Source organism: Vibrio casei (assembly GCF_002218025.2).
Classification (GTDB): domain Bacteria; phylum Pseudomonadota; class Gammaproteobacteria; order Enterobacterales; family Vibrionaceae; genus Vibrio; species Vibrio casei.
Genome location: NZ_AP018680.1, coordinates 634386 through 692056, shown reverse-complemented (window position 1 = coordinate 692056; position 57671 = coordinate 634386). Strand labels below are relative to the sequence as shown.

The 57671-nt window shown below is 40.0% G+C and carries 51 protein-coding genes, 2 other RNA genes and 1 pseudogene (2 of these 54 cut by a window edge); 21 read left to right on the top strand and 33 right to left on the bottom strand.

Annotation, left to right across the window (positions count from 1 at the left end; genetic code table 11):
* From VCASEI_RS03370 to VCASEI_RS03360, 3 genes are all read left to right on the top strand, one after another.
* Nucleotides 1–1098, top strand: the 3' portion of a protein-coding gene (locus VCASEI_RS03370) for a proline--tRNA ligase (RefSeq protein WP_086961558.1). Its footprint begins 618 nt before the window's first position; the window shows 1098 of its 1716 coding nt (coding positions 619–1716); its start codon lies beyond the left edge, outside the window; the stop codon is at nt 1096–1098.
* A 103-nt stretch (nt 1099–1201) separates the two neighbouring features.
* On the top strand, nt 1202–1405 hold the full coding sequence (locus tag VCASEI_RS03365) for a YaeP family protein (RefSeq protein ID WP_086961560.1): 204 nt from the start codon (nt 1202–1204) through the stop codon (nt 1403–1405).
* Between the two features lie 22 nt (nt 1406–1427).
* Nucleotides 1428–1616: a DUF4250 domain-containing protein gene (locus VCASEI_RS03360; RefSeq protein WP_086961562.1), complete on the top strand. Its 189-nt coding sequence runs from the start codon at nt 1428–1430 to the stop codon at nt 1614–1616.
* A gap of 156 nt (nt 1617–1772) precedes the next feature.
* Here the strand turns inward: VCASEI_RS03360 and VCASEI_RS03355 are convergent, their stop codons facing one another.
* Nucleotides 1773–2768 carry a DUF2860 family protein gene (locus tag VCASEI_RS03355; RefSeq protein WP_086961564.1) on the bottom strand — a complete coding sequence of 332 codons (996 nt, stop codon included), beginning with the start codon at nt 2766–2768 and terminating at the stop codon, nt 1773–1775.
* Nucleotides 2769–3099: 331 nt separating this feature from the next.
* On the opposite strand from VCASEI_RS03355, the gene VCASEI_RS03350 reads away from it, so the two are divergent.
* Nucleotides 3100–5643 carry an Ig-like domain-containing protein gene (locus VCASEI_RS03350; RefSeq protein WP_086961566.1) on the top strand — a complete coding sequence of 848 codons (2544 nt, stop codon included), beginning with the start codon at nt 3100–3102 and terminating at the stop codon, nt 5641–5643.
* Nucleotides 5644–5704: 61 nt separating this feature from the next.
* Here the strand turns inward: VCASEI_RS03350 and VCASEI_RS03345 are convergent, their stop codons facing one another.
* From VCASEI_RS03345 to VCASEI_RS03330, 4 genes are all read right to left on the bottom strand, one after another.
* Entirely contained in the window at nt 5705–6964 is a 1260-nt protein-coding gene (locus tag VCASEI_RS03345; RefSeq protein WP_086961568.1) for a hypothetical protein, read from the bottom strand.
* A 90-nt stretch (nt 6965–7054) separates the two neighbouring features.
* Nucleotides 7055–8188, bottom strand: a complete 1134-nt coding sequence (locus tag VCASEI_RS03340) for a helix-turn-helix transcriptional regulator (RefSeq protein ID WP_086961570.1) — start codon at nt 8186–8188, stop codon at nt 7055–7057.
* Between the two features lie 81 nt (nt 8189–8269).
* Nucleotides 8270–9022 carry a DUF2884 family protein gene (locus VCASEI_RS03335; protein ID WP_086961572.1) on the bottom strand — a complete coding sequence of 251 codons (753 nt, stop codon included), beginning with the start codon at nt 9020–9022 and terminating at the stop codon, nt 8270–8272.
* Between the two features lie 195 nt (nt 9023–9217).
* Nucleotides 9218–9706 (bottom strand): GreA/GreB family elongation factor, encoded by a 489-nt coding sequence (locus VCASEI_RS03330; protein WP_226983338.1) that lies wholly within the window; start codon nt 9704–9706, stop codon nt 9218–9220.
* A gap of 150 nt (nt 9707–9856) precedes the next feature.
* Here VCASEI_RS03330 and VCASEI_RS03325 point away from each other — a divergent pair, with 150 nt between their 5' ends.
* The gene (locus VCASEI_RS03325) at nt 9857–11818 is read left to right on the top strand and encodes a RecQ family ATP-dependent DNA helicase (RefSeq protein WP_086961574.1); all 1962 of its coding nucleotides are present in this window, start codon (nt 9857–9859) and stop codon (nt 11816–11818) included.
* Between the two features lie 134 nt (nt 11819–11952).
* Here VCASEI_RS03325 and VCASEI_RS03320 read toward each other — a convergent pair whose 3' ends face one another.
* The 3 genes from VCASEI_RS03320 to purL form a co-directional block, all read right to left on the bottom strand.
* Nucleotides 11953–12180, bottom strand: coding sequence for a DUF3622 domain-containing protein (locus tag VCASEI_RS03320; RefSeq protein ID WP_086961575.1), 228 nt, complete (start codon nt 12178–12180; stop codon nt 11953–11955).
* A 122-nt stretch (nt 12181–12302) separates the two neighbouring features.
* Nucleotides 12303–12902, bottom strand: coding sequence for a YceI family protein (locus tag VCASEI_RS03315; protein ID WP_162621012.1), 600 nt, complete (start codon nt 12900–12902; stop codon nt 12303–12305).
* 211 nt (nt 12903–13113) lie between these two features.
* The gene (purL, locus tag VCASEI_RS03310) at nt 13114–17025 is read right to left on the bottom strand and encodes a phosphoribosylformylglycinamidine synthase (RefSeq protein ID WP_086961715.1); all 3912 of its coding nucleotides are present in this window, start codon (nt 17023–17025) and stop codon (nt 13114–13116) included.
* Nucleotides 17026–17368: 343 nt separating this feature from the next.
* Here purL and mltF point away from each other — a divergent pair, with 343 nt between their 5' ends.
* Nucleotides 17369–18868 carry a membrane-bound lytic murein transglycosylase MltF gene (gene mltF / locus VCASEI_RS03305; RefSeq protein WP_086961578.1) on the top strand — a complete coding sequence of 500 codons (1500 nt, stop codon included), beginning with the start codon at nt 17369–17371 and terminating at the stop codon, nt 18866–18868.
* A gap of 518 nt (nt 18869–19386) precedes the next feature.
* Here mltF and tadA read toward each other — a convergent pair.
* The 5 genes from tadA to VCASEI_RS03280 form a co-directional block, all read right to left on the bottom strand.
* Complete coding sequence (tadA, locus tag VCASEI_RS03300; RefSeq protein WP_374701000.1) at nt 19387–19902, bottom strand: tRNA adenosine(34) deaminase TadA; 516 nt, start codon at nt 19900–19902, stop codon at nt 19387–19389.
* Nucleotides 19903–19977: 75 nt separating this feature from the next.
* Nucleotides 19978–20433, bottom strand: a complete 456-nt coding sequence (locus VCASEI_RS03295) for a type IV pilus modification PilV family protein (RefSeq protein WP_086961580.1) — start codon at nt 20431–20433, stop codon at nt 19978–19980.
* Nucleotides 20423–21724, bottom strand: a complete 1302-nt coding sequence (locus tag VCASEI_RS03290) for a hypothetical protein (RefSeq protein ID WP_086961582.1) — start codon at nt 21722–21724, stop codon at nt 20423–20425. The genes VCASEI_RS03295 and VCASEI_RS03290 overlap by 11 nt, the downstream gene beginning before the upstream one ends.
* Nucleotides 21724–22317, bottom strand: coding sequence for a PilW family protein (locus VCASEI_RS03285; RefSeq protein ID WP_086961584.1), 594 nt, complete (start codon nt 22315–22317; stop codon nt 21724–21726). The genes VCASEI_RS03290 and VCASEI_RS03285 overlap by 1 nt, the downstream gene beginning before the upstream one ends.
* Nucleotides 22295–22801 (bottom strand): GspH/FimT family pseudopilin, encoded by a 507-nt coding sequence (locus tag VCASEI_RS03280; protein ID WP_086961586.1) that lies wholly within the window; start codon nt 22799–22801, stop codon nt 22295–22297. Before VCASEI_RS03280 ends, VCASEI_RS03285 begins: the two co-directional genes overlap by 23 nt.
* A 102-nt stretch (nt 22802–22903) precedes the next feature.
* Between VCASEI_RS03280 and VCASEI_RS03275 the strand changes: the two genes are divergently transcribed.
* Nucleotides 22904–23362: a type IV pilin protein gene (locus tag VCASEI_RS03275; RefSeq protein ID WP_086961588.1), complete on the top strand. Its 459-nt coding sequence runs from the start codon at nt 22904–22906 to the stop codon at nt 23360–23362.
* Nucleotides 23363–23683: 321 nt separating this feature from the next.
* Here the strand turns inward: VCASEI_RS03275 and dnaJ are convergent, their stop codons facing one another.
* From dnaJ to grpE, 3 genes are all read right to left on the bottom strand, one after another.
* The gene (gene dnaJ, locus VCASEI_RS03270) at nt 23684–24823 is read right to left on the bottom strand and encodes a molecular chaperone DnaJ (RefSeq protein ID WP_086961590.1); all 1140 of its coding nucleotides are present in this window, start codon (nt 24821–24823) and stop codon (nt 23684–23686) included.
* A gap of 266 nt (nt 24824–25089) precedes the next feature.
* Nucleotides 25090–26994: a molecular chaperone DnaK gene (dnaK, locus tag VCASEI_RS03265; RefSeq protein WP_086961592.1), complete on the bottom strand. Its 1905-nt coding sequence runs from the start codon at nt 26992–26994 to the stop codon at nt 25090–25092.
* 247 nt (nt 26995–27241) lie between these two features.
* Nucleotides 27242–27862: a nucleotide exchange factor GrpE gene (grpE, locus tag VCASEI_RS03260; protein ID WP_086961719.1), complete on the bottom strand. Its 621-nt coding sequence runs from the start codon at nt 27860–27862 to the stop codon at nt 27242–27244.
* 235 nt (nt 27863–28097) lie between these two features.
* Here grpE and nadK point away from each other — a divergent pair, with 235 nt between their 5' ends.
* The 3 genes from nadK (at nt 28098) to bamE (ending at nt 31442) form a co-directional block, all read left to right on the top strand.
* Nucleotides 28098–28982 (top strand): NAD(+) kinase, encoded by an 885-nt coding sequence (gene nadK, locus VCASEI_RS03255; protein ID WP_089110551.1) that lies wholly within the window; start codon nt 28098–28100, stop codon nt 28980–28982.
* A 186-nt stretch (nt 28983–29168) separates the two neighbouring features.
* Nucleotides 29169–30833, top strand: a complete 1665-nt coding sequence (gene recN / locus VCASEI_RS03250; protein WP_086961595.1) for a DNA repair protein RecN — start codon at nt 29169–29171, stop codon at nt 30831–30833.
* A gap of 243 nt (nt 30834–31076) precedes the next feature.
* Nucleotides 31077–31442, top strand: a complete 366-nt coding sequence (gene bamE / locus VCASEI_RS03245; RefSeq protein ID WP_086961721.1) for an outer membrane protein assembly factor BamE — start codon at nt 31077–31079, stop codon at nt 31440–31442.
* A 94-nt stretch (nt 31443–31536) separates the two neighbouring features.
* On the opposite strand, the gene VCASEI_RS03240 is transcribed toward bamE, so the two are convergent.
* Entirely contained in the window at nt 31537–31845 is a 309-nt protein-coding gene (locus VCASEI_RS03240; RefSeq protein WP_086961597.1) for an RnfH family protein, read from the bottom strand.
* Between the two features lie 72 nt (nt 31846–31917).
* A complete protein-coding gene (locus tag VCASEI_RS03235) occupies nt 31918–32355 on the bottom strand; it encodes an SRPBCC family protein (RefSeq protein ID WP_086961599.1) in 438 nt (145 codons plus the stop codon).
* Between the two features lie 112 nt (nt 32356–32467).
* Here VCASEI_RS03235 and smpB point away from each other — a divergent pair, with 112 nt between their 5' ends.
* Complete coding sequence (gene smpB, locus VCASEI_RS03230) at nt 32468–32953, top strand: SsrA-binding protein SmpB (RefSeq protein ID WP_089110552.1); 486 nt, start codon at nt 32468–32470, stop codon at nt 32951–32953.
* A gap of 163 nt (nt 32954–33116) precedes the next feature.
* Nucleotides 33117–33483: a transfer-messenger RNA gene (gene ssrA, locus VCASEI_RS03225) on the top strand.
* Nucleotides 33484–33535: 52 nt separating this feature from the next.
* On the opposite strand, the gene VCASEI_RS03220 is transcribed toward ssrA, so the two are convergent.
* The 3 genes from VCASEI_RS03220 to VCASEI_RS03210 form a co-directional block, all read right to left on the bottom strand.
* Nucleotides 33536–35404, bottom strand: a complete 1869-nt coding sequence (locus VCASEI_RS03220; protein WP_089110553.1) for an Lnb N-terminal periplasmic domain-containing protein — start codon at nt 35402–35404, stop codon at nt 33536–33538.
* Nucleotides 35405–35526: 122 nt separating this feature from the next.
* A complete protein-coding gene (locus VCASEI_RS03215) occupies nt 35527–36012 on the bottom strand; it encodes a DUF3015 domain-containing protein (RefSeq protein ID WP_086961605.1) in 486 nt (161 codons plus the stop codon).
* A 357-nt stretch (nt 36013–36369) separates the two neighbouring features.
* Nucleotides 36370–37224, bottom strand: coding sequence for a PA4780 family RIO1-like protein kinase (locus VCASEI_RS03210; protein ID WP_086961607.1), 855 nt, complete (start codon nt 37222–37224; stop codon nt 36370–36372).
* 237 nt (nt 37225–37461) lie between these two features.
* Between VCASEI_RS03210 and ahpC the strand changes: the two genes are divergently transcribed.
* On the top strand, nt 37462–38019 hold the full coding sequence (gene ahpC, locus VCASEI_RS03205) for an alkyl hydroperoxide reductase subunit C (RefSeq protein WP_086961609.1): 558 nt from the start codon (nt 37462–37464) through the stop codon (nt 38017–38019).
* A 149-nt stretch (nt 38020–38168) separates the two neighbouring features.
* Nucleotides 38169–39734, top strand: coding sequence for an alkyl hydroperoxide reductase subunit F (gene ahpF / locus VCASEI_RS03200; RefSeq protein WP_086961611.1), 1566 nt, complete (start codon nt 38169–38171; stop codon nt 39732–39734).
* Between the two features lie 107 nt (nt 39735–39841).
* Here ahpF and VCASEI_RS03195 read toward each other — a convergent pair whose 3' ends face one another.
* From VCASEI_RS03195 to cyoA, 7 genes are all read right to left on the bottom strand, one after another.
* On the bottom strand, nt 39842–41614 hold the full coding sequence (locus tag VCASEI_RS03195) for a SulP family inorganic anion transporter (protein WP_086961613.1): 1773 nt from the start codon (nt 41612–41614) through the stop codon (nt 39842–39844).
* Between the two features lie 410 nt (nt 41615–42024).
* Nucleotides 42025–42696, bottom strand: a complete 672-nt coding sequence (locus VCASEI_RS03190; protein WP_086961615.1) for a 2OG-Fe(II) oxygenase — start codon at nt 42694–42696, stop codon at nt 42025–42027.
* Nucleotides 42697–43233: 537 nt separating this feature from the next.
* Nucleotides 43234–44106 (bottom strand): heme o synthase, encoded by an 873-nt coding sequence (gene cyoE, locus VCASEI_RS03185; RefSeq protein ID WP_086961617.1) that lies wholly within the window; start codon nt 44104–44106, stop codon nt 43234–43236.
* Nucleotides 44107–44113: 7 nt separating this feature from the next.
* Nucleotides 44114–44443 (bottom strand): cytochrome o ubiquinol oxidase subunit IV, encoded by a 330-nt coding sequence (gene cyoD, locus VCASEI_RS03180; protein ID WP_086961619.1) that lies wholly within the window; start codon nt 44441–44443, stop codon nt 44114–44116.
* Nucleotides 44443–45159 (bottom strand): cytochrome o ubiquinol oxidase subunit III, encoded by a 717-nt coding sequence (cyoC, locus tag VCASEI_RS03175; RefSeq protein WP_287031857.1) that lies wholly within the window; start codon nt 45157–45159, stop codon nt 44443–44445. The genes cyoD and cyoC overlap by 1 nt, the downstream gene beginning before the upstream one ends.
* Nucleotides 45044–47092 carry a cytochrome o ubiquinol oxidase subunit I gene (cyoB, locus tag VCASEI_RS03170; protein WP_086961620.1) on the bottom strand — a complete coding sequence of 683 codons (2049 nt, stop codon included), beginning with the start codon at nt 47090–47092 and terminating at the stop codon, nt 45044–45046. The genes cyoC and cyoB overlap by 116 nt, the downstream gene beginning before the upstream one ends.
* Before the next feature lie 19 nt (nt 47093–47111).
* Nucleotides 47112–48029, bottom strand: a complete 918-nt coding sequence (gene cyoA / locus VCASEI_RS03165) for a ubiquinol oxidase subunit II (RefSeq protein WP_086961623.1) — start codon at nt 48027–48029, stop codon at nt 47112–47114.
* Between the two features lie 623 nt (nt 48030–48652).
* On the opposite strand from cyoA, the pseudogene VCASEI_RS03160 reads away from it, so the two are divergent.
* A pseudogene (locus tag VCASEI_RS03160) lies at nt 48653–50122 on the top strand (BCCT family transporter); the annotation flags it as partial.
* A gap of 34 nt (nt 50123–50156) precedes the next feature.
* On the opposite strand, the gene VCASEI_RS19405 reads toward VCASEI_RS03160, so the two are convergent.
* Nucleotides 50157–50297, bottom strand: a complete 141-nt coding sequence (locus tag VCASEI_RS19405; RefSeq protein ID WP_162621011.1) for a hypothetical protein — start codon at nt 50295–50297, stop codon at nt 50157–50159.
* A 244-nt stretch (nt 50298–50541) separates the two neighbouring features.
* Nucleotides 50542–50802 carry an FAD assembly factor SdhE gene (locus VCASEI_RS03155; RefSeq protein ID WP_086961625.1) on the bottom strand — a complete coding sequence of 87 codons (261 nt, stop codon included), beginning with the start codon at nt 50800–50802 and terminating at the stop codon, nt 50542–50544.
* A 173-nt stretch (nt 50803–50975) separates the two neighbouring features.
* Between VCASEI_RS03155 and ygfZ the strand changes: the two genes are divergently transcribed.
* A complete protein-coding gene (gene ygfZ, locus VCASEI_RS03150; RefSeq protein ID WP_086961627.1) occupies nt 50976–51959 on the top strand; it encodes a tRNA-modifying protein YgfZ in 984 nt (327 codons plus the stop codon).
* 705 nt (nt 51960–52664) lie between these two features.
* Nucleotides 52665–52871, top strand: coding sequence for a DUF1107 domain-containing protein (locus VCASEI_RS03145; RefSeq protein WP_086961629.1), 207 nt, complete (start codon nt 52665–52667; stop codon nt 52869–52871).
* A 154-nt stretch (nt 52872–53025) separates the two neighbouring features.
* Here VCASEI_RS03145 and VCASEI_RS03140 read toward each other — a convergent pair whose 3' ends face one another.
* From VCASEI_RS03140 to VCASEI_RS03130, 3 genes are read right to left on the bottom strand one after another with little or no spacing between them, the layout of a single operon-like run.
* On the bottom strand, nt 53026–54228 hold the full coding sequence (locus VCASEI_RS03140) for an FAD-dependent 2-octaprenylphenol hydroxylase (RefSeq protein ID WP_086961632.1): 1203 nt from the start codon (nt 54226–54228) through the stop codon (nt 53026–53028).
* A gap of 1 nt (nt 54229) precedes the next feature.
* Nucleotides 54230–55420, bottom strand: a complete 1191-nt coding sequence (ubiH, locus tag VCASEI_RS03135; protein WP_086961634.1) for a 2-octaprenyl-6-methoxyphenyl hydroxylase — start codon at nt 55418–55420, stop codon at nt 54230–54232.
* 18 nt (nt 55421–55438) lie between these two features.
* Nucleotides 55439–56017 (bottom strand): UPF0149 family protein, encoded by a 579-nt coding sequence (locus VCASEI_RS03130; RefSeq protein WP_086961636.1) that lies wholly within the window; start codon nt 56015–56017, stop codon nt 55439–55441.
* Nucleotides 56018–56291: 274 nt separating this feature from the next.
* Between VCASEI_RS03130 and zapA the strand changes: the two genes are divergently transcribed.
* From zapA to rpiA, 4 genes are all read left to right on the top strand, one after another.
* Nucleotides 56292–56567, top strand: coding sequence for a cell division protein ZapA (zapA, locus tag VCASEI_RS03125; RefSeq protein ID WP_086961638.1), 276 nt, complete (start codon nt 56292–56294; stop codon nt 56565–56567).
* Between the two features lie 60 nt (nt 56568–56627).
* A non-coding RNA gene (gene ssrS, locus VCASEI_RS03120) (6S RNA) lies at nt 56628–56813 on the top strand.
* A 7-nt stretch (nt 56814–56820) separates the two neighbouring features.
* Nucleotides 56821–57444: a 5-formyltetrahydrofolate cyclo-ligase gene (locus tag VCASEI_RS03115; protein ID WP_086961640.1), complete on the top strand. Its 624-nt coding sequence runs from the start codon at nt 56821–56823 to the stop codon at nt 57442–57444.
* A gap of 51 nt (nt 57445–57495) precedes the next feature.
* Nucleotides 57496–57671 carry the beginning of a ribose-5-phosphate isomerase RpiA gene (rpiA, locus tag VCASEI_RS03110; protein WP_089110554.1) on the top strand. It continues 481 nt past the right edge of the window, so 176 of the gene's 657 nt are visible here — the first part of the coding sequence; the start codon lies at nt 57496–57498; its stop codon lies off the right edge, out of view.

Genomic DNA, 57671 nt, shown 5'->3' with positions numbered 1-57671 from the left:
TCTCAAGAATTCCACGTATTAGCCGAAAGCGGCGAAGATTTGATCGTATTCTCAACCGAATCAGACTACGCGGCGAACATCGAAAAAGCGGAAGCTTTAGCACCAAAAGAAACAGCCGATGCTCCAACCCAAGAAATGACGTTAGTGGATACGCCGGATGCGAAAACCATTGCAGAGTTGGTTGAGCAACATGGTCTATCCATCGAGAAAACCGTCAAAACACTATTTGTTAAAGCTTCAGATGAAGTCGATGAGCCTATCGTGGCATTAATTATCCGTGGCGATCACGAGCTGAACGAAATCAAAGCCGAAAACTTACCACAAGTTGCAGCGCCTCTTGAAATGGCAAGTGAAGAAGAAATTCGTCAGTTAATCGGTGCAGGTCCTGGCTCACTAGGCCCTGTTGGCCTTGAATTGCCATTCATCGTTGATCGCAGCGTCGCAGTCATGAGTGATTTTGGCGCAGGTGCTAACATCGATGGCAAGCACTACTTCGGTATTAACTGGAGCCGCGATGTTGAGTTAGGTCAAGTTGAAGATTTACGTAACGTAGTCGAAGGTGACCCTAGCCCATGTGGTAAAGGTACACTGATGCTAAAACGCGGAATAGAAGTTGGTCATATCTTCCAACTCGGTAAAAACTACTCAGAAAAAATGAATTGTGGAGTGCTTGGCCCTGACGGCAAAAATGTCATTTTAGAAATGGGTTGTTACGGTATCGGTGTAACACGTGTTGTCGCGGCAGCTATTGAGCAAAACCACGATGACTCAGGCATTATTTGGCCAGACGCGCTTGCACCATTCCAAGTGGCCATCGTTCCAATGAATATGCAAAAGTCGCCACGCGTACAAGAAGCCGCAGAGAAGCTTTATTCTGAACTGACCTCAATGGGCATTGAAGTATTATTCGATGACCGTAAAGAGCGCCCAGGTGTAATGTTTAAAGACATTGAGCTTATCGGTATTCCTCATACTATTGTGATCGGCGATCGCAGTATCGATGAAGGTAACTACGAATACAAAAACCGTCGTGACGGTGAAAAAGTATCGATAGCAATTAGCGGTGTGATTGAGCACTTGACCGCTCAAATGAAATAAAAAATCAAAAAAGCGAGCTTAGGTTCGCTTTTTTATTACTGAATAATATCCAAGATAATTGAAGTGACAGTTTTATATTAGAAATGGAAAAGTGAAAAGCATAATGAAAGTCTACGACTGTTGTGATTTAGTCCGTGAGCTGTACGCTCAAATTGGCAGTGGTGACCAAGGCTATATTCCACAAGCCATCACTTGCGCAGTAAAAACCTTTAATGATATTGCCGCTGATGAAAAACTACCAAAAGAAACCCGCGAGCGAGCTGCCTTTGCCGCAGCCAATCTTTTAATCTCAGACTTTGAAGATTAAATAGTCATAAGGATAAAGTACGATGGATTTAGTAAACTTTGAAAAAATGGATCCGATCATGCTAATGAGCATTGTCAACATGAAGTTGCGCGATGAATACGGTGATTTAGATAACTTAGTCAAAGCCTTTGATATAGATAAACAAATCTTACTTGAAAAGCTTGCCAATGCTGGGTTTGATTACTTACCTGAAGTGAAGCAATTTCGATAATCTTCACATAAGTAAACCGTCTAATCGCAAGAATAAACGCGTTATGTCAATTACCCTAATATAAGTTGCACAGTTCAATTCAATTCAACTCAACTATGCAACTTTGTTTTTAATTAGCCCCCATCCCCCACGAATCAAGCTAATGGTAATCACATCTTAAAACGAATAACTCACACCGGTCGATAGCAGCACACTTTCATCAATATAAAAATCTAAATTTGAAGCGTTATAACTATAACCGGCCCCTAGTGCCAATCCCATACCTTTCACCCCAAAAGCATTTTTATAAACATAGGTTGAAAATAACCCAATAAAATTATCTTCACGGGAAGACAGGAAAAGTGGGTGTATGCCATCAAAATTAGAATATTTATATTTTACGCTAAGAGTAAAAGTCGAACGTTTAAACTGTTTTAAAAAAGCCAATTGAGCAGTATAAGTGTCAGAAGACATCGCATCACCATCCAAGTTTTGACGCAAATATGATGCAGAACTGCGTAAAAATAAGCTTTCTGAAAGTGGGTCGAGATGGGATAGTTCGGTATAGTAAATATCACCATTTCTATTTAATTGCTCTTGTATTTCTGGTGAATATTGGCTGCCACTGGTTTCCGTATCTAACTCTTTTTGACCAATAGACACCTCAAGACCAAAGTGTGTGTCTAAAATATCGTTATATTGAAAACGAAATCCATGAATTTTTTGGTCTGTTTCTTGTCTTTTTTCTCCGACAAGAAATGGATCTTCCCATGTCGTTGCAGGCACAACACCTGGTATGTACGATACCCCTAAGATACCAATATCATCAATGTATTGTTTGTATCCCACTTCTACATGAGGGCGTCCTAAAGCAATATCGGCATTATTGGTTCCGAGTAGAATTCGTTGGTTTCCGTTAGAAAAAGTATAACTGAGATTACTTGCTGCAATGGGAAAGAAAAAGGTATCTGTCTTTTTTTTACCTTTTTCATTAATAGAATAAATGGTGTCATTACCCGAGTTTTCTTGAGAGTTTGACTCAACGGCCCCTACAAGAAATGTCGCATTGCCAGAAAAACCAGGCTGCCACTTTCCTTTTAGCACTTCTTCAGATTGAGCCATACTCGACAGTAAACCCATGCTTCCTAGCAATCCGATTTTTATTATTCTCATTGTTTATCCATTCATCCTTGTCAATGTTAATAATGTAACGCTTAACTCTAGCACTGACTATAAGAAATACCATCAAGACGACCGTCTATAGAAACATTGTAGACATTCGCTTCTTTCCTTAATCTTTTCTTTATTAAATAAAGTGACAATCATCCAAAAAAAATGCAAACAATCAGATGTGAAATAACTGCAAGGTGATATGACTCGTAACTAAAACTCCTCTAACAAAAACAAAACAAATAAAGACAACTCTATCAACTATTTACTTAATAAAAATTTGTAGATTAATAAACAGCTATTTTTGCATGTAATACTCTAGAGGGAGATAAATATGAAACGGACCTTACTCTACAGTGCCGTCACAACAGCCTTGTTGTTAAGCCAACAGGTTTTAGCACAAGATTGTAGCACTTTACCTATCTGGCAACCTGAACAATCCTATAATGGTGGTTCACAGGTACAACAAAATGACTCTGCTTATCAAGCACAGTGGTGGACACAAGGAAACTCACCTGTCGATTATTCTGGGCCATGGCAAGAATGGAAAAACCTTGGTCAATGTGATGCAACCAATGGTAATCAAGCACCAACACTCACCATTGTTTCCCCTTTAAATCAGGCTCAAATAACCGAAGGTTCAACCATTACATTAAAGGCAGATGCCAGTGATCCTGATGGTAGCGTTGATTATGTGGAATTTTTTGCCAATAACACATCTCTAGGGAAAGTCATCACATCACCTTACCAATTGGATTGGATAGCAACCATTGGGACAGATACTATCACCATGGTCGCCAGTGATGATCAGGGTAAAACCACCACTAACTCGGTTTTGATAAGCACACAAACTACGAGTACCAACATTGCGCCAAGTGTTAGTTTAACAAGCCCAAGTCCACAAGATACCATTCAACCAAATGATAATATCACCCTAATCGCAAGCGCTTCTGATAGCGATGGCTATGTTGCTCAAGTCGACTTTTATGTGGACAACCAATTAATTGCAACCGACACCAGTGAGCCTTTTGAGCATCAATGGGTAGCCACTTCTGGTGAGCATACACTCAAAGCAACAGCCACCGATGACAAAGATGCAACCGCATCAAGTAATAACGTCACCATTCAAGTGGATACACCTGCAACAGGCGGGTGCGCAGAGTTAGTAACCTATTCAGCCGGAACGGCATACAATTCAGGCCAACTGGTTCAAAAGGATAACCAAAAATACCGTTGTGATGTCGCAGGTTGGTGCTCTTCCGATGCAGCTTGGTCATATGCACCTGGGACTGGTCAATATTGGCAAGATGCTTGGACTGGATTAGGGTTATGCACAACACCACCGAGCGTGACATTAACGAATCCACAAGATGGAAGTGTGGTATTAGCGGGAAGCGACATTAATGTTTCTGCCGATGCTTTAGATTCCGATGGAACAATTATTAATGTAGAGTTTTTTGTTAATAATGCTAGCTTAGGTGTTGATACACAAGAACCTTATAGTGTCTTATGGACCGCCTCTACCATTGGTTCAAACCTGATTAAAGCCATTGCAACTGACAATGAAAACAATCAAGTCGAATCACTAGCTCAAGTCACCGTTAGCGATCAACCTGTCGTGACTCAATTAACATCACCCAGTTCTGGTGGGTCTTTTGGGTTAGGTAAAAATATTAAACTTGTGGCTGAAGCAATGAGTGTGACAGGAACCATCACCAGTGTGGATTTCCTTGTCAATGGTGTCGTCATAGCAAGTGATACAACTGCTCCTTACACAGCCAATTGGACACCATCAGCCATTGGTGCGTATACAGTATCAAGTTCGGCTACCGATACCCAAGGCAATAAGTCGAACTCTGATTCTGCTTCTGTCAATGTCATAGAAAAGAGTTCGAAAACACATAAACTGATCGGTTACTGGCATAACTTTGTCAATCCAGCCGGCTGCCCAATGCCATTATCAGAAATGTCTGATGACTGGGATATCATTGATATCGCTTTTGCCGATAACGATCCAAACAGCACAGGTACCGTGCACTTTAATTTATTCCAATCAGACATACATAGCAGTTGCCCAGCTATCGATCCTGTGAAGTTCAAACAAGATATGCGTGATTTACAAGCCAAAGGTAAAGTCTTTGTATTATCTTTAGGCGGCGCGGAAGGTACGATAACCCTAAATACCGATCTCGATGAGCAACACTTCATCTCAAGCTTAACTGAGCTAATTAATCAATGGGGATTCGATGGCTTAGATATTGATTTAGAAAGCGGTTCTGGATTAGTCCATGGCTCACAAATTCAAGCTCGTTTGGGCAGAGCCTTGCTACAAATAGAGCAAAACATTGGCGGAGATCTATACCTTACGATGGCACCAGAACACCCTTATGTGCAAGGTGGTATGGTCGCTTATTCGGGAATCTGGGGCGCTTATATACCAATTATTGATCAAGTTCGCAGTACTTTAGATCTCTTACATGTTCAGTTGTATAACAATGCGGGGCTACCTAATCCATATACACCTGGAGCTGCGCCAGAAGGTTCTGTGGATATGATGGTTGCTTCCGCCAAGATGTTGGTCGAAGGTTTTGATCTCGCCGATGGCTCTCACTTTGCGCCACTTCGTGACGATCAAGTTGCCTTTGGTTTACCATCAGGCCCACAATCAGCAAATTCAGGTCAAGCTCCAATACAAAATATAACCAATGCGTTAGATTGTGTGACCTATGGAACCTATTGTGAAACAGTGATACCAAGTAAGCTTTATACAAACTTTGGTGGCGTAATGACGTGGTCAATTAACTGGGATAAATACGATGGATTCAATTTTTCCAAGCCGATTGGCGAAAAATTAACAGAAATGAATAATATTCAATAAACCTTTAAGATAAAAAGTGCCAACTAATCATGTTAGTTGGCACTTTTCGTTTCAATCTTATTTACAGTTTTCGAGTAAATTCAACACTAACCGTCCCTTCTTCTGAATCGTTACTCTCTAAAATGATCGTGAGTGTTTGACCATCCTCACTGATTGTCGACGATGTAATGGTAGATAGGTTTCCTTCATCCGACATTAACGATCCACCTGATGTATCAATAAGTGGAGCACTTAACGCTAGCAATCCTGAATCAAAAGTGTACGTTCCAGCTTCAATACCAATATCACCGTCTTCACCTTCTGCCGCTTCACTATCAACTATTTGAGCTAAATAGTAATAACCATCAGGCATAAAATTAAAGCTTACACCTCCATCTTCAGCAAACCAACTCCCCATCAATGGTTCAGTCAATGATGCTTTCACTAATTTAAGAGTTTCTGTTTCTTCTTCGTCTATAACCGTGATCATTAATGTTTCGCCATTTACCGATACATCAGTAAAAGTAGTACCAGGATCACTTAAGCCTATTCCACCATTGGTATCAACTTCAATCGTTGAGGTTAAGTTTCCATTCGAAATATTAAATTCACCGTATTCTATACCGTTATCTTCAAAGTATTCTGGATCAACATCATAACTAACACTCAGATACGAACCATTAGCGTAGAATATGATTACCTCCCCAAATCCATCACTATGTTCAGAAAGATCATACATACCAGCATAGTCAGCGTATGCGGTTGAGCTTTCTTTAATGTCATCTAACGTTTTTTGAAAGTGAGTTTTTGCAGCTTCGACGCTAACGAGATCTTGTATTGGGGTATCTTGCCCAGCATTAGAAATCACGCCAACAACCGCATCGGATACAGCAAATTCCTCTACAGGTAAGTCAAAATTGACCACAGTGGCAGAGGCTTTAGCCATTTCAGTAATGGTAATTCCATTGCTAGGATCACCATCTTTATCCAAACTGATCAGCAAACGAATCATATTGATAACTTTATTGCTATTAATATCTTCCGTATTCGCGATTTCAAGGGGCGTAATCGTTCCGCCCGCTTTCACTGAAGGAAAAACCAAATCGCCAATGGAAAAGGTGACATTTTCTCCTTCAGTATAGTTAAACTCACCCTTTTCATTTGTGATTCCTTGCTGGCTAGCCGTCGTATAATCAACACCACCAACAGCAGCATCTACAAATACCCCCGTCGATAGCTCGCTACTACTCGCGGTTTTAGCAGCATCATCGTCATCACTACCACAAGCGGTAAGCAATAAACCGCACGCGATCAATGCCCCATACTTCCCAAATATTTTCATACCATACCTTCCTTTGTTTTGTCATGGAAATGTCAACCTCAAAGAAAGGATAGTTGATAAAAAAACCATTACAGCCCCCCAAATGGGGGGTTAAATAGGAAAAACAGGAAACTTTAAAAGCGTGCTAACCAGCTCCGCTTGAGTATTCGCCCCCACTTTAGAATAAATCGATTTTATATAATCTTTAACCGTATGAATTGATCGGTTTAGCTCTTGTGCAATGTCCTCTCGTCGTATCCCTAAAAGCATAAGATCACAAATAGCCACTTCAATTTTGGTTAAATTAAAAATGAGTGCAATCGTATCCAAATTCACTACAGCTGAGCTTTCCCTATCATAAAAATAGACAATCGCTCCTGATAGATGAGCACCTCGATGGTGCTTTACGGGCATGACTAATAAAGTTAAGGGGTAATGATCCGAATCAAGAGAAATAATAGACCGATCGTCTTCTCCAGGCTTAGCGATACTTGCTCTTAATACCGCTGTCTTCAGTTGGTTCGTTCTGGCTGTCGAATTTAATTTTAAATCTGATGAGGTTAACTCAATATTATCGTAGAGCTCAAGTAAGCCTTTTGCCGATTCGTTGGCATATAACACATCGCCATTTTTATGGAATAAAATAGAAGGATGATGAATGAAATCTAAAATGGAATAATCATATTCAGAGTAAACAGCAGATTTCAGGTGAAAGTATAAATTGAGGGCTTGCTTAATATGCGAGACCAAAAAATTTAAAGCCGCAATATCTTTTTGAGTAAATACGCCGACGTCTTTTTGCCGATGTGCATGAAAAAAAACACGACAATGTTCTAATTTAAAGACACAACCTGCAATGTCAATAAAATCATGGCTATCAAACCAGTCATGAATCGGTTTATAGCGATAATTATCAAAATCATCAGGGTAACGCCCTTGATGTAACATCCAACCATAAAAATGCTCAACGGGTTGCTTTAGCATAAAATGGCCAAAATAATTCAAATCCAACAAATTAAGTCCTACCCCCTCTAGAATCGCATTAGAGGTAGGGCCAGAAATCCAGACACTTTTTAATTCAATGGCATCAGGCTGGTTACTTTCCACATGTAAAATCGCATCGGAAAGGTCGAAAGCTTCCACAAGAGAGTCTAAAAAAGGTTGGAAGTAATCAGTACGAGTTGGAGATAAATAAAGATTGGTTATCAATTGGTCGAAAAGTTTAAAATCATATTGATATTCCATGACTCACCTCATTCACTAATATTAATTTACAATATAGTCAATGAGGCAAGAATATCGCTACTGGTATGCCATATTTTTAATTTAAATCACAAACACTTCATACCCTTTGAGCTCAGGTATTTGCTGGTGTAAAGCTTTCTCATCTACCGCTAAGCCTTTTAGATCGGTACAATAATCATTGGCTTCTTTTTGTAATTCTGAGGATTGATTTTTCAAACGATTTTCAACTTTCGCTTTTAAATCAATTAGCTGATTTTGCAATTCACTTAAGTTAACACTACCGTCGGCCTTCATTTTGTCAGAAAGCACTGTAAAGGCACTAGAGAAAAATTCGCCATTAAATCGTTGCATCGCTGCTGAAGAATCTGTTTTCCAATTGGTAATCGCTTGACTTACCGCATCTTTTTTCAATACCCATTCACCATTTTGGTAATAACGAGACTCTATATCTGAATAAAAATCACCAATAGCCTGTTTCACATTATCGAACGCAGCCTGGTTCTTAAACGTGGCACTGACATCATCAATCACTTCATTTGCCAGCTTTACACCATCATCCGCGATTTGTTTCGCTCTAGGCACATAAGTACTGACTTTTTCTCGGTAATTTTTCACCTCTTGTTGTTGAATTTGGTTAAGATCAACCTTTTCACCATTAATAAAAACTTGGTTATTTTGATCGATCACCACTTTGGGTTGGCCATCTTGATAAACCGAAATCGATTCATTTTTCAGGTGCATTTCATTATCGATACGAATATCACATTGGGGTGTTTGGGCACACACCGATAAAGAAGTCAAAGCTAAGGTTGTTGCTAACAATGTTCGTTTCATAAAAATAACCTAATTCAAGATGAGTAAAGACTCAATTATTATCATTCTATACTCAAAGTATTGATGTTGCAGTGAAACGGCAGGTGAACATGTCCAACAACACCGTCGATTCAAATAAAAAGAATGCTTTTACCAAACATTAGCAAGAACTATGATTTATGCGTCAGCAATAAGTGAAATAATTCACCTTTGTTATTACAGTAATGTAACAATCTCATATATTTTCTTATTTTCAGCGATATTCATTTCAAATTCATCCCCCACTCTATTTTTCATCAACGCCTTACCCAATGGTGATTCAGGGGTAACAAGTTGAATTAATATGCCATCAAAATGAAAACGCAGCCCTCCAGCAACTGGACTAATATAGAACCATTTATCAACACCGATTTCATCAATGACGTTAATTAATGCGCCGATGGTACACAAATCTGTGCCTAGAAATGCTTTCACTGGTGAAGATTTAAAACTATGAATATCAGCAGCACATTGTTGCAAACGCTGAGCTTGACCATGCGCCAAATAAGCGGCCTCTAAACTCAAGGTATCGTATTTATGCTCAGGTACGTTTTCTTGGTCTGTCGCAGTATCAATAGCCGTTTGAGTCGCCGATGCTGCCACAGCATGGCGCTGCGTTAATTCATGAGTGATTTGTTGATGTAACGCCATTTTATTGATAGACATCAGATCTTCTTTTTGTGTTAATTAACTCGCCAAATACACAAGTCACATAGTGATATAGTAATTGAAGCGTCGGCTTTAAGTACGAAGGGTATATCATGTGAAAATAAAGTAACATAATACGTCATTCTGATAGAGAAACGGAAATACTCAATGAATCACATTCAGCAAACATTGAAAGAATACTTCGGCTTTGATGATTTACGTCACGGTCAGCAACAAGTCATTGAGACCATTTTATCGGGCCAGTCTGCGGCCGCAATATTCCCTACAGGATCGGGAAAATCATTGTGTTATCAACTCCCTGCTATCATATTACCTCATCTCACGTTGGTCATATCACCTCTTCTTGCATTGATGAAAGACCAACTTGATTTTTTACATAGTAAAGGCATTGCAGCTGCGTCGGTTGATTCAAGCCAAGATAAACAAACCAGCAACACAATCATGCAACAAGTTCGTAGTGGCGAAATCAAAGTACTCATGATTTCAGTAGAACGATTGAAAAATGAACGCTTTCGTCAATTTATCTCACAAATACCGATCTCAATGCTTGTAGTCGATGAAGCACACTGTATTTCCGAATGGGGACATAACTTTCGTCCCGATTATTTAAAACTGCCTTTCTATTGCCAAAGCTTGAATATTCCACAAGTATTATTATTAACCGCGACGGCAACACCAGCGGTTATTGAAGACATGAGCCAAAAGTTTAACATCGATAAATCTAATATTACGGTAACAGGATTTTATCGTCCTAATCTTGATTTAAGTGTTCTACCTTGTGAGGAAGAAGATAAACCACAAGCCTTAGTGGATTTGCTTTGTACTCAAGCTGAATTACCAACCATTGTTTATGTCACGTTGCAACACACTGCCGAACAAGTAGCACAATATTTACAACGACACGGAATGAATGCGTTGGCCTATCACGCAGGGTTAGACTCAGAATTACGACAAAGCATTCAACAACAATTCATGTCCGGCAATGTACCTTGTATTGTTGCTACTATCGCTTTTGGAATGGGCATAGATAAGTCTGATATCCGTCGAGTAGTGCATTTTGATCTCCCCAAATCAATAGAGAATTATTCACAAGAGATTGGTCGAGCAGGGCGTGATGGTCAGCAATCCTATTGTACCGTTTTAGCCAATACTTCCGGAATTAACGTGCTTGAGAACTTTGTATATGGTGATACGCCCGATCCTCAATCTATCCATTTTGTTCTTGAATCTATTTATGATGATCAAACCTCATCAGGTCAATGGGAGGTAATGCTTACACGATTATCTCGGGATTCCAATATCCGGCAATTACCGCTTAAAACCCTATTAGTCTATTTAGAACTCAAACAGGTCATTCAAGCAAAATATAGCTACTACGCCGATTACCGATTCAAACATATTGTTAGTGAGATCGATATCCTTGCTCGCTTTCCAGAAGATGAAAAAAATTCCGAACGTCGTCAATTCATTCAGGCTATTTTCAGTTGTTCAAAAGTGGCAAGAACTTGGCGCAGTGTTGATTTTGATGCTCTATGGATGGGTTATCAAGCAGGACGAAGCCGTGTCGTTGCTGCGCTCGATTATTTTCATGAACAAGGACTTATTGAGCTAGAAAGTAAACAAATAACCGATGTCTATCAAGTCATCGGTAATCAGCTCGATCATAATACACTCGCAGAAGATCTCAGTACGTTATTCAAGCAAAAAGAACATGGTGATCTAAACCGAATACAAACTCTTATTAATTTATTTGAAAGCCCGTCGTGCCTAAGCTCAAAGCTTGCAGCTTATTTTTTAGATCATGATGTTCCAAATGCTTGTGGACATTGCAGCGTATGCCGAAATCAAATCGCAGCATTACCCAAACCTTACCTTGATGAAGTTCCATTAGTACAGGTCGAATACTGGGTCACACCTTATAAAACCGCTTTTTTAAATAGTGAAAGATCACCATCGTGGACGATAACATCAGAAGCTATTACTCGGTTTTTATGTGGTATTGCCACACCTTTAAGCGCTCAATTAAAAGCCAATAAAATGGAAGGATATGGAAAATTAGAGCAATACCCTTTTGCTCAAGTGCAAAAATGGGTTAAACAATTACCTTAATTATTCCACTATCAGAAAAGAAAAAAGAAAAAAGAAAAAAAAACGGTCACCTCAAAGGTGACCGTTTTATTTCCGCTTAAAGCACTTATTTTTAAAAACACAAAAATAAAGTGTTCAAATTACGATGTCGTCAATTATTCTTCGTTTTTACGCTTGCTCGCTGACTTACGTTTATTACGCTCAGTCTGAATTTTTTGAAATTCAACAAGCTCTTTTTCAGCCCACTCTTTTGCTTCAGCTTCAGTCGTAAAGCCTAACTGACGCTTTGATACAATAGTACGACGTGAAGTGATTTGACGAATAATCTCTGCTGCCCAACCATTACGTTTTTCGACTAGTTGGAAATCGTATTTTTTACTCATTTGTTGTTACCTACCCGGCCCCATGGTGAAACATTCGCTCTGGCGCAAGGGTTAAATTAGGAGCGCATTAGAGCATAAATAAACAAAGAAAGATGCAAATATTGTTCACATCGAATCATCCTTTATTCCGGTTTAAATACAAACTGAGCATTGACGGGAATACCCATTGCAATAGCATTGAGGTTTGCAACCTCTTGGAGCGCCTTCACACCACCATCTAGGTCGAATTTATTAGCGTATACAACAACAGACTCTATGGTTGTGACTTGCAAACCACCGTCCGCTAATGCAACAACAGACACTGGTGCCGTAATCCTCTGTACATTGTCATGTAAAGCCAGCTCAAAATCGACAGGCATCACCATTGATTCCCCCACCTTCAGTGCTTTCAATGGTTCAATATTGAGTTTTGCACTTAAGTTGGCTTCTGGGTAATTCGCAACCTGAAAGAGCATATCTCTTATTCTCTGATCACGAATTTTAATATTGGTATCCACACTGGCTAAATCAATATCAGCCGTCACTTGGCCATTATCATCGACAAAACCTGATAATTTTTTAAATTGATGAACCTCTGTCACTGCACTATTTTTTACCGTGACGAAATTCAAGGTCGATCGTTGATTGTCTAATTTCCATCCGGCTAATGCAGTTTGAGGCAATACCAATGCGACACTGATAATAAATACGGATATTAAGGATTTTTTAAATTGTACTTTCATAGCAACCATCCATATGACTGGGAATAATCTATAACGTGATTAAAACACGTCGCCTATCCCTTTAGTGTATGAATAAATGAGCTTATGTAAGTATGAGGAATGTTAAAACTTGATTATTTATTAACAAATATTCAATGATAAATCCTTTTAATATTTAATAAAAACGGCCACAGAAGTGACCGTTTGTCATTTTTAAAGCCGCTGAAATATCTTAACCAATATGCTTACGCGCGTTACGGAACATACGCATCCACGGGCTATCTTCAGACCAATCTTCAGGATGCCATGAGTTCGCTACCGTGCGAAATACTCGCTCAGGGTGCGGCATCATAATGGTAACGCGGCCATCGTCAGTGGTTAAACCAGTAATCGCGTTTGGAGAACCATTCGGGTTATTTGGATATTGTTGAGTTGGATTACCCATATTATCCACATAACGTAGCGCCACCGTGCCTGAGTTTTCAATCGATTGAAGATGTTCATTACCACGCACTTCGACACGGCCTTCGCCATGAGAAACCGCGATTGGCATACGAGACCCTGCCATTTCACTAAAGAATACAGAATCTGATTTTTGCACTTCTACTAAGCTAAAGCGTGCTTCAAAACGCTCTGACTCATTGCGCACGAAACGAGGCCATAAATCCGCACCGGGAATAAGATCACGCAAGTTAGATAACATCTGACAGCCATTGCATACACCAAGTGAGAACGTATCTTGACGTTCGAAGAAGCCAGAAAATTGGTCACGAGCATTATCATTAAACAGTACTGATTTAGCCCAACCTTCGCCCGCGCCGAGCACATCTCCGTAAGAGAAACCACCACACGCTACAAGTCCTTGATAGTCTTCTAATACTGCTTGGCCTGTTAAAATGTCACTCATGTGAATATCGGTAGTGGCAAAACCGGCACGGTCAAACGCTGCCGCCATTTCAACATGAGAGTTAACACCCTGCTCACGCAAAATCGCCATCTTAGGTTTTTTACCCGTATTAATCATCGACGCAGAAATGGCTGGCGCTGCCACATCTTCATTAATATCAAACGTTAACTTAACATTCAAACCAGGGTCACTATTATCGGCTTTAGCTGCATGTTCTTGCTCTGCACACGCAGGGTTATCACGCATGGTCTGCATTTTATTGGTGGTTTCTGCCCAAATCATGCGTAGCTCGGTACGGTTACGTTCCACTACAACGGTCTCACCGTCAGTGATCACAATGCTATCTGATGCTTCAACCGAACCAATAACATGAGAGCATGTCATTAAACCATGTTCAGCCAGTACCGATTGAACCATTTCGACATCATCAGCTTGAACTTGAATGACCGCGCCCAATTCTTCATTAAATAAAGCGGCTAAAGAGTCCGAACCTAAACTAGCAATATCAGCTTTCACACCACAATGACCAGCAAATGCCATTTCAGATAATGTAACAAACAAACCACCATCCCCTTTATCGTGGTAAGCCAATAATTTGTTGCTTGCCACTAAGGTTTGTATCGCATTGTAGAAACCTTTCAGCTGCTCGGCATTATCCACATCAGCAGGTTTATCACCTAACTGCTTATACACTTGGGCTAGCGCTGTTGCCCCCATACGATTTTTGCCGTTACCTAAATCAATGAGAATAAGATTGGTATCCCCTTTATTAAGTTTTAATTCCGGCGTGATGGTTTTACGCACGTCGTCAACGCGAGCAAAGGCAGTGATAACTAATGATAATGGCGAGGTCACTTCACGATCTTCGCCATCTTGTTGCCATTTGGTTTTCATCGACATTGAGTCTTTACCGACCGGAATGGTTAAACCAAGCGCTGGGCAGAGTTCTTCACCGACCGCTTTTACCGCCTCATAAAGCCCCGCATCTTCACCAGGGTGGCCAGCAGGAGACATCCAGTTAGCCGAGAGTTTAATGTGTTTAATATCACCAATATTAGTCGCGGCAATATTGGTAATGGCTTCACCTACCGCTAAACGCGCTGATGCACCAAAATCAAGTAATGCTACTGGCGTACGCTCGCCCAACGACATTGCTTCACCGTGGTAAGTATCGTAACTTGCCGCTGTAACGGCGCAGTTTGCTACAGGAATCTGCCAAGGGCCGACCATTTGATCTCGCGCTACAAGACCTGTAACAGAACGATCACCAATGGTAATGAGGAACGTTTTTTCAGCTACTGTTGGAAGGCGCAATACACGATCGACGGCTTCATTTAATTCAATGCAACTGCGATCAATCGCTGGGTTATTCGCTTTTAATGTTTTTGCATCACGATGCATTTTAGGCGTGTTACCTAACAAAACATCCATCGGCATATCAATTGGCGTATTATCAAAATATGAATCTTCCAGTTTCAATTCACGTTCTTCAGTCGCAATACCAACAACCGCGTACGGTGCACGTTCACGCTTACAGATCGCATCAAACGTTGCCATATTTTCAGGCGCAACTGCCATTACATAACGCTCTTGAGATTCATTACACCAAATCTCTAACGGACTCATTCCCGGCTCATCATTAGGCACATCACGCAATTGGAAGATACCACCACGCTCACCATCATCAACAAGCTCTGGTAATGCATTCGAAATACCGCCTGCGCCCACATCGTGGATAAAGGCGATTGGATTATCATCCCCAAGCTGCCAACAACGGTCGATCACTTCTTGGCAACGTCGTTCCATCTCTGGGTTTTCACGTTGTACCGAAGCAAAATCAAGATCTTCAGCCGATTGACCAGATGCCATTGATGATGCTGCGCCGCCACCTAAACCGATGTTCATCGCTGGGCCACCAAGCACAATTAAGCTGGCTCCAACTGGGATTTCTTTTTTCTGCACATGTTTATCACGGATATTACCCAATCCACCAGCGAGCATGATTGGTTTGTGGTAACCACGAATTTCTTCGCCGTTATGAGAATTGACCTTTTCTTCGTAAGTACGAAAATAACCCAATAGATTTGGACGGCCAAATTCATTGTTAAATGCGGCTCCGCCAAGTGGACCTTCAAGCATAATATCCAATGCCGTAACGATACGACTTGGTTTGCCAAAATCAGTTTCCCAAGGTTGAACAAAGTTTGGAATTTTAAGATTCGATACTGAAAAACCGACTAAACCCGCTTTAGGTTTGCCACCAATGCCAGTTGCGCCTTCATCACGAATCTCACCACCTGAACCAGTAGAAGCCCCCGGCCAAGGAGAAATAGCCGTTGGATGGTTATGCGTTTCTACTTTCATCAAGATATGTGCTAATTCTTGCGTGTAACCATATTGACGTGTTTTGGGATCAGGGAAGAAACGTCCAACGGTAGAGCCAACCATAACCGCAGCGTTATCTTTATAAGCCGATAAAACGTGATCTGGTGTGACTTCCATGGTGTTTTTGATCATCTTGAATAAAGATTTTTCTTGTTCCACACCATCAATGGTCCAAGCTGCGTTAAAGATTTTATGGCGGCAATGCTCTGAGTTCGCCTGAGCAAACATCATCAATTCAATATCAGTCGGGTTACGGCCTAATTTTTCGGTAAAACTTTCAACTAAGTAACCAATTTCATCATCTGCCAAAGCAAGTCCAAGCGTAACATTCGCCTCTTCAAGCGCAGCGCGACCACCAGTTAATAAATCCACTTCTGAAACCGGTGCAGGTTGCGCGACTTTAAACAAAGCTACAGCTTGTTCAAAATCAGAAAAAACCACTTCCATCATTCGATCATGCAAAAGAGCTTTAACTTCTAATAATTGCAGTTCAGACAATTCAACCGAGGATTCCACATAATAAGCCGTACCACGTTCAAGGCGCTTTACTTTAGTCAAGCCGCAGTTATGGGCAATATCAGTCGCTTTTGATGCCCATGGAGAGATAGTGCCAGGGCGAGGAGTCGTCAACAGCAGTTGACCTTTAGGTTCATGATCTTCGATGGTTGGACCATACGTAAGTAGTTTTTCTAACTTTTCAACTTCTTGAGCATCAAGCTCAGTCGTTAGATCTGCAAAATGTGCAAACTCAGCATAAATACCAGATACAGGTAGGTTTAACTCACGACAAAGCTCTAAAAGCTTGTTGACACGAAATTCGGATAAAGCGGGTGAACCACGCAAAATTCTCATGTACTTAGGTCTCTTTGGCTGTTTGTTTATAAAAAAGAAAAGTGATATTGAAATGACATTCAGATAATTCAATGAATATTCTGGGTACCATTTCAATTTCACCTTATCCTTTTGCGGCACATTATAAAGTAAATCCGTGACCGAAGTAACACCCAAAGCAACCGTTTGCGCAATTTTTTGCTTAAATACTTTTTTCTCATTCAATCAAGGTTTAAATTCAAGTACATGACTATACTATCTTTGCTTGAAACGTTTACATTCTTCATTTTATTCCCCACTAACTTTGCTGATATGTTCACCATTTGGTATAAAGTAGCCTTCGATATCTATATGAGACTACCTTTTGATTAACTTTTCCTCTCATTATTACTTTAAACGCATTCTTTTCATGCTACTTGTTCTTATGGGAATTACAGCATGTCAACCAAACAATGAGTCTAAAACTGACTTGGAAAAAATCCAAGAACGCGGCGTATTGCGAGTAGGGACATTAAATAATCAGCTGTCTTATTTTATTGGCCCTGATGGTCCCACAGGGCTTGAATATGAGTTGGCCAAGCGTTTTGCTGATGAATTAGGCGTTAAATTAGAAATAAAACCTGCCTATCATTTAACAGGGTTACTGCCTGCGCTTGATAACAATGAAGTTGATGTGGTTGCGGCTGGCCTAAGCCATACACCGGAACGCCTCAATAAATATAGCCCAGGTCCTTCTTATTATTATGTTAGCCAACAGGTAATTTATAAGAAAGGATCTTGGCGACCAAGGAACCTACAACAACTCATCGATAAGCAAGGTAAGTTAACCGTAGTCGAAGATTCTCAATTTGAATATACCTTGAAAGAAATAGCTAAGACCCACCCTAATTTAACGTGGAAAACCACGAAGGTTTCAGATTCAGCGGATTTATTAAAAGCCGTATCAGAAGGAAATATTGACTTCACAATGGTCGACTCAGTCACGCTTTCAGTCAACCAACGCTTGCACCCTAACCTTGCTTTGGCTTTTGAAGTCACAGAAGACCAACCCATTTCATGGTTTATTCGTAAAAATGATGACGATGCGCTTTATGCTTTAATGCTTGAATTTTTTGGTAATCTCAATCAATCAGGCCAATTAGCAAGCCTAGAAGAAAAATATTTTGGTCATATTCAAAGTTTTGATTATGTCGATACGCGAGCTTTTATTCGCTCATTAGACAGTAAACTGCCGAGATACAAGAAACTATTTCAAAAGCATTCAAAAGAATTCGATTGGCGTTTAATAGCAGCTTTGTCATACCAAGAGTCCCATTGGAACCCTCGCGCCAAATCACCAACCGGTGTACGAGGCATGATGATGCTCACTCGTTCTACCGCTAAAATGATGGGGGTAGAGAATCGTTTAGATCCAAATGAATCAATACGTGGTGGTGTCGATTACTTAAGAAAAATCATAAAGCGTATTCCAGATTCAATTCCTGAACACGAGAAAATTTGGTTTGCCCTTGCATCCTATAACGTCGGTTACGGACATATGATGGATGCTAGACGCATCACTCGAATAGAGAAAGGGAATCCTGATTCTTGGGCTGAGGTAAAAGAAAGATTACCAAAATTAAGGTTACCTAGCTTTTATCGGTATACCTATTATGGTTTTGCTCGAGGTGATGAAGCTAAAAATTATGTGGAAAATATTCGCCGTTATTATCAGACAATAATAGGGTACGAGTCTCAAACTCAAAAAATAACAAAAGATAATTACCCCGATAGTGACTTTCAAATTATCAAAGCAAATGAGACACAAGCTATCAGTAATGCTGTTGCCAATAATGAAGAAAGCGAAACCTCACTGCCGAACTAACATTATATTGGTAAGAAAAATTAAAATATACACCAGCATATAATAATAAATTCATGCTGAGTGTATAAAATAGAAGGTGCGTCTCTTTATCGATTCTCACCTTTTTTAGCGGGGTAATAAACCACTCAATAAGAAGAAATACCATTAGCTGTAAAAAACAAACTATGCTAAAACTGTCATCGACATGTCATAAACAACAGCTACAAAGGCTAACTAACGAATAAAACAATCATAGATAAATAAGGAGACATAAGAATGTTCTCTAAGAAAAAAAACACCAATAAATTTTTGCACCGTAAATCTAGCTCCACACGAAGAAAGCGCATGCTAGCGAATAATAAAAAGCAGGTACTATGGCGTCATCGAAGTTATGTTTTTTGGAATGAGTTTCCCGCTTAATATTTAAAGTCTCCACCGCAAACGTCTAACCAATCGGCAAGCTTTATCCATTATTACAAGTTTGCCGGTAATAATATCCACGTTAATACCGGGATTCCCCAACCCCTCTATCACTCTATTCAATTGCTATTATTGACTTTTTTAGCCTTAATCTCTTTACGACGACGCTTAAAAAAAGCTTGTAGTTGATGACGACATTCTTCTTCTAATAAACCGCCTTCTACCTGTGCGTAATGATAAGAAGCTTGGCTTTCAAATAGATTCAAAACCGTTCCAGCCGCACCAGCTTTTAAGTCATAAGCACCAAAAACAATACGACCTACTCGGCTATGCAATAATGCACCAGCACACATAGGACAAGGCTCTAAGGTGACATACAGGGTGGTATCTAGCAGGCGATAGTTTTGTAATGTTTGGCCCGCTTGGCGCAGGGTAACAATTTCCGCATGCGCGGTGGCATCATGCTCACTAATCGAAGCATTCCACCCTTCGGCAATGATCTTGCCCTCTTTGACTAATACCGCGCCCACAGGCACTTCACCATGCTCTTCCGCGATATCAGCCAATTCGATCGCTTTACGCATAAATTCTTTATCTTGTTCAGTAAAATTAGAGGGGGTTATTTCAAGCACAATCGACTCTCTTTTAGGGTAGAGCCTAGATTATACGTGAACATTCACTCGATGTTGAATAAATGCAGACCAGAATACTTAATTATCAAATTCATTATATTTAGAGATCATGGTTTTCAGCGCAACGGATTGTCGCTCGTTCCAACGTGTATCCCAACCAGTTTCAATCTCGATAGTTTTTAAAGCCACTCCCCCAGGAATAGGGAATGAACCAGAAACCGTCCAGATTGTTGTATAAGCCCCAGAAGTACTAGTACCATCGATAATACAATCAAAAGTCATAAAACCTACGTCATCACAAGTTGCGGTACTACTGGCTCCACTTAATGAACTATTCGCACCACTAACAGATCGCGTTCTAAATAGTTCTAATTGAGACTCTGCCAGGTGCAGTGCCTTAATACTGTTTTCAGCATAATCAGCTTGCCTTTCCATATAGGTTTGCAGTTTGATTAGCCCCATAATGCCGACGATAAGAATGATAAAAGTGATCAGCACTTCAATTAAGCTAAAGCCTTGTTGTTTAGAAATCATGCCATGATCCTTTTAGCCATTTTGGTTTATATAATTTACTCAGTGCATGATTAATTTTTTTACCATCATAAGCAACATCCATCGAAGCATATATCATCGCCAAACTCCCTGGAGTGTCAACAATTAAAACCCCATCAGGAACTTTAGCACCAGTCATAAATAAACTCGGTACTGGTATCCCTGAACTTTGCATACTAGCCGTGTAATAGCTAGCTACCCATGAACTTTCTGCCATATTTGACCAAAGACTAAGACTTGGAGTGAAGGCCGTATTTAAGTGATATAAAACGCCATTAAATGGAACGCTACCAGTAGAGCCTAGTAGCCCATTTTGCACGACAACGATAATTCCGGCACTGGTATCTTTTGAGAGAGTTTGTGTCGCATGACCGAAATCACAAGTTCCATCCACCCAGATTAAACTCTTATTTTGCTCAATTGCAGAAGCTATATTGCTATCGCATGGACATACAGAACCTGAGCAAAACCCACCTGTAATAACCGTGAATTCCTTCTTCACGGATGAAAGTTCAGATTTAGGCACACCAAATAAGTCTTCAAATGGGTCTAAATCTGAATCATAGTAAAAGTCGCCTTTAAAATTATTTTCTGATAGTAGTTGGGTACCATCTTCATCAAGCTGATTATTTTCTTCTGATAACTTTAAAACTGAAGAAGGGTTGCTAATACTTGTTTGATAACTTGAAGCACATCGAGTTGTACTAGGGAAGTCCGGTGATGTAGGTATAGTTGTTTGAAGATTACTTGTCGCATTCAAATAAATATTTTTTGAATATTTAACGGCGACACAGCTATATAGATCAGGAGTTGAAATAAGTTGAACTGGTTGCGGTTTTATATCAAAAGATCCGATCATAAATAAATCAGCAGTAGAAGTAATAGCACCTAAGGTTCCAGCCCCAGGAATCCTCAACACCTTAGCCACTTGATACCCATTTTCATTCGACTCAACCGTATAAAGATTTGAACTCCCTTGCCTTGTGATCTGGATATTAGTTGGTTGATCACAGTCATTATATGAAACTGAATTCGGATCATTAGAAGATACATCTACAAGCTTGGCTAAGACACACTCTAAGCGTCCTTCTCCTTTCCAATGTAATTGCCTAGCCTCAATCTCATTTTGAACTCGCTTCGCTTGAAAAAAGACACCTTTATAACTTGCAAGCGTTATCACTAATGCGACAACTAATAATAATGTTGCGACTAATAACGTTGCTGCACCTTGTTGTTTTTGGTTAGGGGAAAAATAAATGCTGGGTTCAAACATTACTTCCAATTCCTTTGTTTAATTTGAGTGCTTAATGTTTGGGTATGGGAACCATCAAGTAAAGAAGCAGTTAAAGACAGAGTAATCAATGCCGAACTCACAGAGCTACCAAGAGGGTTATCGGTCACAATAAACGAATCAACCGTTAACCGATGTTGATCCAATAAAGATGGAACGGGTGTACATATACTAGTGATTGGGGATGGGCCTGTGCTTTCACACATTTTCAACTTCGAGTCATCTAAAGCAAATGTCACTTGAGTGAACTCACCATCTGGTTTTTGATAGGTATAAGCCAAACTTGAAGAGGACGTGCTGATGACATTATTGGCTCCAGATAACATTAATGAATTTCCTTGCGAACCATTAAAGCCAGCACGTTGAGCGTCCTCTTTTATATATCTCAGAACTTCATTAATACCTTGAATCACCAACAAGCGTTGAGTTCGTTCCGTCGCTAATTTTTGTCCAGAAAGAAAAACACTACCCACAGCTAGTAAGGCGATAATACCAATCGCAGAGGCCATCATTAACTCAATAAGTGATATCCCCTTTTGGAAGCGTAGTGCTTTATTCACACTCTGGATAGCCATAATGCCCTCCACATATACGAAAACGCCCTGTAAACTGCTGAAACTTCAAATCTAAAAGTTTCCCCTCTTTTAGTGAAAACTTTATATTTCCGGTTTGATTCGGTTTTCCGTTTACACTTTCAAACTCCATATTCAATATCGATGAACTTGTTGAAATACCTTTAAACGGGTCACCTTCTAAATACATTAAGGCATTACTTTTTGCCGCATGACGATCAGACGGTGTGGCAGAGGATGTATTGGTCACTAATGCCCATTCCCCCCCCGTCGGGGTACCATCTTGAACAAAATGTAGATAAAGATTTTGATTTCTCAACACCGCTTCAGATTTTGTTTGGATAAAAAAACCTTGTAGCTCTTCAGCAAGCCTTTGCATTTTGGCTTTTTCACTGATCCCACGGAACGACGGCACGGCAGCCGCCAGCAAAATTGCTAGTACTACAATTGAAATCAGCATTTCAATTAACGTAAACCCTCGAGCCATTCCCCAAAAACCTCTGCAACTAGTTACATAGTGATTTTTCAACTTGCACAGATGCTAACACTTATTAAAAATGGCATAAGTCTCTAACAGGAAGTTATAGAAATGATTCGAAAAAATTGCTGTAAGAAGAATGAGATAAGACAAAAAGGAATGACACTGATCGAATTATTGATAGTCATCGCGATCATTGGTGCTCTATCAGCTATTGCTTATCCTAGTTATCAAGAGCATATTTTAAAAAGTCATCGTGCTTCAATAATATCTGACATGATGAAAATTCAGTTAGCACTTGAACAACACCGCACCCAAAATGGCAGTTATGACTATACGATTGTGGCAGCGGGTAAATGTGCTTCTAATTTAGGGTGCCAGAACGATACTGACCGTTATAAATTATCGATTGTTTCTGGTAGCAGTGGTATTAATCTTTACACCATTAAAGCTACGCCACAATCAACTCAAGGGCAAACCAAAGATAAATGCGGCATCTTAGAAATGAATGCAGGTTCAGTTGGTAGTGCAAACAAAGACAACATAGCGGTTGATGGTTGTTGGAATTGATCAATGTAAGCAGATACCGGATAACTCCTTCGTCGTTTCCGGTATGACGGTGGCTGTTCGTTTCTGATATGACCTAAATATGATCGTCATTCCCGCCGAGCCTAAGCGAGAGCAGGAATCTTATTCGGCGCGTGGAGAGTAGATACCGGATAACTCCTTCGGCGTTTCCGGTATGACGGTGGTTGGGCATTTCTGGCATGACGGCTTTAGGTACCCATTCCCCAGATCAAAAATTACAATGTTTACGCTGAATATAAGCCTGATAAAAACAACAAAGCCCCCAATTAAGGAGGCTTTGTTAATTAGGCATAACGCTACTCATTAGCCAGTCAAATCATCAAAGAACTTCTTCACGCCATTAAAGAAGCCTTCTGATTTTGGCTTATGCTTATTACCAGCATCACCACCAAAAGAGTCTTCTAATTCACGTAATAGCTCTTTTTGACGTGAGCTTAATTTCACAGGTGTCTCAACCACGAGTTTACAGATCAAATCCCCCACAGCGCCACTTCGTACCGATTTAACCCCTTTGCCTCTCATGCGGAACATACGTCCTGTTTGCATTTCAGCGGGTACTTTCAGTTTAAAGCGGCCATTTAACGTAGGGACCTCAACCTCACCACCGAGCGCCGCAAGCGTAAAGCTTACCGGTACTTCACAGTGTAGATTATTTCCATCACGCTCAAAAATATGGTGAGCTCGTAAATGCACTTCAACGTACAAATCACCCGCAGATGCCCCACGTTCGCCGGCTTCACCTTCACCAGTTAAACGAATACGATCACCAATGTCTACACCTGCTGGGATCTTAACATTTAACGTCTTAGTTTTCTGCTTACGACCTTCACCATGACAAGCGTTACATGGATCTTTAATGATCTTTCCTTTGCCATTACAGGTTGGACACGTTTGTTGCACAGCAAAGAAACCTTGACGCATTTGTACTTGGCCATGACCATGACAAGTGCCACAAGTTTGTGAAGTAGAACCGGCTTTCGCCCCACTACCGTCACACACATCACATTCCGCTAAAGTTGGAATATGAATTTCTTTTTCACAACCACGAACCGCTTCTTCCAAAGACAATTCCATGTTGTAACGTAAATCAGAGCCACGTTGTGCGCGTTGACCACCACCACGACGGCCGCCGCCGAAAATATCACCGAAGACATCACCAAACATGTCTTCAAAGCCACCGCCGCCTCCACCGAAGCCACCGCCGCCACCCATTCCACCTTGTTCAAAGGCAGCATGACCATATTGATCATAAGCTTGTTTCTTCTGAGGATCGGTTAAAACTTCATACGCTTCTTTTACTTCTTTAAATTTTTCAGATGCGTCCGCTTCTTGGTTGCGGTCTGGGTGAAATTTCATCGCTAAGCGTTTATACGCCTTTTTTATATCGCGCTCTGAGGCATCACGTTCTACACCTAATACTTCATAAAGATCACGTTTTGACATATTCAGTTCACCAACTTCTTAAAGCCAACAAGCAATGCTCGCTGGTATTGTATTTTTGACTAATAAAACGATATCTAGCTAGATAATCCGATATACCTATTCAATCAGCAGAAGTGATTATCTAGCGGGACAATGCCCTAAATTTACTGACTAACAGATCGAAAATTGCGGGCGTGAGAGAAAACTCTAAACGCCCGCAGTTTATTGTTAGCCACTTTTCATATCACTGAAGAGTGGCTGACTTAGACTATATAATCAGTGATTGATTATTTTTTGTCTTCGTCTTTAACTTCTTCAAACTCAGCGTCAACAACATCATCTTCAGGTTTTGCTTGTTCGCCACCTTCCGCTTGTTGTGCTTTCTGTTGAGCAATTTCCATCAGTTTTTGAGCTGCAGCTGCTAACTCTTGAACTTTTGCATCGATCGCTTCTTTGTCGTCACCAGATTTAACACGCTCTAGTTCGCCAATGGCTTTTTCGATGTTAGTTTTATCTTCTTCAGGAAGTGCATCACCCGCTTCTTCCATTTGCTTACGAGTACCGTGAACCATTTGGTCAGCTTGGTTACGAGTCGTCACTAACTCTTCGAACTTTTTGTCGGCTTCTTTGTTAGCTTCGGCTTCTTGTACCATTTTCTCGATTTCTTCGTCGGTTAAGCCACCATTCGCTTGAATCGTGATTTTTTGCTCTTTACCGGTCGTTTTATCTTTTGCTGACACATTCAAGATACCATCCGCATCCAAATCGAAAGTCACTTCGATTTGAGGCATACCACGTGGCGCAGCATTAATGCCTTCTAGGTTAAATTGACCTAGAGACTTGTTATAAGATGCTTGCTTACGCTCACCTTGTAATACGTGAATCGTTACTGCGCTTTGGTTGTCTTCGGCTGTTGAGAACACTTGATTCGCTTTTGTTGGAATCGTGGTGTTTTTCTCAATCAGTTTAGTCATTACACCACCCATCGTTTCAATACCGAAAGATAGAGGCGTAACGTCTAGTAGAAGCACGTCTTTCACGTCCCCCGCAAGTACACCACCTTGAACCGCAGCACCAATAGCCACAGCTTCATCAGGGTTCACGTCTTTACGCGCTTCTTTACCAAAGAATTCAGCAACTTTCTTCTGAACCATAGGCATACGAGTTTGACCACCCACTAAGATAACGTCAGTAATTTCACTTACTGATAGGTCAGCATCTGCAAGAGCAACTTTTAGTGGCTCAAGTGAACGTTGAACTAGGTCTTCAACTAGAGATTCTAGTTTAGAACGAGTTACTTTTACGTTCATGTGCTTAGGACCAGTCGCATCCGCTGTCACGTATGGTAAGTTCACGTCTGTTTGTTGTGCTGAAGATAACTCAATCTTCGCTTTCTCAGCCGCTTCTTTCACACGTTGCATAGCCAGTGGATCTTTCTTAAGATCGATGCCTTGCTCATTTTTAAACTCAGATACTAAGTAGTTGATTAAACGCGTATCAAAGTCTTCACCACCTAAGTGTGTATCACCATTAGTAGAAAGAACTTCGAAGGTTTTCTCGCCTTCAACTTCATCAATTTCGATAATAGAGATATCGAATGTACCACCACCAAGGTCGTAAACTGCGATAGTGCGGTCGCCGCCTTTTTTATCAAGACCGTAAGCAAGTGCTGCCGCTGTTGGTTCGTTGATGATACGTTTAACTTCTAAACCTGCGATACGGCCAGCATCTTTCGTTGCTTGACGTTGAGCATCGTTGAAGTATGCAGGAACAGTAATGACTGCTGCTGTTACTTCTTCACCAAGGAAATCCTCAGCGGTTTTTTTCATTTTTTTCAAGATTTCAGCCGATACTTGAGGAGCCGCCATTTTTTGGCCTTTTGCTTCAACCCATGCATCACCGTTATCTGCTTTAACTATCTTATAAGGCATGATTTCAATATCACGCTGTACTTCTTCGTCTTCGAAACGACGACCGATCAAACGTTTGATCGCGAACAATGTGTTTTCAGGGTTAGTGACCGCTTGGCGTTTTGCAGGTTGGCCTACTAATGTTTCGCCATCGGTATACGCTACCACTGATGCTGTTGTGCGTTCGCCTTCAGCATTTTCAATTACGCGTGGTTTGTCGCCGTCTAATACAGCAACACATGAGTTAGTTGTACCTAAATCAATACCAATAATTCTACCCATTTAAATACTCTCCAAAAATTTCAGTTATTCAGTTTTGCTATACCCAGCCATTTTATAACAAATAGATGGGGGCTCAGAATTGGGATTCAACCCTGTAAGCTAATTTTGTTTTTCATTTCGCTGTACGTTTTTCTGTATGCTCCTTAGATAAGGGCAACAAAATACTTTTCAAGGGGATGTAATAAAAAATGTCGAGATTTTTAAGCTCTCGACATTTTTTATATTGTTAATACGATAATATAAACGCTTATTTAGCAACCATCACCATGGCAGGGCGAATAACGCGGCCATTTAACTGATAACCTTTTTGCATCACTATCATCACGGTATTTGATTCATGATCTGGGCTTTCTTGCATACCAATCGCTTGGTGTAATTCAGGGTTAAAGGTTTCACCTTCTGGGTTAATCGCCTCTAAACCAAATTTAGCCACCGTATCAACGAAAGATTTGTGCGTCATATCAACACCTTCAAGAATCGCTTTAACCGCTTCGTCTTCTGGATTCGCAGCTTGAAGTGCGCGTTCTAGGTTATCAAGAACAGGCAATAATTCTTCTGCAAACTTATTCAGTGCGTATTTACGCGCTTTATCAATTTCTTGTTCGCTGCGGCGGCGCATATTCTCCACTTCAGCTTTTGCCCGCAAAACAGAATCCTGCTGCTCTTTTACTTGAGCTTGGCTTGCGATCAATGCTGCTTCAAGCTGTGAGACTAAAGAGGCTTCTTGTTCAGAGTCATCTTCATCACCTAAATCAAGGTCGCCTTCCCCACCAATGATTTCTACTTCTTCATTCTCAAGCACTTCTTCTACTTGAAACTCTTCATTTTTTAGCTCTTCGCCGTGCGGCTTATTGTGTTCAGTCGTCATAATATCTCCAAGAATATAATCAACACGATACGCTTGGCCTAACGGAATAGGCACAAAATACTCGCATAGTCGTTCCACTTGCCTTTATTATGGGGATGAAGATTTATGAATCAAGCGTAGAGTGTGTTTATCTTTCATAAACTAAACTTGCTTAGAGTAAAAATTAAGCTTGTTCCACTCAAAATAAACGTAAACTCGCGATATATCACTCAATTTTTAAATAGAGCAAAATCTTATGCAAAAGCCTTTTAACGTTATCGCCATCATTGGTAAGCCTCGAGATCATAAAGCGGTGCAAACCCATAAAGAGCTTTTCCATTGGTTACAAGAACAACATTATCAAGTTCTGATTGATGATCGCTTAGTGGATATCCTTACCGACATACCCAAAAATGTTTTCACTAGCTTATTAGATATTGCCCAAAAAGCAGATTTAGCTATTGTGGTTGGTGGTGATGGAAATATGCTTGGAGCCGCAAGAATTTTATCTCGATTCGATATTTCCGTTATTGGCGTTAACCGTGGAAGTCTTGGATTTTTAACTGATCTTAACCCAGAAGATTTCCATGAATCGTTACAAAATGTATTAAAAGGGCAATACCTAACCGAAGAACGTTTTTTATTAGAAGCAGAAGTGCATCGTCATGGGCAAATAAAAAGCCACAACTCGGCATTAAATGAAGTGGTTCTCCACCCAGGAAAAATCGCTCATATGATTGAATTTGAAGTTTATATAGATGAACGATTTGCATTTTCACAACGCTCAGATGGCTTAATTGTTTCCACGCCAACAGGCTCTACCGCTTATTCACTATCAGGTGGCGGCCCTATTTTATCACCAAGCTTAAATGCTATTTCATTGGTGCCCATGTTCCCACACACACTTTCTAGTCGACCACTTGTTGTCGATGGGAATAGAAAAATAAAACTTATTGTTTCCCCTGATAACCGTGGTACTCAAGAAGTTAGCTGCGATGGTCAAATATCGCTCCCCGTTTCTCCAGGTGATGAAATCCATATATTCCAAAGCCCCAATATCTTAAAACTTATCCACCCAGAAGATTACAGTTACTACCACGTATTACGACATAAATTAGGTTGGTCTAGTAAATTATTTTAAAGTATCGGCAGTGCCAAAATACAATATCTAGCGTCACGAAACATAAAAATGTCCTATTGGTTTTACCATCACTAGGGCATTTTTGATCTTAGCAAAAAAATTCACACAAAAAACTTTACTGTATAAAAAGCCAGTATATACTGTTTTTACATACAGTGATTTTCTTTATCTTTTACAGGTGGATTTATGCTCTCTCATTTAAGCGTTAATAATTTTGCCATTGTTAAATCTTTACAGCTAGAGCTCTTCAAAGGAATGACAACCATCACCGGAGAAACCGGTGCTGGTAAGTCCATTGCGATTGATGCTTTAAGTTTGTGTCTCGGCGGGCGTGCGGACAGTAATATGGTTCGCCCCGGAGAAGACAAAATCGACATTACCGCAGCATTTGTTCTTGATAACAATATCAACGCAACTCGCTGGTTAGAAGATAATGAATTACTTGAAGGCAGTGAATGTATAATTCGACGTATCATTACCAATGAAGGACGATCTCGAGCTTTCATTAATGGAAATCCCGTACCTTTATCTCAACTAAAAGCGCTTGGCCAAACGTTAGTCAATATTCATGGTCAACACGCTCACCATCAATTAATGAAACCAGAACATCAACTGACCTTATTAGATCAATATTCAGGGCATAACCAACTTATACAAGCAAGTAAAGAAGCGTATTCAAATTGGCGTCAGTTACAAAATCAGCTTAAAACATTACGTGCTAATAGCCAAGATAACCTAGCGCAAAAACAACTATTAGAGTATCAAGTAAAAGAACTTGATGAACTGGCATTAAGCGAAAATGAATTTGAAGAACTAGAACAAGAACATAAAGTCCTTTCAAGTAGTGGCCAAATAGCTTTAACGTGCCAACAAGCCATCAACGATCTTTACGAAAGTGAAGACGTCAACGCATTAGGATTATTAAACTCCGTAAGCCATGCCCTAGCAGAATTGGTTGAGTTAGATCCTAAACTCTCGCATTTACCAACGTTATTATCTGAGGCCATTATTCAGCTAGAAGAAACCAATTCTGAATTACGCCATTATGCCGATAGTATTGACGTCGATCCGACTCGAATTGCAGATGTTGAAGAACGCTTTAGTAAAGTCATGGGTACAGCCCGAAAACATCAGGTTCATGCAGAAGATCTGTATCAACATCACCAAAACATTAAAGCTCAAATAGAAGCTCTCGACTGCTCTGAAGAAAAGTTTGAACAGCTTGAAACTGAGGTATCAACTAAGCATGATCTCTTCATTCAAACCGCTGATAAACTGAGCAAAAGCCGCTGCCGATATGCAAAAGAGTTAAACAAATTAATTTCACAAAGTATGCACGAACTTAGCATGGAAAAAGCACAATTTTGTATTGATGTAACAGCCGACAATAAACATGCTTCACCAATGGGCATTGATAGTGTTAATTTCTTGGTTTCAACCAATCCAGGCCAACCACTACAAGCATTGGCTAAAGTGGCATCCGGTGGTGAGTTATCTCGAATATCACTCGCAATCCAAGTCATTACCGCTCAAAAAGTACAGACTCCAAGCTTAATTTTTGATGAAGTTGATGTTGGTATCAGTGGCCCAACAGCAAGTGTTGTCGGAAAAATGCTGCGTAAACTAGGCGAATCAACACAAGTGCTATGTGTCACTCACTTACCTCAAGTAGCTGGAAGTGGCCATCAACAATTATTTGTTGCCAAACAAACAAAATCAGGAAAAACAGAAACCCGTATCCATCAATTAGATGAAGGACAACGTATTGATGAACTTGCTCGCTTATTAGGTGGTAGCACGATTACCGAATCAACGAAAGCAAATGCGAAAGAATTGCTAATCGCCGCTTAATTGATGCAACATCAATCCAAGTCATCATATGATTAAAGCAACATACGATAACGAGAATCTAGATGTGTCCCCCATCCACATTTATGTTTCTCGCTTTCAATCCCATTATTTATTCTATTTTCTGCAACCAAACTCTAAATTTTCTGTCTTAATTTGCATCTTTATCACGGTCGGCTTTTACTTCTTGGCTGCGCTTGTTTATCATCGGAACAGTTTATGGCCTTTAACTCAAAGAAAAATATTATGCATTTTAAAAAGTGGATAACGATTATCCCTTTAGTTTCAACACTTTTATTATCTGGCTGTAGCCTAATTGAGCCTTTGGTTTATCGTATAGATATTGCCCAAGGTAATTATGTTGAGCAACCCGATGTTGACAAACTACGAATTGGCATGACAAAAGAACAAGTACGATATGTACTGGGTTCGCCAATGTTGGTTCAAAATGGTTATCCAGATACATGGTTTTACATTTACCACTTTACTCATGGGCATGACGATTCAGTACAGAAAAACTTTGTCGTAAAGTTTGACAGTCAATCACAAAAGCTTGCCGCCGCATCTGGTGATTTTGAAGTGAGTTCAGAGTTTAATACACCACTAAACTAAACTTATCTTCTTATCCGGTACATAAAAAGGGCGTTTACTTTTAGTAGTAAACGCCCTTTTTATTCTTTTTCGCATAGCATTGAACAAATCTACATTATTTCGTTTTAGTCTGATTTTTCGCTTGCTCCGCTCGTTTACGACGAATTTCTTTAGGATCAGCTAATAATGGCCGATAAATTTCTATCCGATCTTTATCCCTCACAGTAGCATCTAACTTCACATTACGGCTGAATACTCCGACTTTGTTCTCGTTTAAATCAATTTCAGGGTAAGCTAACAAAACGCCAGACTGTTCAATAATATCTTGAACGGTTAAATCTGATTCCACTGCTAATTCAAATACTTTTTGTTCATGGGGTAAAGCGTAGACCACTTCCACATGAATCATTGGGCTATCGCTCATTTATATTGTCCTATAACCATTAATAGGTTAGTTCTCATGATTCAAACTTAGCTTATACTGTAAGAAACCGTATCAATTACTACAGTAAATATCTTTGGCGCGTAATGTAAATGAATTCACCATATTATTGGTTAAATCATTAAAGATTTTTCCAAACGCCAATTCAATCAATTTATTTGAAAATTCAAATGTTAAATTAAGCTCAACTTTACACGCAAAATCATCCAATGGTGTAAACACCCAAAACCCTTTTAAAGACTTAAATGGTCCATCTACCAACGCCAACTCTATACGTCGATCCGGTATCATTGTATTTGAGGTGATAAATGTTTTCTTTATTCCTGCCTTCGACACATCAACTGATGCAACTAAAGCTCCTTCACTCGATTCAATTAACTTCGATCCAGAACAGCCGGGTAAAAATTCTGGATATTTTTCAACATCGTTGACCAAATCATACATTTGCTTAGCACTAAACGAAACCAAAGCTGAACGATTAACCTGCGGCATACTACTCCCTAATTTGATGCACTCAGCAAATTCTCGAAAATAAAAACATTATTAACAAGAAAAGAATAAAAGGATTCGCCAAAATAAAAGCAATCCGTATAATGACGCTATTATGGCAAAGAAAAAATCAAAATCAAAAGTCGGTAGCAATACTATCGCTCTCAACAAGCAAGCTCGACATGAATATTTCGTCGATAATGAAATTGAAGTAGGTCTTGAGCTGCAAGGTTGGGAAGTAAAATCCTTACGTCAAGGTAAAGCCAATATCGCAGAAAGCTATGTATTTCTTCGCGATGGTGAAGCATTTCTAAGTGGTGCCTCTATTATACCGCTAAATCAAGCTTCTACTCATATCGTGGCTAATCCAACACGTGTTCGTAAACTTTTATTAAATCGTCGTGAGTTAGACAACCTATTTGGGCGTGTAAACCGTGAAGGCATGACGCTAGTCGCCTTGTCACTTTACTGGTCTAAGTCTTGGGTAAAAATGAAAATCGGTGTCGCAAAAGGTAAAAAACTTCACGACAAACGCGATGATCAGAAAAACCAAGATTGGCAACGTGATAAAGCGCGCATTATGAAAAGCAGTTTACGCTAAGTCATATAACGCATTGATTCAAAGTTAACCACTTAGCACGTAAGTAACTAGACTCAGAAAGGTTTTATGTTACTATGCGCTATAAGTAATACGCTACAAAGCGCAAATAGCGCTTAGTTTGTTATTTTGATGAGTAGTTCAAAATAAAACAAACAGAAAACTTGGGGCTGATTTAGGATTCGACGGGAATTTTGAAGTCTTAGGTGCATGTCGTGGGGCGGTTTGCCACGTAAAAAGCCGCAAAAAAATAGTCGCAAACGACGAAAACTACGCACTAGCAGCTTAATACCCTGCTGAGAGCCTTTCTGCCCTAGCTTCCGTTTGTAAGACGGGGAACAACAGAGAGTCAAACCCAAACGAACTCGTGTGGCGTCTCCAGCCTGAGAGACAAAGCATTAAAACTAATTCAGGATAGCCATCAGCTAGCGTGTCGGTTCGCAGGTCGGTGGTGAAATTAAAGATCGACTAAACATGTAGTACCAACGGTGAATGATTTTCGGACGCGGGTTCAAATCCCGCCAGCTCCACCAATTCAACAAAAAAGACGCCCTAGGGCGTCTTTTTTGTTCCTGATAAACCTCATCAATAATAGAAATAGGCTGTAATTTTTGCTGATGTATCTTCACTATCCCAATGTTGATACTGAACCTGACTACGTAATGACCAATTACGGTTAAACGCCCAATTCCAACTTGCTGTTACTAAAGCATCTTGATCTGCTGAAGAATCAATCAATGTTAAATATTGACCTTGTATTCCGATACGATGCTTTTCTGCTAATTGATAAAGCAAACCTGTTTCTATACCTAACCCAAAAGAGAAATCATTTTGTGTCAATTCGCCATAACTGACCTCACTGGAAAATAATGAATAAACATGAAGCCCATCAGAACGCCCCCAAGCCTTGCCAGTTCCACCTTGGATAAACCAGCGTCCCGCTTGCTTTCTCTCCATTGTTTTTCTATCAAACCCCGTTCTAATATTCCACGCAAGGCTATCAAAGACTCGATTACTTGGCGCTAACGCCATCGTATCTAAAAAATAAAAACGGTCAAACTTGGCATTACCATACTCATCCAGGCTGATTTGAGTATCCAAGAAGCTAATTTGAGCACCAGGAATAAACCCGGCCTGTGAATCTAATACATCATGATAAGCCGCTCTCCATTCAAGAGTAACTTTATCTGACGAGTGCTTATTTGCTTGCAATCCTGCACCAAAACGTGCCGAAGCATGCCCCTTTTCGGGTGACACCGTAGGAACCGGAACCTCAGAAAAAGGAGAGTCTACCGTTAATTGACTGCGCTTAATTAATAATTGAGTTAAGCGTTTTGCAATACTGTCTCGCTCTAAAGATTCATCATATAGCTCAAAATTAAGCCATTCATAGGCAAATTCTAAAATCGCGGCTCTCTCTATCGGTGTAAAATCATCCGATGAAGGATAATCCCCTTCTTTAGCTTTCACAGCCGCATCAAATAATGACGGATCAATCTCATTTGCTTGGTGTAATAATCGAGTTCCAAAAGCTGCACGATATTTTGGTGTTTTTAATAAGCCATTTTTAGCTAATGCTTCAACAGTATCTGATGGAATAGCTTGAAGAGGAAAGTCCTTTATCAGAAATAAATCATCTCTAGCGAGTTCAAGTAATGCCAGTAATTGATAAGAACAGTTTTCATCTAAAAAGTAATAATCAAACTCAGCATTTCTCATCTCCCACAAGTGCAACAAAACACGGTTAACTTCATATGGATTTAAGTTTAATTTATACTCCCAGATATCTCGAGACTCCATATCATTATATTCTCGAACTTTTCGATAATAAGGCATAACCGTAAATCGTCCGGGATAACTTCCTACCAATCCTTTAAGTGCAAATAATGCTGGATTATCTTGTTCTTCAGGTTCAGCGGCAAAATTAATCGCAAAGGCAACGAGCTCCTTATTACGAGTTTGATCTTTAGCATCAACTCTTAATAACGTATGTCCAAACATTGAAGAAGGGTTATTCATAAAAGCGGTAGGAAATACCAGTGTCATACCTTCTGGTTCTAAGACATCACGCCACTTTTCTAATTCAGGGCAGTTAAGTTGCGCTTGACGCCCATGTAAAGACTCTAACCAAGTATAGCGAGCAGGAAATTGACATTGAGTACTTTCTGCAATCTTAGGATCCTTACTGTATAAGCGCTCAATTGTTGTATTGAGCTCTGAGTATGGATTTACCTTACCATCAGGTGAAAAGAAAAATGCGCCTTCTCTAACGGTGCTAATTCTACCTTGTAGTGGTTTCGAAAGGTAATGGCCCAACTTAAGCCAATAAGGGTCTTGGGATAATTCAAAAACATTAATCTGATCATAATTAAAGGAAGTAGCGCTGATAGAAAAAGGAGAAAAAATAAAACTAAAACCGACGAGAAAAACTGCACTGACATTGGAAAACTTCATGATATACCGTCATTATTTCATTTCTTATATGTAATCCGTCAGAAAAACACTTATTCAATGTAAAGAATAATTAGAAAAAAGTGCTCTCAATGAAAAGAGCACTTAACCCGACAATCTTTATATTAGATCTGATAAGCAGAAAGAGTCTTATCTTGTGCAATCAGCGTATTTAAATTAGCAAATACTTCTTCAGAAGTGACATTTTCAGATTTAAAAATCTCAGCAAAGTTTGCTTGAGCAACAGAGTTAAATTCTGATTTGTCAGCTTGTTTGATTCCCCAAACTTCAGACAATGTCGCAAGCGTTTCGCCTTCGCCTTTAGCCATATCACGAGCTAGATTATCCATATTACCATCGATAAACATCGCTAGTTTTTGTGATGATGTAATGGTACCTGAACCATCACAACCTAATGTGCCGAAAGTAATACCAAAGGTTTGGTTACCAGAAGTACCATTGGTTGTCGCACCTAATACCTTATAAACTTTGCCAGATTGTCCGGCAAAAACCATAGAACCTAGGCCACAACCAATATCTTGGTCAGCCATCGCTACGTTAGAGAAAGGGAGCATCGCAACAAAAGTTAATGTAGCAAGTGTTTTTTTCATAATACATCCTTATAAATATTAAAGGGTTAAATATTCACATGAATTATATAACACGTATAAATAAATTTTATTTTATTTTGTCAAAACATCGAACATGCCTTAAAATAAATTGTAAGGACTTACTGCAAAGTAATTGATAATTATATAAAAAAGTAGCGATAAGCCACTATTTCCTATAAACAACCAGATCACCTTTGCCTTCAAGTCAAAATGCCTTAATTCTTTTAATTAAGCCTTGATTTTAGAATCGATACTAGCAATGGCATATAGTATTCAAATAACGATATACCATTGTTTAATGAGGAGGAGATGATTATTTTGCCTTTATAATATTTAGCCTATTAGATGGCGACAGTTTTATTCTTGATCTGATTCGTTTTTTCTTAATTCACGAGTTTCCGCTTCTAAACGTGCAGCATCAATTTCATCAAGAATGGCTTCTACATCCGCTAATTCATTAGATTCAGCAAATAAACCGGTTAACTCGGTATCAGGAAACAATTCACCGACTTGATAGAGTTGCCACATTTCTTTGGCGTATTCAGTTTTTTCTAGCTCTGGAACATATTGACCGTAATAGCTGCGCATATTGTTTACATCACGAGCAAACATCCATTCGGCATTGTTGTTAGCAGAAGCATTAACAGCTTGCGGCAAATCAATAATAACAGGGCCATAAGCATCCACCAGCACATTAAATTCGGATAAATCACCGTGAATAATGCCCGCACATAACATGCGTTTGATGTATTCGATCATATCCGCATGATCTTCTAAAGCCTGTTCCGCTGACATAGTGACATCATTCAAACGAGGAGCTACAAAGCCTTCATCGTCGGTAATAAGCTCCATCAATAACACGCCATCAACCACGCCATAAGGCTCAGGAACTCGCACCCCTGCCGCTTTCAATGCATAGAGAGCATCAACTTCAGCACTTTGCCATACCGACTCTTGCTCTCCTCGACCAAATTTCGATCCTTTTTCCATGGCCCTAGCTCGACGACTATTTTTTACTTTTCGTCCTTCTCGATATTGCACCGCTTGTTTAAAGCTGCGTTGATTCACGTCTTTATACACTTTGGCACAACGAATTTCATCACCACAACGTACGATATAAACCGACGCTTCTTTACCACTCATTAATTGGCTAATCACGTCATCAATGACGCCGTCTTCAACCAAAGATTGCATTTGTTTAGGTATTTTCATTACAGAAATGGGACTACTTTTTGAATTAAGAAGAAAAGGTAAGAGTACAGTTTATCTTATTTAAATACTTTTAGATATTTTTGTCTCAGTTACTCCCAAATTATCCCTTCCCAAGGGTTAATCAGCTTTACCTATCAAAACGATAAGAATAATCAATTTGATCAACCAAGTTAATGATGACAATATACATCCCGTAAGCAACAAACCGAACACTTAAACGAAAGGATATTTATTATTATGATTAACACTCAAATCAAACCATTCAACGCAACAGCATTTAAAAACGGCGAATTTGTAGACATCACCGAGCAAGATGTATTAGGTAAGTGGGCTGTTTTCTTCTTCTACCCTGCTGACTTTACTTTTGTTTGCCCAACAGAACTTGGGGATATTGCGGATCATTACGAAGAGTTACAAAAGCGTGGTGTTGAGGTGTACTCAGTATCAACTGACACTCACTTTACTCACAAAGCATGGCATGACAGCTCTGACACGATTGGCAAGATCAACTACTACATGGTAGGTGACCAAACCGGCAACATTACAAATAACTTTGGTGTTATGCGTGAAGGTCAAGGCCTTGCAGACCGTGCAACCTTCCTTATCGATCCAGAAGGCACGATTCAAGCGATGGAAATTACCGCTGAAGGTATTGGTCGTGATGCTGAAGACTTACTTCGTAAAGTAAAAGCCGCACAATATGTCGCCGCTCACCCAGGTGAAGTTTGCCCTGCAAAATGGAAAGAAGGCGAAGCCACATTAGCCCCATCTTTAGACTTAGTCGGCAAGATCTAAGCACAGATTAGATTTTATATACCGGAAAATATGAAAGTATAACTATTTGAGGGCCGGCTGGTTGTATTACCGACGACCAATACTCTGGCAGGCTCTCTTCCTCATTATGTATTTATCCAGAATAACCACTTATTTAAGGTGTCATCGAGATGTTAGATGCAGCGATTAAACAACAATTAGAACAATACCTCAAAAACATAAAACAAGATGTCCAATTAGTGGTTAGCCTAGATGAAAGCAAAGCCTCTCAGGACATTTTGTCACTGGCCAATGAAATTTCAGAGCTAAGTAATTTTATCTCAGTTGTACACGATGATGCAGCTAGCGAGCGCAAACCTGTGATGACGATTTCTAATCCAGAAAAAGGCACTCAGATTCGTTTTGCAGGCCTGCCGATGGGGCACGAATTCACTTCACTTGTGTTGGCACTGCTACATTCTGGTGGCCACCCTATTAAATTAGAAACCGACACGATTGAGCAAATCGCCCAGTTAAACAAAAAGCTCGATGTGGAAATATTTATTTCTCTTTCTTGCCAAAACTGCCCTGATGTTGTTCAAGCGTTCAATATGATGGCGGCTATTAATCCGGATATTCGTGTCACCATGATCGATGGTGCTCTTTTCCAAGATGAAGTAAAAAATCGCGATATCATGGCGGTGCCAAGTGTGTTCATTAATGGTGAGTTATTTGGCCAAGGCCGTATGACACTCAATGAAATCCTAGCTAAAGTGGATGATGGTGCGGCTAAAAAAGTTGCCGACAGTTTGAATGAGAAAACCCCTTACGATGTTCTTGTCGTCGGCGGTGGCCCTGGCGGAAGCGCTGCAGCTTTATATGCAGCCCGCAAAGGCATTCGTACGGGTGTGGTCGCTAAGCGTTTTGGCGGGCAAGTTATGGATACATTAGCCATTGAAAATTTCATTTCAGTTAAACGTACCGAAGGCCCAAAGTTAGCTACCGATTTATCTGAGCATTTAAAAGAATACGATGTGGATATCATCACAGAACAACAAGCCGATAAGCTTATAGGCTCGCCTTATACTGAAGATGGTTATATTCATATCAACCTTGAAAGTGGAGCCACACTAAAAAGTAAAAGTGTCATCTTAAGCCCTGGAGCTCGATGGCGCGAAATGAATGTTCTAGGTGAGCAAGAATATAGAAACAAAGGCGTCGCTTACTGCCCTCATTGTGATGGCCCGCTCTTTAAAGGAAAGAAAACCGCTGTCATTGGTGGTGGTAACTCGGGAATTGAAGCTGCGATTGATCTAGCGGGCATTGTTGAACACGTCACTGTATTAGAGTTTGCGGATACATTACGTGCAGACCAAGTACTGATCAAAAAAGCCAATTCAATGCCAAATATCAACATCATTACCATGGCGCAAACCACTGAAGTGCTTGGCGATGGCAAGCGAGTAACAAGCTTAAAATACAAAGATCGCAATACTAATGAGATTAAAGAAATCGAATTGTCAGGTATTTTTGTTCAAATAGGTTTGGTACCCAATACCGAATGGTTAAAAGACAGCGAGGTAAAGCTTTCTGATCGTGGTGAAATTGAAGTTGGTAATCATGGTGAAACCAGTATGCCTGGTGTATTTGCTGCTGGCGATGCCACTACCGTTCCTTATAAACAAATAATCATTGCGATGGGTGAAGGGGCAAAGGCAAGCTTAGGTGCATTTGACTACTTAATTCGCCAAAGCTAATGAGCATAATTTAGGGTTCACCACCCCAACCCAAACGAGCTCAAAGTAAGATGCTTGAGCTCGCTTTTTCATCATTCATTAGCCATACATAATTGAAATTATAATGACTACACTTCTACGATCGTACGCTCAACTTGGTCAACATCTTGACCTTTCTCTTTCTTCACTTCAGGCACTTGTCCATCATGAAGCGCTTCTTGGTAACCACCACTCATTTTAATCGCAAGGTACATGTCAGCTCTAATACGTATCCCTTCTTCTCCAACTTTCACCCCAGCAATATCGCACCATTGTTTTAAACGCCGTTTATGCCCTGCGAGTACCAAACGAATACCACGTTTCTTTAAAATAAATTGAATATCAGCAATCACTGCCATCACACTCAAATCTAGATGAGTGAAACTGGCAACCGCATCTATAATCACATATTTCACATCGTCACTTCCCGCTTGTGCTACGTGGTGTATTAATCGCCGTTTAAAATGCGCGGCATTGAAATAGGTTAAAGGTGAGTTAAAGCGGTAAATAATCACTCCGGGAATCGCTTTTGCTTTGCCTGATGCGCCTAAACTTCTTACGGTTCCTTTCGCATCCAACCCTAAAATTTGGTCTGTTGGGCGCATGACTATTCGCAAGAATTGATATAATCCAAGTAATACTGCCAAAGTGATCCCAGGAATAACGCCAATCACCAATACGGCAATAAAAGTAATACTAGATAAATAGAAGGCATCTTTATCACGTTTACGAAGTCCCCAAATCCCTTTTAGGTCAATCAAAGAGATAGAAGCAACGATCAAAACCACCCCCAACGCAGCAACCGGTATAAATTGTAATGGCTGATAAGCAATCACTGCAACAATAGCAATAATCACAGCAGAAATTATCGAAACGAGCTGGGTTTTACCACCATTAGCATCATTCACCGCTGTTCGAGAACTGGTACCGCTAACCACAAAACCTTGAGAAAATGCTGAAGCGATATTAATCATACCAAGTGCACGGAACTCTTTATCCGCATCAATATCATAACCATTCTTAGCGGCAAAACTACGCGCAGTGATCATCATGCTCACAAAGCTCACCATAGCTAAGTTAAGTGCTGGCATGACGAGCTCTCGGCTGAGCCCTATATCAAATTCAGGCGTCTGAAAGGCCGGTAGACCACCTTCAACGATTCCGACAATACCTACTCCTACCGATTGAAAATCACCCAGCCAAACAAAAAGACTGGCGATAATGATCGCGATCATAGCTGCTGGCCAAGTTGGCCGTAATTTTTTGCAAGATATATAAACACCAATAGTCACGGCACTGACTAATAATGTTTGCCAGTGTACATTCACTAATTGCGAAGGAGCTTCCCATACCTGCTCAATTAAATAGGGTTGATTATAGGTAATGCCAAAGACTTTAAAAAATTGACTTACAATAATGGTAATCGATACACCATTGAGCAGTCCAAGTAAGATAGGGCGAGAGAGAAAATCTGCAAAAACACCAAGTTTAAATCGGCTCGCAATTAAACACCACACCCCCGTCATAGCGGTCATAGTAATAACCAGTTGCCAATGCTTAATCATATCCCCAGCGGCAAGTGGCGTCACTACCGCAGCAATAACCGCGCATGTTGCTGTGTCTGGGCCAACAATTAACTGTCTTGATGTTCCCATTAAAGCGTAAAGAAGCATAGGCAGCACACAAGAATACAGCCCAGCAATGGCACTGACTCCCGTCAACTGAGCGTAAGCAATCGCAACCGGGAGCGCTACGGCCACTACCGATAGTGCCGCCCTTAGATCATCCCCTAGCCATGCTTTCTCATATTGTTTTAATTGATATAAGCCGGGTAACCATTCTTGTATGAAAGTACTTTTCAATCCAATACATCCTTTACTGAAGGTCAAACTTTTTGAATCCACTGTATGAACCTGAATATATGAAAAGAGTAACTAAGGCGGAGGCAAATACATAAAGTGCTTTTCTGTATTACCCTTCATTTTTATAACTATAGGAGACTATATCTCACCGAATCAATCCTATCGCCATCATTCTGCCATAAATATTGTTTTATTTTTCTTGGTGTTAAATAATTTGAACTATCAATAATAAAAACTCATACAAAATTCCAATCTAATTACGAAATCTATAAATAATCGATACAGCGCTGTACGATGCAGAACTTTAGTTTTCTGATATATTTAAACATAAATAACCCCCGATGTTGGTTGTCCAACTATTGGGGGTCAGTTCAGAATTCGATTGGTCTTTTTACATTTTGAGTGGGGCTTTACCTAGGAGGATCAACTTTATCTATACCGGAGGTATTCACTCGAAACCACCCTGCGATTGAATATCTATCGCGATGTGCTGGTAAAACCTCATGTGGAAACTCTTCACTTAAAAACGCCACAATGGTGCCAAAACTTGGCATCACTTTTACAATCTCTTCTTGCGTTTCATCTTGGTATATCACCAACTCACCACCATCTTCTTGAAGCCAATCAGAGTTAAGGTAAACAACCAAACTTAATACACGGTTCGCTTCGCCTTTAAAGGCATCTTTATGTTTTTTATAGTAATCACCAGGCGAATAGTGAGCAAAATGACTTTCAAATGAAAATAAACCTAGAAATAAGTGCTGATTAAGGTAGCGCTGTAATGAAGCAGACCAATCAAGCCATATTTTTCCAGCATCACTTTCCCCATTAATCCAGCAAACCTCATCCTTTCGAACAAAGTTATTCAGCATCAGGTTATCTTCACGGCCAATTCCAGCTCGTTTAAACTGACCATCAGACATAGTCTGAACATACTGATATAAGTTATTTAATAATGATGGTGGTAAAGCATTAGGATGAATACTGTAACCTTGATGGGCAATATTGGTCGCCATTAGCTCGAATAATGGTTCATCATCGAACTGCTGAGAAGCAAATTCTTCAGTGAAAACAACGTTCATTTTTTACCTCAAAAAAACACACGCAGCCTCTCCTTCCCTTCTATTAAACAGAGAAAACCAAAGAGGTCAGAACAGAATTGGAGTGTATGTTTAGTTTCAGGTTTAAGCGAGAAAAATATCGTAAACTTGCTCATTATGTAGAAGTGAGAAATGAATGAAGAATACTTCTATTTTGAATATAAAAACACCAAGCTGGGGAGGCTTGGTGTTTTTCTTTTAGCTAGCAAACTTGGAGTTATCGCTAAATTTATACAGAGAAACATCACTATTCCAATTGAGATCAGTTATTCATAAACTGGTCTCAGTGACGCAACAAACTCTATAAACATAGTGGTGTGTGATTTAAACATTCCATGTTCTATTAGCCTTAGCCAAAATAACACAACAACCACAACGCGACATATTTGGTAACATCTGAACCATTATGCTTACATTGATGAAAAACAAAACAACCATTAATGAAATATAAAGTTACGTTAACAATATTCGCAATGTTGACCAACGTGGTCTAATGCACCTTGTTTAAAACATAACCTATCAGAACATCGTATTCAAAGGCAAAAGCTCAACACCGAGTACCGTGCTAAAAGCCGTCACGACAAGTAAAGACGTTTTAAACACGGATTTAGACCATTGAATATAGTTCGACTCATCCATTCGACGGAAAGTGACCTTTGACCAGCCATAACAAGAAATAGCGGCTACCACTAAATATTCATAACCGGTATGTCCAAATGCATAAAGTCCAAATGCAACGGCAGAAAAAGCCACCACATACGCTATCATATGCTGACGAGCCTTATAAATACCTTTAACTACAGGTAATACTGGAATACCTGCCTGTTCATAGTCTTGCATTCTGAACATAGCAATCGCGTACGAGTGAGGCATTTGCCATAAACAAAACAAACCAAATAATAACACCGCTTCTAAGCTAATGTAGTTGGTCACCGCAAGATACCCCACAAGAGGTGGAATAGCCCCCGAGACACTGCCCACTAGCGTTCCGTATACCGAGGTACGTTTGTACCACATGGTGTAAAAGAACACGTAAAAAACATAGCCAAGTAAAACCACTACAGCGGACAGAGGATTCGCCATTTTGTACAGCAAACCGGTTCCGATAAGCAGCATTACAATCGCAAATAGGAAGGCATGATCAACATTGACCCCACCCTGGACTAAAGTACGATTTTGGGTGCGTGACATTTTCCTATCGATATCTCGATCAAAAATGTTATTCACCACACAACCGGAAGCAATAACCAAAGCAACGCCAACCATTGTGTATGCAAGTAATGACAAGGTAACTGATTCCGATTTAGCCGCAAGAAAATAGCCTGCTAATACGGAAATCAAGTTGCCCATAATAATGCCAGGCTTCGTTATCGATACGTATTCTTTTAACATCTTACGCCTACATCATCATGTTGTGATTTAAGTTCCACATGATCCAAATCGATCCTGCAATAACAATAAACACAATCACTGCGGTAAACACAAAGGACACCATATTGAATATCCCTCTTTCAGAGCTATCCATATGCAAGAAGTAGAACAAATGCACCACCAATTGCAGTACCGCTGTAATGATCAAAATCTCGATAGTCGTTTCACGAGGCAACACACCAGTGTAGGCAAAGTAAAATGGGATCATGGTTAATACTAGGGATAATACAAACCCCGTAATATAACCTTTAGCACCTGAATCTTGGTGAGCTTTATCTGATACTGATTGATGAGCCATTAGATCACCCCCAACAAATACACAATAGTGAAAACACAAATCCACACAATATCTAAAAAGTGCCAGAACAAGCTTAAGCAGTAAAAACGGCCTTTCATTAAATCGTTAAGCCCTTTGGTACTCAGCTGGAAATAACAGACAGATAACCAAATTAAACCAAAAGTAACGTGTAAACCATGCGTTCCAACCAAAGTAAAGAACGCTGATAAGAACGCGCTACGTTGCGGACCAAATCCTTCGGCAATCAAGTGATGGAATTCATAGACTTCCATGGCAATAAAGCCGAATCCAAGTAAAGCGGTGATCAATAACCAACGCTTTAAACCGGCAACATCTTCACGCTTCATCGCAATGATGCCAAAACCAAAAGTGATACTACTTAATAGCAGTAACATGGTTTCAACAAAAACAAATGGCAACTCAAAAATATCTTTCCCAGTTGGACCACCAGCCGTTGCGTTAACAAGTACTGCATAAGTGGCAAATAAAGAGCCAAATAAAATGCAGTCACTCATTAAGTAAATCCAGAAGCCATATTGCTTCATTTCATTCGCGTCATGATGGTCGTGGTCATCATGATGACCATGCTCAACCGCAGTATTAGCGTGCATAATCAGCCTCCATATTGTCATCACCTTCAGGTATATTGCCTTGCTGAGCTTTTGCTTTTCGAAGCTTCGCTTTATTGGCTTGCTCAATTGCTTTGATTTCTTCAACTGACACGTAGTAATCACGATCTTCATTAAAGCTATGAAGAATGACGCCGACCAACATACCAACGAAACCTACAGCCGCTAACCACCAGATGTACCAGATCATGGCAAAACCAAAGATCAAAGCAAAACCCGAGATATAAATACCCGTTGCTGTATTTTTTGGCATATGAATAGGAGAATATTCTTCTTCTGCCGTTAATGTTGCTTCAACACCCGCTTCTCCACGTTGCTTTTGATACCAGAAAGCATCAATTTCATCACCTTTCGGGATCTTAGCAAAGTTATAGAATGGCGGTGGTGATGATGTTGCCCACTCTAGCGTACGCGCATTCCATGGGTCACCGGTGAGGTCTAAGTTTTGCTCACGGTCACGAATACTCACGACAAACTGAATCGCTTGACATGCCACACCACAGAAAATAATGAATGTTCCGAAAGCCGCCACAGCAAGCAGTGGGAAGAACTCAGGATCAATGTGTTGGCTCAAACGACGAGTCATCCCCATGAATCCAAGTGCGTACAATGGAATAAAGGCAAATAAGAAACCAATAATCCAGCACCAGAAGGCACGTTTGCCCCACTTCTCATTCAACATAAAGCCGGTAGCTTTCGGGAACCAATACGTTACACCAGCAAAACAGCCAAACACCACGCCACCAATAATGACATTATGGAAGTGAGCGATTAAAAACACACTGTTATGAAGAACAAAATCGGCCCCCGGTACCGCCATCAATACCCCAGTCATGCCGCCAACAGTAAAGGTGATTAAAAAGCCAATCATCCACAACATTGGAGAAGTAAATTCCACACGGCCACGGTACATAGTAAACAACCAGTTGAAGATCTTAACCCCTGTCGGAATAGAGATAATCATCGTGGCAATACCAAAGAAGGCATTTACATTCGCGCCAGATCCCATGGTAAAGAAGTGGTGTAACCAAACTACAAAAGCAAGAATGGTAATCACAACCGTTGCCCATACTAATGAGGTATAGCCAAATAATTTCTTACGAGAGAAAGTCGCGACGACTTCTGAGTACACACCAAATATCGGTAAGATCAGAATGTAAACTTCAGGGTGTCCCCATGCCCAAATCAGGTTGACATACATCATCATGTTGCCCCCCATATCATTGGTAAAGAAATGGGTTCCGATGTAACGATCAAGCGTTAATAATGCGATAGTGACCGTTAAAATTGGGAAAGAAATAATGATCAATACGTTGGCGCATAAAGAAGCCCAAGTAAATACTGGCATCTTCATTAATGGCATTGAAGGTGCCCGCATACGCATAATAGTGGTAAAGAAGTTCACACCGGAAAGCGTGGTACCAATACCGGATATTTGCAGTGCCCATATCCAATAATCAACCCCAGTTCCGGGACTCGCTTTAATACCAGACAGTGGCGGATAAGCTAACCAACCAGTACGAGCAAATTCACCGACACCTAAAGAAACGTTGGTTAAAATCACACCGACAACAAACAACCAAAAACTCAAGTTATTCAGGTAAGGGAACGCGACATCACGCGCACCAATTTGCAGTGGAACCACAATGTTCATCAAGCCGATGATCATTGGCATTGCCACGAAGAAAATCATGATAACGCCATGTGCACTGAAAATTTGGTCGTAATGCTCTGGAGGCAAGTACCCCGCTTCACCAGCAGAAGAAAGCAATTGCTGGCTGCGCATCATAATGGCGTCGGAGAACCCCCGAACCAGCATAATAAGGGCAACTGCAATGTACATAAAACCAATTTTTTTATGATCAACAGACGTAAACCATTCTGACCATAAATATTGCCATTTACCGTAATAAGTAATGGCCGATACAACAGCGAGTCCTACAAGGGCAATTACTGCCAACGTCACCACGATAATTGGTTCGTGATATGGAACGCTATCGAGTGAAAGTCTTCCAAACATACTCATACTCTTTCCGCCTTTAATCTTTTGCCATGTCCATGTGGTGCATCTCATCCATTCCATCATCTTTGGAATTTAAAGCGCCCTTATATTGTTTAACCACATCGGCAAACAAATGGTCTGGTACATTTGAATAATAAGTAACTGGTACATTTTCACTTGGTTTAGCAAGCTGAAGGTAGCCATCAAAATCCGTCATAACTAACGCATCTTGTTTATTTTTGACACTTTCAACCCATTGATGAAATTCATCACGAGTATCCGTCACATGAGCCGTAAACTTCATACCAGAGAATCCACCACCACTGTAACTAGCAGAAATTCCTTTGTAATCATTCGCTTCATTTGCCATCAAATGCACTTGAGTCATCATGCCCGGCATCGCATAAATTTGGCTGCCTAAACGAGGAATAAAGAAAGAATTCATGATGTTATCTGACGTCACTTTGAACTGAACAGGGACATTTTTAGGAAAAGCTACATAATTAACTGTCGCAATATGCTGCTCCGGATAAATGAACAACCATTTCCAATCAAGTGACACCACTTCAATGGTCATTGGTTTTACATCACTAACCAATGGTTTAGATTGCTCTAACTCATGTGTCGTGCGCCAAGTGATCGTACCTAAAATGGCAATAATAATGATAGGAACCGTCCATACCACTATTTCAATTTTGGTTGAGTGTGCCCATTCAGGATCGTACTTCTCATCAGTGTTGCTTGAACGGTATTTATAAGAAAAATATACCGTCATTAAGATCACTGGAATGACAACTATCAGCATCAATAACAGAGCGGTAATAATGAGTTCTTTTTCTTGAATGCCAACGATCCCTTTCGGATCAAGCAAAGCAGATTGACATCCTGACAAAAGAAGAATTGCGCCGAGCAATCCTCCTCGTGACAAAATATTTTTATATCTAGAGGCTTCCATTCTAAATTCTCGATGTTTAAGGGTCGCTGTCATACAGTGGGTATACACGGAACAACCTAATGGTAAACAACGCAGTTTTATTAAACATTAATCAACTTTAGCTACACGTTAACCAACATTTACTGCTTTTTCATGTATCTTTCTTGATTGGCACTCTCACTTCATCGTGATTAAAAACAACGAGAAAAGGCATACCAGGAAGGACAAAACACAACTTACATGAGTAAATATTACATTTACAAATATCTAGTTACATTTGGAACATTATGCTTACATAAAGCAGTGTACTCACCAACTAAAAATGAAAACTAAGTTTTAATAAATGATGTAATTTTAAATTACACTATAGAATTTAGTGACTTATAGATAAGCCATAAAGTATGGAATATAAACAAAGCGAAAACATACAAGAACAGAACACATATTACTTTCGATTATTTAAATGATATTTTGTACATTTTAGACGCTTTTAAGTGCAAAGTTTAAAAAATTCATTATGTCAATTTTCTAAAAAGATAAAAAACAAAATCGATTACCTCAAAAGCAAACTTTGGAATGCATGCTTTCTATTGCACACATTTTCTATTCAGCATTACTAACCATTTTGGTTATAAAAAACTCTTTTTTTCTATGTTCGTAAACAACCTGTTTTAAAAGTATCTTCTGCATTAATGCCTGTTATCGGAGAGAAACGAGCGAATGGCTGGTTAGGGAAGATGATAGATGTTCTGTTCATTTTCGGTTTACTGGGGGGTGGAGCAACCACTTTAGGATTAGCGGCCCCTTTAATTACTGAAGGTTTGCATCACTTATTTGGTATGCCCAAGACAACGGGGATCCAATTACTAGTATTGCTTGTTTGTACGGCAATTTTTGCTTACTCCGCCTATGCAGGCATGGAAAAAGGCATTCAAGTTTTAAGTAATATCAATTTTTGGGGTGCACTTGCCTTATTAGCCTTCATTTTTATTGCAGGCCCCACCACCTTTTTAGTAGAAACAGGGCTAGATTCATTTGGTCGCATGTTATCTAACTTCTTTGTTATGGCTTCGTGGGCTGAACCTTTTGGTGGTTATGGCACATTTGCTAACACTCACTTCCCCCAAGATTGGACTATATTCTATTGGGCATGGTGGTTAGTATTTGCACCAAGCATGGGTTTATTTATCGCTCGTATTTCACGTGGCCGTACAATCAAACAAATGGTAGCTGGTTCTATTTTCTTTGGCTCTCTAGGCTGCTTCTTGTTCTTCATGGTATTGGGTAATTTTGGTTTATCTCTGCAACTGTCAGGTAAATTGGATGTCATAAGTATCTTAAATCAACAAGGGGCAACAATGGCAATCTTCTCGATCTTAGATCAATTACCAATGAGCACCTTAGTTATTGCTACCTTTACTATCTTATGTGTCATCTTCACAGTAACCACTTTCGACTCGATTTCATACATTTTGGCTTCAGTAGTACAAAACGATGTTACTGAAGAACCAATGCGTTGGAATCGTTTATTCTGGGCATTCGCTTTGTCATTCATGCCTTCAGTCTTGTTATTCATGGGAGGACTATCGACTTTACAAACTGCGGCAATTGTGGGCGGTTTGCCCTTAATCCCAATTTCCGTAATGCTCATGATTTCAACCATTAAAGCCGCCAGTTTAGATCTGTCCCATCAAGATGGTTACGAAGATCCGGTAATCAATATCGAAGATTTACCAGACGTTGACCCTTGGTCTACAGAGGGGATGGCACTCGCTAAATTTGAAGAATTAAAAGCGACAGCAATTGAAGCTGCCAACGATGAACGTGAAGCACTAAAAGCGATATGGAAAATAAAGAAAACGATTCGTACTGGCTCACTCGAATACGGTAATAACGGATTAGAACTTGGTGAGGTCCCTCGTGAACTTCAGGATGAACTTGAACGTCTCACAACTGAAGCGATGGCGGCTAAAGAAGTAAAACTTGCTGCGTCAGAAGAAGCTCAACAAGCACGGATTGTTTTCAATGATCTATTGAAAGAAAAAGAAGAAGCGCAAGAAGAGGCAACTGTGACTGAGATAAAAATAGAGCAAGAGAAGTCGGCAGCCAGTTAATTTATTCGTATAAATAGTCATCCCAAAAGAGCACTTAATCCGTGCTCTTTTTTATCCATACCACATCCATTTTTTCATCATTAAGGTTTACGATTAACTGTTTATAATCGCATTCAAGTAGCTGATGTCGCCAAATTAACCAAGTCAAGCTATGACCAAAGTAAACTTGAAGCATCCACTCTCTTAGTGGCCAATCTACTTTAATAACTCTATGGTATTCATTACCTGTCAGTGAAGATATTCTTGATTTTCGTCTGAACCTATATAATAGGTATATCAATAAGAGTGAAGGGATGATGGGCACAGTCGAAATAATAACAGCCCAAACACTAAAAATACCAATAATGGTCGTTAAAATTTGGGCTATAAAAGTTTCTCGGTAGTGAAAGGTATCAATACGCTGCGCACCAGTTTGGCTATTAACGCACTTTACTAAGATTATGGGCAACGATTCGATCTACAATTTTAGCGTGACCTAAATGCTCACTTCTGCCATGCCCCATGATCCAAGTAAATAAATCAGGATCATCACACTCTAACAATGATACAAATTCTTGTTGCTCTTGCTCTGTTAAATTATCAAAGCATTCTTCAAAAAATGGCATGATAACAACATCAAGTTCTAACATACCACGGCGGCATGCCCATTTAATTCGAGCTTTCTCTTCAGGTGTGTACATATTGATTCCATCTAATAATACATATGGCTTGAGTCTATCAGTTGAATTACTCATCCACTAGTGCAGCAATCACAGACTCGGTGCAATTTTAAATCAATCGCAAGAAAAGCTGACAAATATCAATTGCGACATTACCATGGGGTCATAATTACCACCTAAACTAGGATGTTATGATGAATTTGACAAAGAGATTTGCGGCTTTGCCGTTATCTTCGACACAACCACTTCCCGATCTAGTAATTTGTCATTTAGCCTCATGGGGCACAATCACCATAATTGGTGACGACAAAAAATCGTATCTCCAAGGACAAATCACCAGTGATGTAGTGTCTTTAAAAACAGAACAATCAACCCTAGGAGCACATTGTGATGGTAAAGGAAAAGTACTGAGTACATTTCGATTATTTCATCATAAAGATGGCTTAGCCATGTTTCAGCATCATTCAGCTATCGAAAAAGAGCTAGTTGAAATTAAAAAATATGCCATTTTTTCAAAAGTCGAAATACAAGAAAGTAGCGATATTTGCCTAGGAATTATGGGAATAAAATCCAATAAATTAATTCAATCTTTAACCACCGAAACAGTCAATATTGAACATAAAAATAAAGTTTATTCAATCGAAGGTGGAACAGCCGTTCAAATTAGTCAATACCGCTGGTTACTGCTGATCACAGCCGAAAGCGCTGAGCTGATTTTAGGTGAGAATTCAGCGGCCATATTATCCAACGAAACCATCTGGGATTACGCAGATATTATTGACTCAATACCAAGAGTGAGTGCGGCTGACCAGCTAGAACATATCCCTCAAGCTATGAACTTACAAGCTTTAGGTGGAATATCCTTTACTAAGGGTTGTTATACCGGGCAAGAAACCGTGGCAAGGGCAAAATATCGCGGTATTAATAAACGCGCTATGTTCAAATTAGAAGGCTACGCTGATAACACGCTACCAATAGAACAGACAATAGAAAGACAAGTTGGTGACAATTGGAGAGGTGCTGGTAAACTACTGGCTCATTATAAATTTACAGATGGAAAGATCATCGCCTTGGCTGTCCTACCGAATAATCTAGAACCTGATACCGCTTTCAGGTTTGAGCACGCCCCTGAAATACATCTGAAGTTTGGTGAATTACCTTATTCTTTAGAAGAATAAAAAATGCTTATTTATGCTTTAAAAAATCACCTCATCATCGGGTGATTTTTTATCGAACATTTTATCTATGTCATTCGGCTGTATATTTTACTGCTGTATATATCCTTCGTACTTAAAGCTTCGGTTTAGTTGATTGCGTTTATTCACCTCTCTATTTTTTATAAAAAAGTCATAGGCTAGATATGTTAATGGGGCTTCACTCACTTGTCGCCTCATTGCAACTCCAATGACTTTGTGTATAAGATGATGACTTAATGTAATCATTTGCAACACATGTAAAAAAAGATGATGTAACTCACAGATCATTAACTACTCAAGGGAATTTTTATTTAATATAAATGAATAGTTATTGATTTTGATCAATTTACTGTATTGTTAAAACGCTTGTTAATTAAATGTTGAAATTTCAACCTTAACTTCAAGTGAAAGTGTCAAGCTAGATCAACTAGCTGTATCCACTTTGTATAATGCATCTGTGACTATTTGCCCGTACTTATCAGTGCGGGTTTTTTTTATCAATAACCTCTCTCTGTGAATCAATTCATATCCATCCATAATAAAACCAAATGTAAACTCGTATTTTATGAAAATAAAATAGTACTTGATGCCAAAAAATTACAATAACTTTAGATATATAACCTAGAAATAACACTTTCTTGGAATAAAACTTGGTACAATAATCTTAATTACTATAAGGACTTTAGTATGAGATTGTTTAACAAATATGTACCTAGCCAAATTGCTAAACATGTAAGCCGCTTCTTTAAAGGGCGTATCTATATTAATGGGGTAGGAAAGTTTGAGTTTGACAACGCAAAATTACTCATACCTTCCCAACCAGAAGATAAGCACTACCAAGCGGTAAAAGAAATCAATCAAGAAGTTAGCCGTATTCGCTGCATCACAGCATAATACTAACCAGTGACGGTGGCTTAACAAATCGACCTATACCCAAAGTAATTGGAGTTGCAGTGAGGCAACAAGTGAATGAATGCTGCCAACAAAACTGCAGCTTCAAGTACCAAGGGGACATTCCAGGATTACTCGATTTTATTGGATCATCGTTTTATTTCACTAACGTCGGTAACTTCCCGGTTATCCCCAACGCTCTTTTCATCATTTCTTCTTTCATTCCAGGTAAATGACCAATAAATTGCATCCCTAGGCCCCTAACCAGTTTTTTAGCTGGGTTATTCCCTTCGAACAAGTCTTTAAAGCCCTGCATAGCCGCAATCATTTTTGCCGCTTCTGCTTTGCGCCAACGTTCATACGAACGCAAATTACGCTGCAAACCAATATCTTCCCCTTGCTTCCAAAGATCCGTCACCACTTCGACCAAACTCGCTGCATCTAAAAAGCCTAAGTTGACACCTTGACCCGCTAAAGGATGAATGGTGTGTGCGGCATCCCCCACCAATGCAACTCGATTAACCACAAAATTCCTTGCATAACGCATTTTAAGCGGAAAAGAATGTCTTTCACCTTCGACTTCACATGCTCCCAAACGAGCATCAAACTCACTGGTTAAGTATTGATTAAATAAAGTATTAGAACGTGACATCAGCATATCAGCACGGTTTGGATCAGTAGACCATACTAGTGAACATAAATTAGGAGCAGATAAAGGCAAAAAGGCGATAGGACCTTGTGGGGTAAATATTTGTCTTGCGACACCTTGGTGAGGATCCGACGTTCTAATATTAGCTACAATGGCACTGTGCCCATAATCCCAATGAGTTAGAGGGATATCTTGCTGATTACGAACCCAAGAATTCGCACCGTCAGCACCCACCACTAATTTGGTCGATACTGAATCACCAGAATCAAGCGTGATCCATGCTTCGCTTTCGCCAACCGCCATCGTTGCACATCGATTAGGCATGAATAAGGTGACATTTGAAAGCTGCTTAACCCTATCCAACAAAGCAAGTTGAATAACACGATTCTCTACAATATGCCCTATATTCGATTGAGATAGCTCATCCGCATTAAACGATAAGCGAGCAAAACTGTCTTTTTCCCATACTTCCATCGCTTGGTAAGGGGAAAGCCGACGAGACACAATGCCCTCCCATGCTTTTATATTTTTCAAAAACAATTCACTGGCTCGACTTAATGCAGAAACACGGGTATCAGGCATCGCAAACAACGTATCTTCAGGAATGGTGCTTTCAATTACCGCAATACGTAAATTAGTATCAGAAAAAGAAGCAGCAAGCGCTAATCCAACCATGCCACCGCCCACTATGGTGATATCAAAACTTTGCATCTTATCGCTCCACTAATCCCATAGTACGTTTGACTATTGGTTGTTTTATAAAAGGTAAATAAGTCATGGATAATAGACCAAGATTACGCCCAATGCGCATGGCAGGTAAATCATTTGAAAAACAGTGTACTAAGCTTGAAGTCAACGATATGGTCTCGCTTCTATCACATTGCCGACGTTGCCGATACAGAGATAAAACGGAGTAATTACCTATATCTCCATGAGTTTGATAAGCATATTGAACCTCTTCAGCAAGGCTCATCACATCTCTAATACCTAGATTAAAACCTTGCCCTGCAATAGGGTGTAGCGTCTGGGCTGCATTGCCTATCACTGCGCTACGATGTGACACGATAGATTCACGGTAACGCAGCACCAATGGATAGCAAGCACGAGCCCCTACCTTAGTTATTTTACCTAGCCGCCAACCAAAGTCGTGCTGTAATTGTTCAATAACCGTAGATTCATCAGCTCCCATTAACTGATTGGCTTTTTGCTCAGACATGCACCATACAACGGAACTTCGTCCTTCTGACATTGGTAAAAATGCCAAAGGACCAGAGGATGTAAAACGCTCAAAAGCCCTGCCTTCCGGACTCTGGTTTGTACTTACATTGGCTATGATAGCAAACTGTTCAAAATCCATCTCTTTTAATGGGATATTCAATTGTTGACAACTTTCCGATAAGGCGCCATCAGCGGCGACCATTAACTTCGTCATCAATCTTGAACCATTTTCTAGCGTTATCTCAACCTGCTTCATTGTTCGATTTATATGCTTCACTTGACTTGGGCAAAGATAATCGACCGCTGGACATTGTGTTAACTTATCTTGATAAAGACGACCAACACTTTCTAACTCAACGACGTAACCTAAAGCATCAACACCTTGAGTACTTGCTTTTATGTCTGCTAAGCCAAGGTGCCCTTTATCCGAAACTTCAATATCGGTTATCGGAGTAAGTAATGGTAAAAAATCAGACCATAGATTTAATCGTTTTAAAATATTAGCGGTACCAAAAGATAAAGCGATGGCCCTTGAATCAAAGCCAGGATGCGCTTTATTTTCTTCCATTCGATTCGCTTCTATCACTGCGATGCTAAGATTACCTTCGCATAACTGGTGCACAGCAAGTGCTAAAGTTGCACCCGTCATCCCTGCTCCAATAATGACAATATCGTATTGCTTCATGCCATGGCCTTTTTAAATTTAGTGCAATGTTTTACTCGTATTTACACTTGATTGAATAACAGGCTTTGCACCTAAGTCTGCATGAATAGTTAATACACAAACCTTTACATGCTCAATCACTTGTTCAAGCAAAATCGCTTGCTCTTGAAAGTCATCATCTTCATCAATACCAAGCTTTGATATTTCTTCAAGATCAGCGAGTGCTTCTTTCGTTTCTGACGATAATTTTGCCAAGCTTTTCCCAGCAAGACCTAAACCAGAGATAAAGTGATTCACCCATTCTGATGTCGCATCAGCGTAATTCAATAAATCATCGTCACTTGGCAACAATAAACTCAGATCTACATCTGCTTTAGTTAATTCAGACACTGAAACGTTATAAATAGCATCAGCAATGACAGCGGCATTCATTGGCCACCCCATTCCATCGTTGGTGTAATCAAATAATAACGTTTTCCAGCTATCACCTTCCAACGCTAATCCACCACTCAGCATACCGACGATCAAACCTTGCAGCTCAGAAGGGGTCACTGATAAGGAAGCGGCTATTAACTCTGTTTGAGCTTTTTGATAATCAGGAAGATGAATTTCAGTCATAAGAAGTCTCACTTTGTCTTTTAAATTTAATTTGAGTATACCAATTCCCAAGCAAGCCCGAAAACCATAATCACATTGAAATCACTCACTTTGTAATCGAATCGGTCAACATTAGGCAAAATCGTCTATCTCATCACTGAAATGCTTGAATATTCGGGGCAGTTTAGCCTATAGTTTCTACCTTAATCAGAACGGTCTGATCGAATCAATCTCTAAACCGTATTCATGAATAGAGATTGTTGGTTTTGTCATCAGCTATAAAGAGTGCGCCACAGTGGAAGTCGAAATTTTAGGAAAACTCACTCGTGTCAATTGTCCTCCAGGGCAAGAAGAAGCTTTGCATGCAGCAGCATCGGAGCTAAACCAACGCTTGAAACAGATGACTGAACGTACTAAAGTACACAACATCGAACAGCTACTCACCATTGCGGCACTCAATGCTTGCTATGAAGTGAAAGCTTTACAAAAAGAAATGTCTGACAATGAACACCTCACTCAACGAATTGCTCATTTAAATGAAGCATTGGATAAAGCGTTAGACAGAAAATAAAAAATACCAGCACTCGCCAAGGATAAGGTGGCTCACTAATAGTGAACTGTGCATACAAAATTTACCCTGGAGTGTTTGTCAGAGGATTTAAGTCCCTGAGCCGATAAGCAACAACCCAGGATTGGTACTTGAAAACTATTGAGCAAGCTCGGCTCGTACCGAGAAGCCTACGGTTTTCATTGCGGATCCGCCTTGAACTCGCTGGTTCATAGGTCCATCAATTCTCAACGGCACTTTGGGGTATTCCTTCTTTATGAAATATCCAATCACACAAGATTTATCTCGAACTCAAGTGAGACAAATCATTCGCCAAAAACGTCAATCATTGACACGGCATGAACAAAACTCTGCTGGGTTGGAATTATTAGAACAAATCAAACATCTTTCAATCATCGATAACGCTAAAAATATTGCGATTTATCTGTCATCCGATGGTGAAGTAGACACCCAACCCATCATTGAATGGTTATGGAAACAAAAAAAACGAGTTTTGCTTCCTGTACTTCATCCCTTTTCCCAAGGGCATCTTCTTTTTCTTGAATATTGCGCCACTAGCCCTATTTGTCATAATAAATATCGTATTATCGAACCTAAACTCGATCAAACTCAAATCTGTCCTGTGAGTTGTATTGATATTATTTTTACTCCTCTGGTCGCTTTCGATCATAACGGACAACGTTTAGGTATGGGGGGGGGCTATTACGACCGTACGCTTGAGAAGTGGTTTAATACAGGAAAAGGGGCCATTCCAATAGGTCTTGCTCATCAGTGTCAGCAGGTTGAACACCTTCCTTCTGAGCACTGGGATATCCCATTACCTATAATTGTGACACCAAAACAAATTTGGCATTGGGAAAAAAATGAGAAATCGTTATAATCCCGCGCAACAACAATGCAATCGATTACTTAAGCCTATTTAGGAGTTCTCATGACGCAAGATGAAATGAAAAAAGCCGCTGGTTGGGCAGCATTAAAATACGTAAAGCCTGACACGATAGTTGGCGTTGGAACAGGCTCCACTGTTAACCACTTCATTGATGCGTTAGCCACGATGAAAGGGCAAATTAAAGGTGCCGTTTCGAGTTCTGTTGCTTCAACGGAAAA

Excerpts from the sequence above, each read along its gene's own strand:
- VCASEI_RS03365 (WP_086961560.1), top strand. The coding sequence starts at position 1,202 with ATGAAAGTCTACGACTGTTGTGATTTAGTCCGTGAGCTGTACGCTCAA.
- VCASEI_RS03360 (WP_086961562.1), top strand. The coding sequence starts at position 1,428 with ATGGATTTAGTAAACTTTGAAAAAATGGATCCGATCATGCTAATGAGC.
- VCASEI_RS03355 (WP_086961564.1), bottom strand. The coding sequence starts at position 2,768 with ATGAGAATAATAAAAATCGGATTGCTAGGAAGCATGGGTTTACTGTCG.
- VCASEI_RS03350 (WP_086961566.1), top strand. The coding sequence starts at position 3,100 with ATGAAACGGACCTTACTCTACAGTGCCGTCACAACAGCCTTGTTGTTA.
- VCASEI_RS03345 (WP_086961568.1), bottom strand. The coding sequence starts at position 6,964 with ATGAAAATATTTGGGAAGTATGGGGCATTGATCGCGTGCGGTTTATTG.
- VCASEI_RS03340 (WP_086961570.1), bottom strand. The coding sequence starts at position 8,188 with ATGGAATATCAATATGATTTTAAACTTTTCGACCAATTGATAACCAAT.
- VCASEI_RS03335 (WP_086961572.1), bottom strand. The coding sequence starts at position 9,022 with ATGAAACGAACATTGTTAGCAACAACCTTAGCTTTGACTTCTTTATCG.
- VCASEI_RS03330 (WP_226983338.1), bottom strand. The coding sequence starts at position 9,706 with ATGTCTATCAATAAAATGGCGTTACATCAACAAATCACTCATGAATTA.
- VCASEI_RS03325 (WP_086961574.1), top strand. The coding sequence starts at position 9,857 with ATGAATCACATTCAGCAAACATTGAAAGAATACTTCGGCTTTGATGAT.
- VCASEI_RS03320 (WP_086961575.1), bottom strand. The coding sequence starts at position 12,180 with ATGAGTAAAAAATACGATTTCCAACTAGTCGAAAAACGTAATGGTTGG.
- VCASEI_RS03315 (WP_162621012.1), bottom strand. The coding sequence starts at position 12,902 with ATGAAAGTACAATTTAAAAAATCCTTAATATCCGTATTTATTATCAGT.
- purL (WP_086961715.1), bottom strand. The coding sequence starts at position 17,025 with ATGAGAATTTTGCGTGGTTCACCCGCTTTATCCGAATTTCGTGTCAAC.
- VCASEI_RS03295 (WP_086961580.1), bottom strand. The coding sequence starts at position 20,433 with ATGATTTCTAAACAACAAGGCTTTAGCTTAATTGAAGTGCTGATCACT.
- VCASEI_RS03290 (WP_086961582.1), bottom strand. The coding sequence starts at position 21,724 with ATGTTTGAACCCAGCATTTATTTTTCCCCTAACCAAAAACAACAAGGT.
- VCASEI_RS03285 (WP_086961584.1), bottom strand. The coding sequence starts at position 22,317 with ATGGCTATCCAGAGTGTGAATAAAGCACTACGCTTCCAAAAGGGGATA.
- VCASEI_RS03280 (WP_086961586.1), bottom strand. The coding sequence starts at position 22,801 with ATGGCTCGAGGGTTTACGTTAATTGAAATGCTGATTTCAATTGTAGTA.
- VCASEI_RS03275 (WP_086961588.1), top strand. The coding sequence starts at position 22,904 with ATGATTCGAAAAAATTGCTGTAAGAAGAATGAGATAAGACAAAAAGGA.
- dnaJ (WP_086961590.1), bottom strand. The coding sequence starts at position 24,823 with ATGTCAAAACGTGATCTTTATGAAGTATTAGGTGTAGAACGTGATGCC.
- dnaK (WP_086961592.1), bottom strand. The coding sequence starts at position 26,994 with ATGGGTAGAATTATTGGTATTGATTTAGGTACAACTAACTCATGTGTT.
- grpE (WP_086961719.1), bottom strand. The coding sequence starts at position 27,862 with ATGACGACTGAACACAATAAGCCGCACGGCGAAGAGCTAAAAAATGAA.
- nadK (WP_089110551.1), top strand. The coding sequence starts at position 28,098 with ATGCAAAAGCCTTTTAACGTTATCGCCATCATTGGTAAGCCTCGAGAT.
- recN (WP_086961595.1), top strand. The coding sequence starts at position 29,169 with ATGCTCTCTCATTTAAGCGTTAATAATTTTGCCATTGTTAAATCTTTA.
- bamE (WP_086961721.1), top strand. The coding sequence starts at position 31,077 with ATGCATTTTAAAAAGTGGATAACGATTATCCCTTTAGTTTCAACACTT.
- VCASEI_RS03240 (WP_086961597.1), bottom strand. The coding sequence starts at position 31,845 with ATGAGCGATAGCCCAATGATTCATGTGGAAGTGGTCTACGCTTTACCC.
- VCASEI_RS03235 (WP_086961599.1), bottom strand. The coding sequence starts at position 32,355 with ATGCCGCAGGTTAATCGTTCAGCTTTGGTTTCGTTTAGTGCTAAGCAA.
- smpB (WP_089110552.1), top strand. The coding sequence starts at position 32,468 with ATGGCAAAGAAAAAATCAAAATCAAAAGTCGGTAGCAATACTATCGCT.
- VCASEI_RS03220 (WP_089110553.1), bottom strand. The coding sequence starts at position 35,404 with ATGAAGTTTTCCAATGTCAGTGCAGTTTTTCTCGTCGGTTTTAGTTTT.
- VCASEI_RS03215 (WP_086961605.1), bottom strand. The coding sequence starts at position 36,012 with ATGAAAAAAACACTTGCTACATTAACTTTTGTTGCGATGCTCCCTTTC.
- VCASEI_RS03210 (WP_086961607.1), bottom strand. The coding sequence starts at position 37,224 with ATGAAAATACCTAAACAAATGCAATCTTTGGTTGAAGACGGCGTCATT.
- ahpC (WP_086961609.1), top strand. The coding sequence starts at position 37,462 with ATGATTAACACTCAAATCAAACCATTCAACGCAACAGCATTTAAAAAC.
- ahpF (WP_086961611.1), top strand. The coding sequence starts at position 38,169 with ATGTTAGATGCAGCGATTAAACAACAATTAGAACAATACCTCAAAAAC.
- VCASEI_RS03190 (WP_086961615.1), bottom strand. The coding sequence starts at position 42,696 with ATGAACGTTGTTTTCACTGAAGAATTTGCTTCTCAGCAGTTCGATGAT.
- cyoE (WP_086961617.1), bottom strand. The coding sequence starts at position 44,106 with ATGTTAAAAGAATACGTATCGATAACGAAGCCTGGCATTATTATGGGC.
- cyoD (WP_086961619.1), bottom strand. The coding sequence starts at position 44,443 with ATGGCTCATCAATCAGTATCAGATAAAGCTCACCAAGATTCAGGTGCT.
- cyoB (WP_086961620.1), bottom strand. The coding sequence starts at position 47,092 with ATGTTTGGAAGACTTTCACTCGATAGCGTTCCATATCACGAACCAATT.
- cyoA (WP_086961623.1), bottom strand. The coding sequence starts at position 48,029 with ATGGAAGCCTCTAGATATAAAAATATTTTGTCACGAGGAGGATTGCTC.
- VCASEI_RS19405 (WP_162621011.1), bottom strand. The coding sequence starts at position 50,297 with ATGCTTCAAGTTTACTTTGGTCATAGCTTGACTTGGTTAATTTGGCGA.
- VCASEI_RS03155 (WP_086961625.1), bottom strand. The coding sequence starts at position 50,802 with ATGTACACACCTGAAGAGAAAGCTCGAATTAAATGGGCATGCCGCCGT.
- ygfZ (WP_086961627.1), top strand. The coding sequence starts at position 50,976 with ATGAATTTGACAAAGAGATTTGCGGCTTTGCCGTTATCTTCGACACAA.
- VCASEI_RS03145 (WP_086961629.1), top strand. The coding sequence starts at position 52,665 with ATGAGATTGTTTAACAAATATGTACCTAGCCAAATTGCTAAACATGTA.
- VCASEI_RS03140 (WP_086961632.1), bottom strand. The coding sequence starts at position 54,228 with ATGCAAAGTTTTGATATCACCATAGTGGGCGGTGGCATGGTTGGATTA.
- ubiH (WP_086961634.1), bottom strand. The coding sequence starts at position 55,420 with ATGAAGCAATACGATATTGTCATTATTGGAGCAGGGATGACGGGTGCA.
- VCASEI_RS03130 (WP_086961636.1), bottom strand. The coding sequence starts at position 56,017 with ATGACTGAAATTCATCTTCCTGATTATCAAAAAGCTCAAACAGAGTTA.
- VCASEI_RS03115 (WP_086961640.1), top strand. The coding sequence starts at position 56,821 with ATGAAATATCCAATCACACAAGATTTATCTCGAACTCAAGTGAGACAA.